Genomic DNA, 54,114 nt, shown 5'->3' on the forward strand with positions numbered 1-54,114 from the left:
CGGTCAGCACCCCGCCCAGGATCGCGCCGGTCGTGAACCCCGCCGACATCAACGCCCCGTTCAGGCCGAGTGCCTTCTGCCGCAGCGGTCCCTCGGGGAACGAGGTCGTCAGCAGCGAGAGCCCCGCCGGTGTCACCGCGGCCGTCGCCAGCCCCTGGAACACCCTTGCCACGATGAGCATTTCGGGACTCTGGGCCAGCCCGCCCACCAGGGAGGACAGCCCCAGTACGGCCAGGCCCACCAGGAACAGCCGCCGCCGGCCGAACAGGTCCGCGATCCGCCCGAACAGCAGGGTGAACCCGGCCGCGGCCAGTGCGAAGGAGGTCGCGATCCACTGGAGACCCGACAGCGAGAAGCCCAGCCCGTCGCCGATCACCGGCAACGCCACGTTCAGGATCGAGAAGTCCACCGCCAGCATGAATTGGGCGACCAGCAACACCACCAGGACGAGGCGCAGCCGTCCGTCCAGACGGACCGGCGCCTCCCCCACCCGTACCTCTTCGGCAACAGCCATCACGCACATCCCTCCGTCGCGGACCACCGGTCCGGTCGTCCTGGGAGGTGACTCTGGTACGGCGCACGGGAGTTACCCAGTCCACTGTCCTTGCTGGCGTCGCGGAAGGTATCACCGGCAGGGCCACCTTCGAGGCCCCGCAACGACCGCCGGACCGGCACACTGGGACGCATGGACACTCCCACGGCTCTGGGCGAATTCCTCCGCAACCGCCGCGCGCGGCTCCAGCCGGAGGACGTCGGCCTGCCGAATTACGGCACCCGCAGGCGGGTTCCGGGGCTGCGGCGCGAGGAGCTCGCCCTGCTGGCCGGGGTGAGCATCACGTACTACACGCACCTGGAGCAGGGGCAGAGCGCCAACGCCTCGGACAGCGTCCTCGACGCCCTGGCCCGCGCCCTGCGCCTCACCCCGGACGAGCACGCCCATCTGCGTGACCTCGCCCGCCCGCCGAAGGCGAAGCGTGCCGCGCCGCACCGCCCGGAGTACGTACGCGCCACCACCCGGCGGCTGATCGACTCGATGCCGCGGGTGCCCGCCGTGGTGCTGGACGGGCGCAACGACGTCCTGGCCTGGAACGCGCTGGGCCACGCCCTGCTCGCCGGCCACGTGGACGTGACGAGCCCGGACACCCCGGCGAACCGCCCCAACCTCACCCGGATGCTGTTCCTCGACCCGCTCACCCGCGAGCTGTACACCGACTGGACGAAGGAGGCGCGGGTGGCCTTGGCCGCGATGCGCCTGGTCGCGGGCCGCAACCCCCAGGACGCGGCGCTCGCGGAGCTCATCGGTTCACTCATGCTGCAGAGCCCCGACTTCGAGGGCCTGTGGTCCAAGCACCCGGTGCGGGACTGCACCGTGGGCACCAAGGCGCTGCACCATCCGGTGGTGGGCCCGATGACGCTGGACTTCGAGAACCTCCACCTCGCCGACAACACCGGCCACCGGATGCTGCTCTACACCGCCCCCGAGGGCTCTCCCTCCGACGCGGCACTGAGCCTGCTGTCGAGCCTGACGGAGGAGGCGGCACGGGCCCGGAGCACGGAGCCGCGAGCGGGCGCGGCGGACGCGGGCGCGGACGGATGGCGGTAGCCGTGCGCACCCTGGCGGGAGACGCGGTCCCGCCCCTGCGGCCCCTGAGGTGACGTGGCGCTCCCGGCCGCCGGGCCCCCTGTCCGGTAATCGCCACCCTGACTGTTCGTCACCGTACGATCTCTGATAGTTGTGTCCCCGGGGTACGGGCGTCGGCCCGTAGCGGGGCCTCATGTGCTCCGCGAGGGAGGATGCACATGAGCAGCACCACGCGCGAAGAGGTCCTCGCCGGGGAGCAGAAGGCCGTCGACCACGCGTACGACTGCTACACCACGCGGCTCGCCGAGATGAGCGGCACCTCGGCCGCCACCGCGTCGGCGAGCGGCAAGGACGGCGTCGCCAACCGGATGGACGCCGAGGCGCGGGCCGAGGCGTACGGCGGCCTGGGGGACGAGGCGCTCGTCTTCTCCCGGGTCGACGCCCCGGAGGAACCGGGGGGCGCGGCCCGTCCCTGGTACATCGGGCGGCGCGGCGTACGGGACACCTCGGGCGATCCGGTCGTGCTGCTCTGGACCAGCGCGCTGGCGAAGAAGTGGGCGGACGCGCGGCCGGAGAACCCGGGAGAGGTGGAGCTCCGGCGCCAACTTCGGTGCGTGCGGCAGGTGGTGGAGGACTACTTCGACGACATCGCCCCGGATTCCGCCGACGGCCCCGTGCCGGAACCCACCGGCGTCCCCGGGCAGCGGGACCGGCGGGCCGACCCGGCGTACGAGGGCCCGGGGTACGAGGACCCCGCGTACGAGGGCCCCGCGTACGACGAACCGGCGAGCGGTGACCCCGCGACCGGCGAAGGTGCGCCCGAGGAGACACCGCTCGCGGAGGCGCCGCCCACGGAGGAGCCCCGCGACGAACCGGCCCCGCCGGACGCCGCACCGCACGTCCCGCACGCCCCGCACCTTCCCCACCTCCCCGCCCCCCGGCGGAGACTGCGCGTCCCGTCCGCCACGCCCGGCGACCTCGCGCGGGCCCAGCGGCGCAAGCCCTCGCAGCCGGACGAGTTCCTGCTCCGCGAGCTCCAGCGCTCGCGCGGCGGCCGGATGCGGGACATCGTCGAGACCATCCGCCGCGACCAGATGGACCTGGTCACCGGGTCGCCCTCGGACATCCTGGTCGTGCAGGGCGGGCCCGGTACCGGTAAGTCGGCGGTCGGCCTGCACCGGGTGACCTGGCTCGTCAGCAACGAGCACTTCAACGCCCGGGACATCCTCGTCATCGGCCCCCACCAGCGCTTCCTGGAGTACGTCGGCCAGGTCCTGCCGACCCTCGGCACCCGGGACGTCAACGCCGTTCAGCTCTCCCGTCTCTGGGACGGCGAACTCCTCGGCACCGATACCCCGCAGGCCCGCGCGGTGAAGTCCGACGAACGCATGGCGGCCGTGCTGCGGCGGCGTGTCGAGCACGAGTGCCGCCCCGACGCGATCGACGGCCAGCTCACCCCGCCGTCCTTCGAGGGCGACGAACCCGCGTTCACCGTCACCGCCGGCAGTGCGACCCTGCGGATCGGCGGTTCCGAGGTCCACGCCCTGCTCGCCGAGGCGCGGAGCGGCGAGGCCGCCTACCGCGAGCGCCGTGACCGTTTCCGCAGCCTGATCGTGGACCGGCTGCTGCGGGAGCTCACCGCCATCGCCCCGCGCCGGGGTGCGGACGGCACGATCCGCCGCAGCCTGGAACGCCACCGCCGGGTGGAGCGCCTCATCGACCGCGTCTGGCCCTCGCCGGGTGCCCGCGAGTCGTTGCGTACCCTCTACGACTCGCCCGAGCTGCTCCGCGCCTGCGCCGAGGACGTGCTGAGCGAGGACGAGCGGCGCGCGCTCCATCGCCCCCGCGCGGCACGCGCCGACGGTGACCCGTGGACCCTGGACGACCGGGTCTGCCTGGAGGAACTCCGGTACCTCATCGCCGGGGAGATCCCGCGCCGCTACGGCCACATCGTCGTGGACGAGGCCCAGGACCTCACCCCGATGCAGGCCCGCGCCCTGCGCCGGCGGGTCGCCCGGGGCGGTTCGATGACGGTGCTCGGTGACCTCGCGCAGGCCACAGGACCGGTGCCGTACTCCGCCTGGGACCGCCTCGGCACACTCCTCTCCGACCACGGCGACTGGCGGGTCGCGGAGTTGAACACCAGCTACCGCGTGCCCGCCGAGATCATGGAGTTCGTCGCCCCGCTGGCCCGCGTGGTCGCCCCTTCGCTGCCGTACCCGCGCGCCGTGCGCGAGGCGGGCGCGGACGCGGTACGCACCCTGTCGACCGAGCCCTGGAAGCTGCTGGACGACACGGTGGCCCAGGTGACCCGCCTGGTGGGCACCAACGACGGCCGTACCCTGCGGTCGGTCGCCGTCATCGTCCCCGACGACTCGCGCTGGCTGGAGGAGATCGGCGCCCGGCTCGACGGAAGCCCCGAGATCGCCGGGCCGGGCCGCGAGGCGGTGTCCGTACTGGCCGCCGCCCAGGCCAAGGGCATGGAGTACGACCACGTCCTGGTCCTCGAACCGGCCACCATCGCCGACACCGGCCCGGCCGGGCTGCGGCAGCTCTACATCGCCCTGACCCGTAGCACCCAGAGCCTCACCGTGCTGCACACCTCACCGCTCCCGGAGGCCCTCACGCGCACCGACGACGGCACCGGCGCCGCATCGGTACCGGGCACACCGGCACCAGTACCGGGCGCTCCGGTCCCGGCCGCGCCTCCGGTCCCCACGGCACCGGAGGCCGACGCCCCCGAGATCGGCTCCGACATCCGGGTACGGGTCCTGGGCCCCGGCCCGGGAGGCCGCTACCGGGTCAAGGCGCTCGCTCCGGCCGTTGACCAGCCGCTCGTCCTGACCGTGCGCCACGGCTCCGCGCCGCCTCGCCCCGGCCAGGAGCTGGACACCTGGGTCTTCGCCAACGAGACCAACCACAGCGTGCTCACCGCCGACGAACGGGGCCGCCTGCCCATCTCGCCCAGGATGGCGGACCGTTACGTGGGAGCCGTCACGGTTCTCGCCGAACTGCTGACCTCAGCGGATGACTTGGAGTCCGTACCGGACGCCAGGGCCCGCTTGTCCGAGCTCCAGGGCATGGCCAACCGCATCCTCCGCCGCGACCAGGCGGACTGGGTGGACGTACGGCGCGTCCTCGGCTCGCCGGACCGGGAGCGACTGGGGATGCTGCGCGACCTCGCGGCGGGCACCAACCGCGCCCTCAAGGACGACTCCCTGGACGCCGCCCAGCTCTCGGCCGAACTGACCGCCTCCGGCTGGCTGGACGCCCTCGCCGAAGCGCTGGAGACCCTCCGTACGCGCGGCGCGGGGGCGGCCGATGCCGAGGCCGGTACCGAAGAGCCCACCGCCGAGCCCGCTGCCGAGCCCGCCGAGCCCGCCGCCGAGCCCGCCGTACCCGCGTCGGCGTCCCGATCCGAACTGCCTCCCCGGAAGGAAAGCGCCCCCGTGACCACCGTGCCGATCACCACCGAAGACGCTCCCGCCGCGCCCGCGCCGGCCCCCCAAGAGGGCTTCCTGCAGGCGTTGGTGACCTCGGCAGCCGCCGACCGCACCGACAAGAAGCACGAGGCGGTCCGTCACCTGCTCATGTCCGCCCTCCTCTGGGCGGACATCCAGCCGACCGAGTCCGAGGTCGTCGACGTCAGCTGCGTCACCGACCGGGGTCTCTTCCTCTACGAGGTTCTCGGCGCCGGCCGTGCCGGGTACGAGGACCTCCGCTCCGGAGCGACCCGCATCCTGGAGATCAACCACACCCTGCCCGCCCCGGCCGCCGCCCGCTACCTGGTCCTCTGCGAACCGCCCACCGACAACTGGTCCGCCGACACCGTCCGCGACATCTTCGGCGTCCACGTCCTCTGGCGCACCCCCGACGGCTGGGGCGGCGAGGACACCGCGACCGCCCTGGGCTCCTTCGGCGCGTAGAGGGCGCGTTTCGAAAGTAGCGCCGTCCGCCCGGAGGGCGGGTCCGGCGTCCGTGCGAGCGTGCGTGCCGGGTCGCCGCGCGCCACGAGCCCCGGGTACGCCCCTGCGCGGACGGCCCTGGGCTACGGGCCTACGCGAACGGCCCCACGCGCAGGATCATGAGCAGCATCATGACCGCGCAGAACCCGCCGCCCACGATCCTCAGCACGTACCCGGTGCGATTGTGCGGGTTGCACTCCCCGTACCGGCCGTACCCGCTTTTCCTGAACACCGGCTCCCCGGGCTCGAATTGAGGCATGGCACAACGGTACGGCGGCGCGCGACGGGCGGGTGGGCGCACGTCCCGGCAGTCAGGAACCCTCGTTCGTCGCCCGCCCTCACCCCCGGGACGCTCCCGGTCCGGGCAGGCCCGGCGGACAGCCCTTCCCCCGGAGGAGCAACGTACCGTGACCGGCCCGACGTATGGCCGTTCTACCGGTAGCCAGGTTTTCGGTATGCGACGAACCGCTCATCCCCCGATGACGGCGCCGACGCGAGGTGGGAGTGAATACGTGCGACAGAAATGCTGCGACCGTTGCGAGTTGGTCATCGGACTGGGCTGCTCCTGCCCGCCCGACGGTTCCCCGCCGAGGGAGCGCCCGGTCGCCTCGCCCCGGCAGGAGTGGCGGACCTTCCCCGCGGACACGATCCTCATCTCTCCCCGACGGTACGCGCACCTTCCCGGAGCCTGCGCCCACCTGACCGAGGAGTTGGTGACCGCCCCGCGCTGGGGCTGGATCCCCGCCCCGCCGGACGGGCTCTGGGACCGGTTGGGCACCGGTTGCCCGGCGACCGCGACCGAGGGCAACACGGACCGGCAGGCGATCCGGCGGTGCGAGGAGTGCGCGGCCGCGGTGGGGTGAGCGGCGCCTCCCGGGGGCCCGGCGGCGGACTTCAGCGCCCCGCGTCCGGCGCCACGTACACCCGCAGTCCTGCCACCCGGTGCGGGTCCCAGGACCGGGCGTAGCCAGGTGCTCGCCCGCCCGGTGCCACGAGCACGGCGGTGGGCAGTCGCTCGGCGGTCCGCCGGATGCCTGCCGTCGTGGTGTTGGCGTCGTGTCCGCCGGCCGCCGCCGAGGAGCAGCCCGCGTAGAACGCGATCGGGACGTACTCCTTGCCGGTGATGAGGCAGGGCGGCCGGACGCCGAGCCGGTGCAACCCGTCGGCGACGGCGGCCCACTCCTGTCGGGCGGCCGTCGTGCGGCGCACGGTGTTGTGCAGCACCACGAGCTGCGCGGTCAGGTGCCCGGCCAGTACGAGGACCAGCAGGGTCACGGTCAGCGGCCGGCCCGTCCGGCCGGGCGCCCGTACCGCGTGCACCACGAGTCCGGCGACCGGAACGGCGAGCAGCGCGTAGGCGGGCATCAGGAAGCGGGGGGCCGCGTAGCCGATCAGGAAGAGGTACGGGAAGGCCGCCGAGGCGGCGCAGGCCAGCGGTACGAGCGTGACGGCCGGGCGCCCCGCGCGGACGGCGGCCCTGACCGCGAGGGCGGTGAGCAGCGGCAGGGCGAACCACCAGAGCGTCTCCGGTACGGGCGGCACGGCACCGGCGCAGGGACGGCACAGGGTGCGTCCGCCGAGTGCGCGCAACTGGTCCACCACCGCGAAGTTCCAGCCGAGGCCGCCCTGGATACGGGACGCGTCGGCCAGGCGCTGCGCGAGCCCACCGTAGGCGGCGTACGCCTCGACCACCCACTCTGCCGCCCCGGCCGCCAGCCCGCCGCCCAGCGCCACCAGCAGGGCCGGGCGACGCCACTGCCGTACGCACACCAGCAGAACGAGCAGCGGCAGGACCGCCCACACCGCGTCCATGGGGCGCATCCCGGCCATCAGCGCGGCGCTCAGGCCGATGCCCCAGAGGGCCGCGCGGTCGGAGCGGTCCGCGCGGGCGCGCAGGAAGCAGCCCGCACCGGCCAGGGCGCCGACGGCGACCCAGTAATTGGGCATCGCCTGCGGACCGTAGAAGAGCGTCACCCACAGGGTGGCGAACAGGGCGCCCGCGGTCGCGCGCACCCGGGAGGGGAGGACACCCCGCCAGGCGCGGAGCGCGACGAGGAGGCCGAGGCCGGACAGGACGGCCAGGTAGACCCTGAGTGCCTCGGTCGACGACGACCAGGCGGCGACCGGCGCCACCAGCAGCGGGACGCCTCGGGCCCGCGGGGCACTGAAGAACGAGGCGGGGGCGTGGCCCGCGACCTGGCTGACGTAGACCGACTCGTCCCAGCCGAGGCCCATCCCGGGCCGTACGAGCAGGAGTTGGGCCAGCGTGAAGGCGCCGGCCACGACGGCTACCGCCACCTCGCCCCGGTGCGGGCGGAGCCACCGTTCGAAGCGGGCGGCACGAGCTCCGGCCGGAGGAGCCAGCCCGGCCTCCAGGACCGGGCCGGGCAACGGGGCCGGCCCGACCGGCGGGGCGGTTCCGCTCGGGCCGGTCGATGCGACCCTCGCACTGCCGGTGGTCCCGGGACCGTTGCTCATCGCTCTCCTCTTGACCCTGCGGGCTGTAGGTTCCGGCGCGACCTCCGAAACCACCTGAATCCGCCCGAGAATCCCCCACCCGCCGCGGGGATTCCGCCGCGGCCGACGCGGGTCCGCGGGGAACAGCCGAAAGGCGTAACGCTGTTCCGGTCGTCAGCTCGGCCCCACCGCGCATCGGCCCCGGCCCCTCTCCGTCCGGGGTCGCTCCGCGTCACGTGTGCGCTTCTCGTACCGGGGACCACCCGGATCCGCCGGGCCGGCCCACCGTGACCACCCGGGTCACCTCTCCCCGACCGCCCTGAAGGCCGTCCAAGATCCCCAAAGACGCGTATCCCCGGAACGTCCAGCACGCCACCCGCTACACTGGCGGCGGCGAACCGGTCTTCACCGTCCGATCGCCGACCTGTCCGAAGGTGTCAGGAGCGGTCCCGCGTGCGGCGCCGTCCCGGGTACATCCAACGACAGATCCCCGCCTTCGTAGCTCAGGGGATAGAGCACCACTCTCCTAAAGTGGGTGTCGCAGGTTCGAATCCTGCCGGGGGCACAGCATCAGCCAGGCGCTTTCTGATAAAGGGCCAGGTCAGGGCATACGCCCGGCCTGGCCCTTCTTCGTGCCCTCCCGCGCTGGTCACGCTCTCCCCCGCTCCCTCCCGCTCTGAGTACGTGAGCGCGTTCCCGAATCTTCCCCAGATGATCACGCGAAAGCCGCAAGCGGGGGCCGAGCGCGGAGAAGGGGTCCCCCGCTGAAGCGGAGGGCCGCCGCGCGCCTAGGGCGTGTGTCGACGGCGGCAGACGGCGGGGGCGCGTCGAGCACCTGGTACAGCATCGAGGGAGACGCCCGCCGAACCGTGCACGCCGGGCCGCCCGGAGGGTGGGCGTACGCGTCAGGGCGGGCGCCGCGGTCTCATCGACCTGAACGTCCACCCCCGGTGGGTCGCCCGTGCGGTCAGGGGTGGGTCATTCGCGGACCTGGGCGTCCACGGCCGGACGCGGGTCCGCGCTGTCCTCGCCCAGGGCCGCGAGGAGGCGCAGCGCGTCCTGGGCTGCGCTGTCTGGTGCGGCGGACAGCACCAGCAGTTCCATGCCCGAGTCGCCCGGCAGTGCGAAGTTCTCCTGGTGGAGTTCCAGCAGTCCGACCAGCGGGTGCCGGTACGCCTTGCGCCCGTGTGTGCGGGCGGACACCTCCGCGCGGGCCCAGAGGCGGCGGAAGCGCTCGCTACCCATCGACAACTCGCCGATGAGGGAGGCAAGTCGGGGATCGTCGGGGTATTCGCCTGCGGCCAGGCGCAGGTGCCCGACCACGTCGAGGGTGCAGCCGTCCCAGTCCGCGTAGAGGCCGCGCTCCGCCTCCTCCAGGAAGATGTGCCGGGCGGTGTTCAGGCCGGGTATGTCCCGGCCGAAGAGGAGGCCGGCGAGGCGGTTCCCGGCGAGCACGTCCAGGCGGTGGTTCATGATCAGTGCGGGTGCGTCGGTGACCAGATCGAGGACGCGCAGCAGCTCCGGCCGGACCCGCCCGCCCGGCGCCTTCGCGCGGGGGCGGCGCTTCTGGGCGAGCCGGCAGAGGTGGTCGCGTTCGGTCTCGTCGAGGCCGAGGACGCGGGCGAGCGCGTCGAGGACCTGCCCGGAGGGTCGGGTGGCGCGGCCCTGCTCCAGGCGTACGTAGTAGTCGACGCTGACGCCGGACAGGTGCGCGACCTCTTCGCGGCGCAGCCCCTCGACCCGGCGGCGGCTGTCGGTGGGGATACCGGCGGCGGCCGGATCGACCCGGGAACGCCGGGTCCTCAAGAAGCCCGCGAGATCGTCCATGGGCCCCAGTATGGCTTTCGTGACGCGCGTGAAGGTGGTCCTGCCGATACCAGGAAGTCCGGTCCGACGGAGCGGGCGCCCCTGAACACCTGCCGCCGCGGCGTCCAGGATCGAAGGCGCCCGGTCGGAAGCATCCGGTCGGGGGCAACCGGTCCGAAGGAGTTCCCCATGAACACGCTGATCGTCTACGCCCACCCGGAGCCGAAGTCGCTCAACAGCTCGCTGAAGGACCTTGCGGTGTCCACGTTGGAGGGTGCCGGGCACGAGGTCCGGGTGAGCGATCTGTACGCGATGAACTGGAAGGCGGTCGTGGACGCCGCGGACTACGGCCCCCATGCCTCCACTCCGCTGAAGGTCGCTGCGGACTCGGGGCGGGCCTTCGAGGCCGGGTCGCTCACCCCGGACGTCCTCGCCGAGCAGGAGAAGCTGCTGTGGGCCGACACGATCATCTTCCAGTTCCCGCTGTGGTGGTACACGATGCCCGCGATCCTCAAGGGCTGGGTGGACCGGGTGTTCACGTACCGGTTCGCGTACGGCGTCGGCGCGCACAACGAGACCCAGTACGGTGAGCGTTTCGGTGAAGGCACCCTGGCGGGCAAGCGGGCGCTGCTGTCGGTGACCGCGGGAGGCTCGGAGTCGCACTACTCCGCGCGGGGCATCAACGGCCCCATCGACGATCTGCTGTTCCCGATCCAGCACGGCATCCTCTACCACCCGGGCGTCGACGTGCTGCCGCCGTTCGTGCTGTACGGCATCGACCGGATGACCGCCGAGGAGTACGAGGACATCGCCAAGGGCTGGGAACAGCGCCTGCTCACCCTGGAGTCGACCGAGCCGATCGCGTTCCGGCGGCAGAACTTCGGCGACTACGAGATCCCCTCGCTGCAGTTGAAAGAAGGGCTGGAGCCCGCAGGCCGCACGGGTTTCGGGCTGCACGTGCGCGGCTGACCTCCGCCTCGCCATGTCCGTCCCGTTCGACTTCTCGTTGCCGCTGTTCACCCGGTTCGACGGGGCCCGGCACGCGGATGAGGCTACCTCTCCACTTCCGCGAGCAACTCCCCGATCACCCGCCGGGCGTTGGCCGCCATGACCGGGTTCGTCGTGCGGTAGTGGGCGAGTTCGGGCAGCGCGACGGAGAGCGCCCAGCCGCGCGCCCGCCGCCAGGTCGCCGCGTCGGCGTCCAGTGCGGTACGGAACCGGGGGCGGGCGTCGGCGGGGAGCAGGTACCAGGCGGCGATCAGGTCGAGCGCCGGGTCGGCGAGGCCCATGCAGCCGAAGTCGATGACGGCGCCCAGCCCGCCCTCCTTGATGAGGATGTTGCCGGGCTGGAGGTCCCCGTGGGACCAGACCCCCGGCCCGTCCGGCGCGGGGGCCGACAGGGCCGCCTCCCACACGGCGATGGCGGTGTCCGCGCCCCGGCCGTCACCCGAGATCTCGCCCAAGACCCCGCGCAGACCCTCTGCCGTCCTGCGGGTGTCGGCGTCCCGGGCGACCAGGGCTTCACAGCGGTACGCGGGCGGAGCTCCGGCCGAGTCGACGCGGCGCAGCGCGGAGATGAACTGGGCAAGATCAGAGGCTAGTTCGCCACTGGGATGTGTATCGCCCGCACACGGGCCGTGTTCGCCGTTCTCAGGTCCCAACCACCCGGCCAGCGGCTCTCCTTCGAGCCAGCGGCATACCGACCAGGACCACGGGTAGCCCTCCCCCGGACTCCCCTGGGCGAGCGGGGCGGGGATCGGGACGGGAAGGTGCTCGGCGAGGCGGGGAAGCCATTGGTGCTCCTTCTCCGCGTCCCGCGCGCCTCCCTCCCCGAGCGGGAGCCGTACCGCCATCGCTCCCCCGAGCCGGTAGACGGCGTTCACCGTGCCGTGGGCGCCGGTCCGGTGGACGGGGAGCCCGGCCCACTGCGGGAACTGCGCGGCGACCAGGGCCCGTACAAGATTTTCGTCACAGAGCATGAGCCGATCGAATCGGCCGGGCGGTGCCGCCGCAACCGTATTCCGTGCCGGGCCCCGACGGCCGCCCGAACCCCTGCCACCTGCGGAAACCCGCAGCGTCGAGGGCGTCCGGAAGCAGCTGCGGAAAACCGTTGGGCCCGGGGCCCTACGTGCCGCACCCTCGTGCACATGAACGAGCGAAGTGAGCGCCCCGACCGCGACGACCGACGCCCCGTCCTCGTGCTGCCGCCCCGGCTCACCGCGTCCGCCCGGTCGCTGGCCGCCGCGGCGGTGCGGCGCGGGCTGCGGACCGTGGAGCCGGGCGGCACCGGAATAGCGCAGGCGCTGCGGGAGTCGGCGTACGGCATCGCGCACCTGCACGCCGGGCCCGGCTTCGCCGACGCGGTGGCACCGGTACTCGGGATCGCCCTGCTGGAGGCCCCGGCCGACTGGCTCGCGAGGCTGCCGATCGGCTTCACACGGCGGGAGATCCGGTCGATGCCGATCCGCGAGGCGTACGGGCTGCGCAGGCCGGTGTTCGTGAAGTCGCCCAACGACAAGAGCATCCCGGCCCTCGTGTACACGGACGGCTCCCGGCTGCCCGGCCCGGACGCGATCGAGCCGGAGACGCCGGTGCTGGTCAGCGAGGTGCTGACGTACGTCTGCGAGTACCGGCTGTACGTCCTCGACGGGGCCGTGCACACCGCGAGCCGGTACGCCGAGCGCGGGCGCCTCCTGCTCGCGGAGCCGTCGCCGGACGCCCTCGCCTTCGGCGCGGACCTGCTGGCCGCCCAGGCGGACTCGCTGCCGTCCGCGATCGTGGTGGACGTCGGGCAGGACGCGGACGGAGACTGGAGCGTGATCGAGGCGAACGCCGCCTGGGCGAGCGGCTGCTACGCCGCCGATCCGGAGCGGGCGCTGGACGTCGTGCTCCGGGCGGCCGGCCCCGCCGCGTCCCTGGACGCCGCCCACGACCAGGCCTTCGTACGGCCCGGAGCGGTACGGCCCGGAGCAGCGGCACGCCCTTGAGCGGCCCCGTCCGGAGCACCGGCGCGCTGAAGGCTGCCCCTCACCACCTCGTCGGCAGGCTGCCGAGGAACGGGGCGAGCCGGTCGGCGATCGTCCGGTCGTCGCGAGCCGAGGTGTGCCGGTCGCACCCGAGGAAGTCCAAGCCCGACTGATCGAGGAACCAGTAGTGCACCCCGCTGTCGCCGGCGTCGTTGCACGCCTCGACCACCTGCCGCACGTGCTCGGCGTTCACGTCGAAGCCGACGGCCACGAGGTGGGTGCCCACTCCGTAGAGCGTCCGCAGCTTCCGCAGGAACTCGACGTAGGAGGCGTGGAAGGCGGCCGCGAGGCTGTCGGGCGTCCACTGCTCACCGGGGGTGAGGCCGGAGAAGTCGTTGGAGCCGAGGTTGACCACCACGATCCGGGGGCGCCACGTCCCCGGGTTCTGCCAGACGTCGCCGTCCACGTTCAGCAGGGCGCGGTCGTAGTAGGTCCGGTACGTGAGGTCCGGGCAGATACCGGCGACGTTGCGCACCATGCCGAAGCCGGAGAAGCCGTTGATCTGGTAATCGGCGTCCAGTCGCCGGGCGGTGAGGGCGCCGTGGCTCACGTCGGCGTTGGTGCTCCGCCTGAGCTGCTCCGGATCGCAGTCGCGGGTGCCCGAGACATTGCCGTAGCCCACCGTGATGGAGTCGCCGATGAACTCGATCTGGCGTTCCCGAGGCGCGGGCTTGCTCAGTACGGCGCCCCCGGGCGCGGCGACGAAGCCTCCGAACGTGCTGGTGTCCCCCGGGGTGTCGTTGCGCTTGACGACCCGGACCGTGTGCTCGCCGTCCCGCAGGCCGTTGATCCAGTGCTTGGTGGCACCGGGTGTGACCAGGGTGGCCAGGGTGGTTCCGTCGATCTGGACGTCGTAGTCGGCGGCCGGGCAGTCGAGCACGACCCCGACTCCGGTCCCACGGAAGCGGCCCTCGAAGTACACCCCGGGCCAGCTGAACTGCACGGTCGCGCCGAGGTCCTTGACGCGCCCTGCGGTGTGCGCCTGTTCCAAGACGTTCGGTAAAGCGTGTTGCCGTTGCGGGCCGGACGGAGCCGCCGGTGCCGGGTCCGCCGGTGCCGGGTCCGCCGGTGCCGGGTCGCTGTCCTGGACGGTCATCCGCGTGCCACCTCCCCGGCCCTGTCGCGTCTCGGTGGTCACGGCCGAAGGTCCGGCATCGCGCTCCTGGATGTCAACCACATTTCGATCGACCGGGGCCGGTCGGGGAGCTCTGCACGCCCGTTGACCACGGAGCCCCCGCCCGGACCGGCTCTCCGCGCCGGGCACGGGGTGCCGCAGGTCAGCGCATTTCCTCCGGGCACGGGGTGCCGGGGCTGAAACGGTACGGCGCGGCCAGCTTGTAGACGCCCGCCTTGGGGGCGATCAGTTCGGTCCACTGGTCCCCGTGGGTCTCCTCGTCGACCGCCAGGAGACACCCGTTGACGTTGTCGAAGGTCTTCGGAGCGTCGCCGTCGTCCTTGGTGCGCTCCTTGGACTCCTCCGTCTCCTGCGGGCGGTCCAGGCCGTGGCCCTCCTCGTCGACGAGGGAGAGCCAGCGCGTGTAGGGCACCCGGATGAGGACGCGGCCCGCCTCCGGGACCCGGAGCGTGATCTCGTCGGCCTCGAAGTTCAGGACGGTGGTGGGCAGGTCGGCGAGCGGCGTGGGGTCCTCGACCCGGTACAGCTTCCAGTTCGCGTCGGCCCAGATCTGTTCCAGGTACGGCAGGCCCTCGCCGACCAGGGCGGCTTCCTGGGCGGCCCCACTGTCCGGGTCGCCCTTGGGCAGTACGACGTAGTGGACGGCCCAGCGGTCGAGCCACTCGCGGTAGTTGGTGCCGTCGAGGGTGTCGTCGTAGAAGAGGGGGTTGCGCTTCATGTCGGCCTGGCGGTTCCAGCCCCGGGCGAGGTTGACGTACGGCGCGAGGGCGGAGGCCTCACGGTGGCTGCTCGCGGGGACGACCTCGATCCGGCCCTTGGTCGCGCCGACCACTTGGAGCTGGTTGACCAGCGGCGCCAGCTCGCGCGCCCAGGAGGCGGTGGGCGCGGTGCGGACGATGTCGGCGACGCTCTTGAAGCCGATCCAGAAGTTGAGGCCGACGATGGCGATCACCAGGGCGTACCAGCGGCGGGTGCGCGGCACCGTGAACGGCAGCGCGGCCAACAGCACGACTCCGGCGAAGAGCATCGCCATGCGCGTGATGTTGGACCCGATCTGGGAGTCCACGAAGTAGGTGGCGAGCGTGCCGAGGCCGTAGACGGCGGACGCCGTGCGGACCGTCTTCCACTCGCGGGGCACGAGCACGAAGACGAACAACGCGAAGAGGAACGGCAGCGACAGCGTGCCCACCGACATCGGCTGGGTGCCGGAGAAGGGGAAAAGCCACGAGGAGAGGCCGACCACCGCCACCGGGGGCAGCCCGATGGCGTACGCGCCGGGGCGCCGCTTGTGCAGGAAGAGCGCGGCGGCCACCACGCCCAGGAACAGGCCGGCGACCGGGCTGGAGGCGGTGGCGAGCCCGGCGAGCGGGGCCGCGACGGCCGCCTTCGCCCAGCGCCGGTACCGCCAGCGGTACGGCCAGCAGAACACCGCGGCGACGGACCCGAGCGCGAACATCATGCCGAGCCCGAACGTCACCCGCCCCGACAGTGCGTTGCACAGGTACGCGAAGACCCCGGCGAGCGAGCAGACGAGCGGGTTCCGCACAGCCTTGACCCGCACCAGGATCAGCGCGGTCAGCCCGGCGGAGACGGTGCCCGCGAGCATCATCGTCGAGCGGACGCCGATGAGGGACATCAGGTACGGCGAGACCACGCTGTACGAGACGGGGTGCATGCCCCCGTACCAGGCGAGGTTGTACGCGGTGCCGGGGTGCTGGCCGACGAACTCGGCCCAGGCGTCCTGCGCCGCGATGTCTCCGCCGCTGTTGGCGAAGAAGAAGAACCAGAGGACGTGTGTGACGGCGGCGGCGGCCGTCGCGATCGTGACGGGGTGGCGCGTCAGCCGGCGGAGCAACGTGCCCGGGGCAGCGTCCGAGGCCGCGTCCGGGGCCGTGTCCGAGGCCGTGTCCGAGGCCGTGTCCGGGCACTCGCGCGAGCCGTCGCGCGCCGTACTGTCCGCGGTGGCCGCGTCGTCCTCGGCGGCCGTGTCGTCCGCGCTGCCCTCGGTGGCCGCGTGTGATTCGGGTTCCGGGGCCGTCGCATCCGGGGTGCGCTGGGTCGGCAGCAGGTCCGCAGGCGCTACGAGGTCGGGCGGCACGACGAGATCCGCCGGAGTGACGGGTCCCGCGGGACCCGTCGCGCCACCGGTCCCGGGGCTGTCGGTGCCCCCCGGCTTCCGGTCTCTCCCACTGTCCGCCTCGCGGCCGGGCCTCGGCTCCGCGGTGGTCACTACGGCTCTCCCCGTCATCCGCCGGCCCGGTGCGTCCCCGGCGACCGCCGTCCTGCGGGACGCGCCCCGCGCCCGCCCGCCGCCCCAGCCGTCCGGCCCGCTCGGCCTTTCCGGCCTTCCGGCTGCTCGGTCTGTTCGTCTGTTCGGTCTGTTCCGGGACGCTAACACGTACCAAGCGGACGGAAGAGGGACGGGGGGTACCGGATCGGTACCCCCCGTCCCTCTTCCCGCAGGCCGGACCGGCCGTCAGCCGATCCGGGAAAGCTTGGCCCCGATACCGGGCTCGCTCAGGTCCTGGGCCAGGGCGACCGGCACCTTCACCTGGCTGGTGCCCTCGCCGACCGTCAGCGTGCCGACCCGGGTTCCGGCCGCCGCCTCGTGCGGCACGGTCTTGCCGTCGTCGGTGAGTTCCAGCTTGACCGTGAGCCCGCCCCAGCCGACCGCCTTGACGTCCTTGGTGGCCACGACCTGCGTGGTGGTGCCGAGCCCGTCGTCGACGACCCCGACGACCTGGCCCTTCTTCACGATCGTGGCGCCCTTGAGGGCGTCCTCGGTCGCCAGCATGACGGTCTTGCTGACCCGGTTGACCTCGTCGATGATCGACACGCTGTCGTACTGGCCGAGGATCGCGCCGACGATCAGCTGGTCGGTCCCGTCGATCATCTTGTGGGCCGCGAAGAGCAGGTTGCCGCCCGCCTTGGTGGTGGAGCCGGTCTTGATGCCGAGCGCCCCGTTGAAGGGGACCAGGTGGTTGTAGTTGGGCCAGAGCTTGCCGGTGGGGTCCGTCCAGCTCGGCAGGATGGTGATCTCCATCAGCGCCGGGATCTCGACCAGCTTCTCCCCGAGCTTCACCAGGTCCTCCGCGGTACTCACGGTGGTGGCGTTGAGGCCGGAGGGATCGGTGTACGTGGTGTTCGTCATCCCGAGCTCCTTGGCGGTGGCGTTCATCTTCTCGACGAACGCCGCCTCCGAGCCCGCGTCCCACCGGGCCAGCAGCCGCGCGATGTTGTTGGCCGAAGGGATCATGATCGCGGAGAGGGCGTCGCGCTGGGTCAGCACGTTCCCCTCCTTGACGGTGTCCAGCGTGGACTCGCCCTCGGAGGAGAGCTTGCCGTCCGACTCGCCCTTCGCGTCGACCTTGATCGACGCCCCGTCCTCACCCTTCTTCATCGGGTGGTCCTTGAGCACGATGTACGCGGTCATGGCCTTCGCCACACTCGCGATCGGCACCGGCTTCTGCTTTCCGAACGAGCCGACCTTGCCCAGGCCGGTCGCCGCCATGTACCCCTGGCCCTGGTCCGGCCACGAGAGGTCGGGGGTGGCGCCGTCGAAGGTGTACGTCGGCGTCGTCGTGACCGCGAGCGTGGGGTCCGGCAGCGGCCTGAACATCTGTACGACTGCAAACACGATCAGCAGCAGGACGACGAGCGGCGTCCAGATCTTGACCCGCCGGACCGCCGTACGCACCGGGGTCTCCCTCGGCGGCGGGGTGTTCGTCAGCTCGGCGAGCAGGTCCAGCGGCGGCTTCGGAGGCAGCGGCAGCGACCGGGTCCGGTCGGGCTCGCCCTCGGCGGGCGTGCCGAGGGCCGGCGTGACCGTGGGACCGACGACCGGACCCTGCGGATCGGGCCGACGCGGCGCGGGCGCCGACCGTACGTCGTCCGAGCGCAGCGGTACGAAGGTGCTGGTGCGCTCCGAGGTGCTCTCGGCCTCCGGGTCGGGCTTCGGGTCGGACTTCGGGTCGGACTTCGGGTCGGGCTTCGGGTCAGGCTTCGGCTCGGAGCCCTCGCCGGTCTCCCGCTTCGGGTCCTGCTTCGGGTCCTGCTTCACCAGGGCTTCGCGCTTGGGGATCTTCAGCGCGGTGGTGGGCTGGTCGAGCCGGGGGCGGACCGACTTGAACACGGCGGTGGGCTGGTCGACACCGGTGCCGCCCGCGTCCTCCTCGTCGGTCTCCGCCTCGCTGTCGACGTCGACGTCGGCGTCGCCGCCGGTCGCCGCCTCGGCGGGCTCGGCGGAAGGTCCGGTGCCCGTGGGCGCCGACGCCGGTTCGGTGGGCGTGGCCTCCTCACGGGTACGGGGCACCTGGGCGCCGGCCGTCGCCACCTCGGCCTTCTCGGCCTTCTCGGGCTTCTCGGGCTTCTTCCCGGCCTCGGGCTCCGCGTCCTCGGCGGACTCCGTGGCGCCCTCGGACTTCTGGTCCTCGGCGGACTTCTGGTCCTCGGTGGGCTTCCCGGCCTCGGCGGGGCTGTCGTCCTTGCCGACCCAGGCGGCGACCGCACGGCGAAGCCGCGTGTCGCCCTCGCCCTCGCCCTCGCCCTCGCTTTCGGCGGAGTCGCTCGCGGCAGCGTCGCCCGAGGCCTCCCCGGTGACCTCCGGAGCCTCGTCGTCGGCCGAGTCCGTACCGGCGGCAGGGGCGCTCGGGGAGCGCTCCTGCGCGCCGGAGGCGCCCGACGGTGCGGAATCGGCCCCAGAGGGCTCTGTGGGGCCTTCAGGGGCCTCTGCCGCCCCGCCCTCGGCCCCGGTGGCGTCCGCCGTCGCGTCGGCTTCCGGAGCCGCCGCGCCGTCCGCGTCCCCGTCGTCGGCGGCGGACTCGGCCTCGGTCCTGACCTCGGAGTCGGCTTCGGTCCCGGCTTCGGTACTGGCTTCGTCCGCCGACGGGACCGGAACCCGGAAGCGGAACACCGTGGTGGCGGAGTCCTGCCCCGCACCGGCCTCCGACTCCTCGACGGCCTCCGGCTCCGCGTCCGGCTCCGTGCCCGGCTCCGCGTCCGTGTCCGGCTCCGCGGGGGTGCCGGACGCGGGGGTGTTGGACGTGCCGTCCGCGGGGGAAGCGCCGTCCGTCCCGGAACCGGGATCGCCGTCCGCCGCGTCACCGACTGTGTCGTCGCTCGGTCCGGCGGGTTCACGGAACACGGAGAGCCTGGGGTCGTGTTCCTCCGGAGCTGTCCCCGAGAACTTCCGCTGCTCCGACTTGCCGGGGGACTCGCCCGCCACCAATGCCTCCTCTTAAAGCCGCGGGGACTGCCCCCGCTGTCCGAACCGTGTACCAGTGTCCTGTGTGAACCCTGGCTTCAGCTGCTAGACGAGAACGACATACCTACTGGTTCCCGTACAAAGCTGGCAGGCGCTCTCGACAGACAGTTGTGAGAGGGGTCACCCTGTCACTCATCCACGCGGGGAGGCATGGATGGGCAGGAGCCGCAGAACAATTCCGGAAGAGCTTTTGTTGCTCGCTCTGGACCCGACCACGGGTACCACGGCGCAGCCGCAGTCGCTCGACCTCGGCCTCGCCGGAGCACAGCTAGTGGAGCTGGCTCTGGCAGGTCGGATAGCCCCTGACGGGGATCGTATCGCCGTGGTGATGCCACGGCCGACTGGAGATCCGACACTGGACTCCGCACTGGAACTGCTGCGCAGACGCGGCAGCCCGGTACGGGCGGTCCACTGGATCGGCGGACCCCGATTGGGGCTCCGTCAGGTCTATCTCGCTCATCTGGAGCGGTGCGGCATGGTGCATGCCGTGGCGGGCCAGATGTGCGGAGTGCTGCCGACGACTCGCTACCAGGCGACGGACACGGCGGTCAGCCGGGACATCAGATCCCGGCTGGACAGTGCGATCCGCACCGGCGTACCGCCGGACCCGCGGACCGCGGCGCTTGCCGCGCTGGCCCACGCGGTCGGACTCGGTAAGCACCTGTACCCGGGGAACGAGGGGCGTTCATCACGCTCCCGCCTCCGGGACCTGATCAGGCACGACCCGATGGGCGGTCTCGTGGCGCATGCCGTGATGGACGTCCAGAGCGGCGCGGGCGCACAGCCCCGCCGCAACCAGCAGGCAGCGGGAGTGCCGTTGCAGCCGCAAGCACGTCGCGGCAGCATGGCGCAGAGCGCCGTCGGCTGAACGCTGCGAGCTTGACGCAGTGAGCTGAACGGCGGTGCGCCGCGCGGGACATCCGTGCTGCGCACCGTTTCGAAGGCCCGTGCGGGAGACCGCGCGGTCAATCCCATACCGCCGTGCCGACGTCCACGAAGACCCGGTTCGGGAGCCGCACCACACGCGGGGCAGCCGGTCTTCCGGCTGCCCCGCGTGCTTGCGTTCCCCGTTTCCCAGCGAAGCGAGGGCCAAGGGTGGCAATCTGCTGAGAAGTAGATACGCACAGCAACACAGCCGGAGGTGCCGTTTCCGTGCCGTCCACCGTCAATCCCACCGTCAGGCGACGTCGGCTGGGCCAGGAATTGCGCCGCCTGCGCGAGCAAAAGGGCATGACCGCCGAAGAGGTGGCCGACCGCCTGCTGGTCTCCCAGTCGAAGATCAGCCGGCTGGAGAACGGCCGCCGTTCCATCAGCCAGCGTGACGTCCGAGACCTCTGCGGGGTCTACGAGGTCGAGGACCACCGCATCGTCGACTCCCTCATGCAGATGGCGAAGGACTCGCGCCAGCAGGGCTGGTGGCACGCGTTCGGCGACATCCCGTACAGCGTCTACATCGGCCTGGAGACCGACGCCGAGTCGTTGCGCGGATACGAACCGCAGGTCATCCCGGGCCTGCTCCAGACGCGGGCCTACTCCGAGGCGCTGATCACCGGCGCCCTCCCGGAGGCACCGTCGGCCGACATCGAGAAGAGGGTGAACGTCCGGGCCCGGCGCCAGGACCGGATCAACGACCCCGAACGGCCGTTGCGGCTGTGGGTCGTCATAGACGAATCGGCGTTGCACCGCACGGTCGGCAGCAAGCACGTGATGATCGAGCAGCTGGAGCACCTCGTCGCCTGCTCGAAGCTGCCGCACGTGACGGTGCAGGTGCTGCCGTTCGAGATGGGCGCGCATCCAGGCATCAACGGGCAGTACGCCATCCTGGAGTTCCCCGACACGGCCGACTCCAGCGTGGTCTACATCGAGGGCGTCACCAGCGACCTCTATCTGGAGAAGGCGAACGACGTGCAGCGGTACAGCGTCATGTACGAGCACCTCCGGGCCCAGGCGCTCAACGTCGAGCAGAGCCGGCAGTTCATCGGCGAGGTCGCGAAGAAGTACACCGACTGAGCGGACGAAGCGGGTCAACTCCCCTGATCACAGGGGCGTGAACCGGTCACCCCGCTATAGCGGGTCATGTGCGACATGCAGCAAAGTGACGTGAGGGGCGACGGCACGATACACCGTCGCCACCTCACCAGGTAAGAGTTCATTGGCAATTGCCATCCGGTCGAGTGAACGGCATCTTCAGCCGAGGGAGTTGGCGAGTAGCGTCGATCACGCCAGCTGAAAGCAGTCTGGTGCGAGGCTCACGATCAACTCATCGAAACCGGAGTGAACATGGCTATCTTCCAGGGTGCTACGGACATGTGGACCAAGTCGTCGTACTCCGGCGGCAACGGCGCCTGTGTCGAGGTCAAGTCCCCTGTCGCGCTCTCCATCGCGGTCCGCGACTCGAAGGTGACCGAGGGCCCCTCGATCACCTTCGTGCCCGGCGCTTGGAACGCGTTCGTGCGGGACGTCGCGGAGCGCACGCTCGACGTCTGAGACCGGTGAGTTCTCCGGTCCGCTCCCGTGCCGCCCACCCAGCCCTCTCGACCGGCCCGCCGTCCTGGCCGAGAGGGTTCGGCGTCACCCGCTCCGTACGGAGCGCTCGAACAGGGTGAACCGAGCGGCACGCGCGCATCACCGGTGCGCCGCACGGCGACCCGGGGCGTTCACGCACCCCGGCCGCACGGAACGGCGTGAGGACATCGCCGCACGGTTACGACCGTCGGCACACTCGGGCGGGAACCGGCCGCCGCTCCGGCTCTGCTCCGGCTCTGCCGGATGTCGACCGACCAAGTTCCCCCCTCCTCGACCGCACGGGACCCGCATCCCGTGCGGTCTTGCCGTTCGTACGCCGGCGAAGCTTCGCGGCGACGGTGCGAATGCGAACTGCGGCCGACAGCAAGGCCGTTGACGCCCGACCGGAGCCGGTACGCCCCCTCGGGCGGTAGGACCCCGAGCGGCACGCCCCCTCGGGCGGTACGACCCTTCGGCCGGTACGCACCCGCGCCGCCTGCGCCCGCCCGCGTCGTCCGCGTCGCGCGCGACGCCTGCGTTCAATGGTTCGGACAGCCTGACGAAGTGCCCGCCCATCGTGTGGCCCTCCTCACTTCCGCACAACGGGCCACTGGGTCAAGAACAAGTAAAACTGTTCGGAGTGCTGATCTGCGTTCACATTCATGACCGCCTATCCCTTGACCCCACCCTCAGGGAAGCGGTTCAATCCCCCAAGTCCCCGTAACCCGCGCGGGGTACCGCTGAACGGCCGTACTGACGAAGAGCGTTCCCGTTCACAAGGCGGACCCCTGGAGGGGTACATGAACAGTCTCGACTGGACCGTACTCATCGGATACTTCGGTGTGATGGTCGCGATCGGACTCTGGTCGCACAAGCGCGTGGACACCGTCGGCGACTTCTTCACGGCCGGCGGAAAGATGCCGTGGTGGCTGTCCGGCATCTCGCACCACATGTCGGGGTACAGCGCGGTGATGTTCACCGGCTACGCCGGCATCGCCTACACGTACGGGGTCACTTCCTTCGTCACGTGGTCGCTCCCGATCGCCATCGGCATCTTCATCGGCGCGAAGCTCTTCGCTCCCCGGCTCAACCGGCTGCGCTCGCGGCTGCGGGTCGCCTCGCCGCTGGAGTACCTGAAGAACCGCTACAACGTGGAGACCCAGCAGGCTCTCGCCTGGTCCGGTCTGCTGCTGAAGATCGTGGACGTCGGCGCAAAGTGGGCCGCCATCGCCACCCTGCTCTCCGTCTTCACCGGGCTCACCATCACCCAGGGCATCCTCATCACCGGTGTGGTGACCGCCATTTACTGCACGGTCGGCGGGCTGTGGGCCGACGCGCTCACCGAGCTGGGGCAGTTCGTCATCCAGCTCTGCGCCGGACTCGCGATGCTGATCGCCGTGATGGGCAAGCTGGACGGCTTCTCCACCCTGTGGACGGTCTGGGACAAGCTCCCCGACGGTCACGCCGACCCGACCGCCGGTCCGTACACGGTGACGTTCCTGCTGGCGTTCCTCTTCATCAAGACGTTCGAGTACAACGGCGGTATGTGGAACCAGGCACAGCGGTACATGGCCACCGACTCGGCGCACTCCGCGACGCGTTCGGCCCGCCTCTCCGCCGCCCTGTGGTTCGTCTGGCCCGTCGTGCTGTTCTTCCCGATGTGGTGCGCACCGCTGCTCGTCCACGCGCAGAAGCCGGACGCCTCGGACAGCTACGCCCTGATGACCGAACAGCTGCTGCCGCACGGCCTGTTGGGCCTGGTGATCGTCGGCTTCTTCTCGCACACGATGGCCATGTGCTCCTCGGACGCCAACGCCATCGCCGCCGTCTTCACCCGTGACATCGCGCCGACCCTCTCCAAGGCGGCGCGCGGCTGGAACGAGCGCGTCGGTCTGATCGCGGCCCGCTGGACCACGATCACCTTCCTCGCGCTGTCGATGGCGGTCGCCACGCAGGTCAGCTCTCCGACCTTCAAGGACATCATCACCGTCGTCATCAAGTGGGTCGCCGGACTGATGGGCCCGATCGCCATCCCGTTCATGCTCGGCCTGCTGCGTACGTTCCGGAAGTCCGGGCCGACCGCGGCGCTGACCAGCTGGGCGATGGGGCTGCTCGCGTTCTGGCTGGTCAACTACCCGATCAACTGGGCCGTGGACGGCGGTGTCCCGCTCCAGTACCAGGTCTCGGTGCCGCTCGCGGTGTCGCTGATCCTGTACATCGTGATCGGCTTCGTGAAGCCGGAGGACACCCCCGAGCGTGACGCGGTGCTCGCCCGCATCAACGAGGACGGCGACGACGGTTCGGCCGCCGCGTCCCTCCCCGCCCAGGGCGGCCCGGCCACGGACGCCGCCCCGGTCCGGGACTGACACCCCCCGCCCCGGCGCTTCGGGGCACGCGGCGCCGGGACACGCACGTACGCGCGCGGGCCGGTGGTTCCCCGGCGGCGGCCGAAAGGCGGTCGCCGCCGGGAACCACCGGCCCGCGCCCGATACGGGGACCCGCAGGCGATACGGCGGCCCTCAAGGTGCGGCGAACCAGCAGGAGGCGAAGAGCTCCCACGGGTCGTCGCGCTTGCGCATCTCGGCGTCGATGCGGCGCAGCGCGGCCTCCCGGGGAATGCCCCACGGGACGACCCATTCACCCTCCCGGGCACTCATGTCGCCGACCTGGACCCCGGAGTCGATCATGTCCCCGATCAGTCGCAAGGTGAGCATCCGGACCGCTTCCTCGCTCGATCCGGCCGGTACGAGCGACTCCGCCGCATCGTGCACGAGGAAGAGGTAGACCGAGGAGGTCCGGCAGTAGCGGAGGAGGTAGTCCAGCTCCTCGGCGTACTCCCGAGCGCTGCCGCCATGGCGGGTCATGTCGCCGCCACCCGGCATACCACCGCCAGCGCCTCGCGCACCGCTCCCGGGATGTCCGTCACCGGGAAGCGCGCGTGGCGCACCACGCGTTCGCGGTCCACGACCAGCACCGCCCGCTTCAGCCGCAGGGCCTGCCCGGCGCGGAACACCGGGAGCCGCAGGGCGGCGGCGAGGCGCAGGTCGACGTCCGAGAGCAGGGAGAAGGGGACTCCCTCCTCGACAGCGAACATCCTCTGTTCGTCGGGGCGTTGGGTGCTCACGCCGCGCACCTCGGCGCCGGCCGAGCGGAATTCGTCGTACGCGTCCCGGAACAGCCGGTTCTCCAGGGTGCATCCGACCGTTCCGGGGATGTCCGACCAGCCCTCCGGCAGCGAGCCCGGGCTACCGGTCGCCGGGTAGCAGAACAGGACGGTGGCCGCGGTCCCGGCCACCGGGTCCAGCGGTTCGCCGTCCCGGTGTCCGGGCAGTTCGAGCCCGGGCAGCCGCTCGCCCACCAGGCTCTCCACCCGCCGGGCCTCCGCGCTCTCCTCGTCGGCGGTGCCGTTCAACGAGCCGTCGCCCAGCAGCCATCGGTCCGCCCAGTCCTGCATGGAGAGCAGCACGGGCAGCAGCCCTCGCCCGCGTTCCGTCAGCCGGTATTCGTACCGCACCGGGCCGCTCTGGTAGGGAACCTTCTCCAGGATCTCCGCGTCCACCAGGTGCGCGAGGCGCTCGGCGAGCACCTTCCGGGAGATCCCCAGCTCCTTCTGGAGCGTGTCGAACCGGTGGTGCCCGCGCGCCGCTTCCCGCAGCAGGAGCAGGCTCCACCAGTCGCCGACCACCGCCGCCGCCTGCGCGATCGCGCAGGCGGCGTCGCGCTCGGGCACCGCCTTGACCATGGTTCTCCTACCTCCCGGACAGCGTGTCCGGCTTTGGGTCCATCTTGCGCCATCGGGTCAGTTCCGGATAGAAACTCACTCGGACCGAGTGAGTTCCGATAAGAGACCCACAGGGGGCGGCGCTGAATGAGCGAGACGAGAACGGTTCCGAAGGCCGAGCGCGGCGGCCCCGCACCCGCGGGGCCTGCCAAGGCCGTGTTCTGGCGCTACTGGGCCGCCTCCACGGTCAGTGACGCGGGCACCGCCGTCACCACCCTCGCGCTGCCGCTGGTCGCGCTCACGGTCCTCGACTCCTCGGCGCTCCAGGTCACCCTGCTCGCCGCCGCCGGACAGATCTCCTGGCTGTTGCTCAGCCTCCCGGCCGGAGTGGTCGCCCAGCGCGTTCCGCTCCGCCGCCTCCAGGTCACTCTCGACCTCGTGCGGTTCCTCGCCGTCGGATCCCTTCCGCTCGCCTGGTGGCTCGACCGGCTCAGCTACCCGCACCTGCTGCTCGCGGCACTGGTCACCGGCGCCGCGACGGTGCTCTTCGACATCGGCAACTCGACGTTCCTGCCCGCGGTCGTCCCGGCCCGCCAACTCGCCGACCGCAACAGTCTGGTATCCGGCACGCGCGCCGTCACCGAGACGGGAGGGCCGTCCGGGGGAGGTCTGCTGGTGCATGCGGCGGGCCCGGTCGGCGCGCTCCTCGTGGACGCGGCGAGCTATCTGCTCTCCGCCCTGCTGCTGCGTACGCTCCCCGAGCGCCGCCCCACCGCGACCGCCGGAAGCGGCACGTTCCGGCTGATCCGTGAGGGCTGGACGTACGTGACGCGGCACCCGGTGATGCGGCCCTGCATGATCTGGGCGACCGCCACCAACTTCGCCTGCGCCGCCCTGGTGGCCCTCACGCCCCTCTACCTGGTCCGTGAGGCCGGACTCACGCCCGTACAGCTCGGCCTGGTGCTGGCGACGGACGGGATCGGCGCGCTCGCCGGATCGGCCGTGGCGGTCCGGCTGACCCGCCGGGCCGGTACCGCTCGGGGGCTCGTCGTCACTTCGCTGGCCGGCGGCGTCGCCACCCTGCTCGTTCCGCTGACCACGTCCGCCGCGGACGCGTACTGGTTCGCGCTGGGCAACGCGGGATTCGCCTTCGGTGTCGTCATCGGGTCGATCACCACGCGCACCCACCGCCAGACCGAGTCCCCGCCCGAGCTCCTTTCCCGCGTCATGGCCACCGTCCGCTTCGTCTCCTGGGGCGTCCAGCCGCTCGGTGCCCTCTTCGCCGGTCTGCTCGCCACGTACGCCGGAACCCACGCGGCCCTGTGGACGGTGTGCGCCACGGCGCTGCTGCCGGCGCTGTACCTGCTCTCGGTCCCGTTGGGCCGCCGCAGGGACCTCGTCTGAGGTTCCCGGCGCGGCCGGGGGCCGCCGAGCGGGAGCGGACCGGCCGGGCGGACCGTCACACCGCGCCAGTCGCTCTCTCCTCGGCGGGCTCCGCCTCGGAGACCGGGTAATCCGGCCCGCCCGCAGGGGCGGCGGCGCGCAGGGCGGCTTCGACCCGGCGGTTGCCGGTCATGGTCGCGGTGACCGCGGTCATCGCCAGGAGCAGGCCGCCCGCGGCGTAGAGCGGAGTGCGGATGCCGTAGGCGGTGGCCAGCCAGCCGCCGAGGAAGGCCCCGACGGGGGCCGCGCACATGGCCAGCATGCGGGAGGTGGACGCGACCCGGCCCATGAGGTGGGCGGGGACGATCGCCTGCCGGAGGGAGGGGGCGATCACCATCGTGGCGCCCATCCCGGCCCCGCAGACGGCGAGCGCCGATCCGGCCACGTACGGGTTCGGGGCGGCGGCCAGGCCCAGGACGGCAAGCCCTTCGACGGCGGCCGTGCAGGTCAGAGCGGCGCCGGTGCCCAGGCGCCGGCCGAGGTGGGAGGCGATGCCCGCACCGAGCAGACCGCCGGTGGCCTCAGCCGTGAGGAGGAGGCCGAAGCCGTAGGTGTCGATACCGAGGCGCTCGTGCGCGAAGAGGGCGAGGACGGTCTCCACGGCGATGAAGGCGATGTTGCCGACCGCCGGGCGGAGCGCCAGCCCGAGCAGCAGCGGGCTCCCCAAGACGTACGAGGCCCCGGCACGTGCCTGCCGGAGCAGGGACTCGCGGGCCTCCGGCGCGGGCCGGGGCGTGGCGGGCAGGGCGCGTACGAGGAGCGCGGAGAACAGGAACGAGGCCGCGTCGGCGACCAACGGAACCGCACGTCCGAGCGCGAGCAGCGCGCTGCCCGCAGGCGGTCCCGCGAAGCCGGACATGGCCGTCTGGGCGCCGCGCAGGCGGGAGTTGGCGCGTTCGAGGAGTGCGGGGTCACGGCGGAGCAGTTCCGGGAGGTAGGCCGTGGCGGCCGTGTCGAAGAAGAGTCCGCCCAGGCCGAGCAGGAAGGCCACGGCCGCGAGCAGCGGAATGCTCAGTACGTCGAGCACGGCCGCCACCGCGGGTATCCCGAGCAGCGCCGCGCGTGCCGCGTCCGCGACCCACATCGTGCGCCGGCGGTCCCAGCGGTCCACCAGCGCGCCGCCGAGCACCCCGAAGAGTAACCACGGCAGTGTTCCCGCGGCTGTGACGACGGCGAGCGCCATCGGATCACGCGTCAGCGTCAGCGCGATCAGCGGCAACGCGGCCTGCGTCACCCCGTCACCGAGCGAGGAGACCGTCTGCGCCCCCCAGAGCCGCTCGAACCCGGTCGGCAACTTCCCTGTTTCCGGCTTCACTCGGACTTCCCTCCGCTCTGCGCTCCGGTCTGCCCCACGACCTGCGCTCCGGTCTGCGATTCGGCCTGCCCCACGACGGTCTGCGATTCGGCCTGCCCACCGGTCTGCTCGCCGGTCGGTGCTGCGGTCGGTGCTCCGGTCTGCCGCTGCGGTGCCGGGTGGAACAGGGCGAAGACGAAGGAGGCGTCCGGCAGGGAGGGATCGGACAGCTCCCGATACTCGTCCGCCAGAGCCTGCAGCCGCGTCCCCAGCTGCGTGAACTGCGCCTCGGTGAGCCGCAGATGCGCCATCCCGATGTGCCGCTCACCATCCACCGGCGACGCCTCCAGATCCGCCAGCGCGTGGCGCATCAGGGGGTCGGGCTCTCCCTGGCCCGGGGCCGGCAGCTCGATCGCCCTCGCGGCCATCGCGTAGTACCGCTCGGTGACCCCGCGCACCTTCCGGGTCCGGACCACCTTCACCACGCCGGCCCGCTCCAGCAGCCGCACGTGGTAGCTGGAGCTCCCCTTCGCGAGGCCGAGCCGTTCGGCGATCTGGGTGATCGTGGCCGGCTCGGAGCGGAGCACGGCCATGATCCGGTGACGCGTGAGGTTGGAGACGGCACGCAACTGCTCGTCGGTGGTGACGTGAAGGGTCTCGGGGAGACCGTCGGTAGCCATGCGAGCAATGGTCAACGTTTCTTGACCATTGCGCAAGGGGGTTCACACGGACTGCCGGTACGAATCTCCGGGCAGGCCCCCGATCTCCGTCGTCTCTCAAGTCCCTTCGCGTCAGGACGACTTCACGAGTGGCGTCGCCGCTCTCCTTGAAACGCCGTCGCCGTCACTCCCCCGCCCGGCCGCCACCTCCCTCGCGCGGACGCAGTGCGTCCACGACGAGGTCCAGGACCCGGCCGGTGCGGTCCGGGGTGTCACCGATGGCCACCGCGTGGAAGACGCCGAAGACCATGGACGTGACGTCGTCGGGCTCGACGTCCGCACGCAGCGAACCGGTGCGCGCGCCCGCCTCGAGCAGGGTCGCGAGGGCGGCGGTGAGGCGCTCCCGGGTGGCAGGTGTAGCGATGGCGCCGGACGCCCAGCCCGAGCGCAGGGTGCCCATCATGCCGCTCTTGGCCGCGACGAACTCCGCGTACCGGTCCATCCAGGCGCGCAGAGCGACCTCGGGCGGGAGTGCGCCGAGCAGTTCGTCGGCGCTCGCGGTGACGGCGTCGAGTTCGGCCGCGAAGACGGCCTCCACCAGCGCTTCCCGGGTGGGGAAGTGGCGGTACAGGGTGCCGATGCCGACACCCGCCGCGCGGGCGACGGTCTCCAGCGGGACGGTGTCGTCGGCCGCCGCGAACGCCGCACGGGCGGCGGCGACCAGCTTCTCGCGGTTGCGCCGCGCGTCGGCGCGGGCGGGACGGGACGCGGCAGACCGCGAGGCGGGCCCGGCAGGCCCGACGGGGCCGGCGGGGCCGACGGGGGCCCCAGGGGACTCTTGGGCATCGGGGGCATCGGGGGCATCGGGGGCATCGGGGGCATCGGGGGTGTTCAAAACGGAGGAACCTCCGGTAGTGCTACAGTCGACTTAACGGAGGTTCCTCCGTTTACTCATCCTCTCACGAGAACGGGATGACCTCATGACGAGCACAGACACCACGACAGCCACCGGCGTTCCCCGCGCCGGAGGGGCCGGCCGGCTCGGCGCCCTCACCGTCTCCCGCATCGGCTTCGGCGCCATGCAGCTCCCCCGCCTCCGGGACGACCGCGCCGCCGCCCTCGCCGTGGTGCGCCGGGCGATCGAGCTCGGCGTCGACCACATCGACACCGCCCAGTTCTACGGGGACGGCTTCGCCAACGACGTGCTGCGCGAGGCGCTCCGGCCCGAGGACGGCGTCACCGTCGTCAGCAAGGTCGGCGCCACGCCCCACTCCGGCGGCCCGCACCCGATGCGGCTCGCCCAGAAGCCCGAGGAACTCCGGGCCTCCGTCGAGGACAACCTCAAGAGCCTCGGCCTCGACCGCATTCCCGTGGTCAACCTGCGCCGCGCCTCCCGCGCGCCCGGGCTGATCGCCGAGGGCGACCAGGTGGTCGACATCGATGACCAGCTCGCCGTCATGACCGCCCTGCGCGACGAGGGCAAGATCGGCGCGATCGGCATCAGCCATGTCGGCATCGACGAACTGCGCCGGGCGCTCCCCGTGGGACCCGTCTGCGTGCAGAACGCGTACAGCCTGGTCGCCCGCGACGACGAGGAGATGCTCCGGCTCTGTGTCGCGGAGGACATCGCCTGGGTGCCGTACTTCCCGCTCGGCAGCGCCTTCCCCGGCATGCCGAAGGTGACCGACGAACCGGCCGTCCTCACGGTCGCCGAGTCGCTGGGCCGCACCCCGGCCCAGACCGGTCTGTCGTGGCTGCTCCACCACGCCCCGAACGTGCTGCTCATCCCCGGCACGGCCAACGCCGAGCATCTGGAGGCGAACGTGGCCACCGGGGCGATCACCCTCGACGCGACGGCCCTCGCCACCCTGGACGCGGTCCCGACCCGCTGAAGGCGGTCCGCGCAGCCCCCGATCCCACGAGTCGACCGGAGCGAGACAGAGCCATGTCCCTGAACGAGTCCGAACGCCGTCGCACGGAAGCGGAGTTGCGGAAGAACCTCGCGCTGTGCGGCCTCACCGCCGAAGAGGTCGCGGCGGACCTGGGCGTCACGCCGGAAGAGGTGCGACGGACCCTCGACGTCACGGAACGGACCGACCCGGTGGAGGTGTGGCGGCTGCGCGACTACCTCGATCAGGCGGTACGGGACGCGGGCGGGCGGCCCGCTCCCTTCACCGTGCTGACGGGCCGCGCCCGCCTGGCGGCCCGCACGTGGTTCACGCTGCGAGAGGCCCCGCGGCACGATTTCACCCCGCGATGACGGGCACGCGGGGCCGGGGGGAGCCGCTCCCGGGGCACGGCAGGGAGCCCGGCCCGGCCCCGCACGGGTGATGTGAAGTCCATCCGGGTGAGAGGCGCGGGCTCCTCCGCCCGGCCGGGCCCGGTGGGCCGGTAGGAAGATCCCGATCTGTTCGTGATCTTCGAGAGGACCTCTCCCCGTGCACGCTGCCCGCACCGCCGCCCTGGTCGCCGCCGCACTGCTGGTCCCGGTGTCCGCCACCGCGGCCACCCCCGCCACAGCCGCCCCGGCCGACTCCGGCACGCGCGCCGCTCCCGCCGAGCAGCCGGTGGAGTTCCAGGTCCGCCGGGGCGACACCTCGGCGGTCCTGAGCTTCAGCGGCCACCTGTCCTGGAGCGGGACCGGAAACCGCACCTACACCCTCAAGGGGCAGCTGACGGCCCGCTGCCGCACGGCCACCCGGTTCACGACCCGGCTCCAGTACGGCGGGACGAGCGAGAAGTGGAAGGACTCCCCCGAGTCGCAGTGCTCCCACTCCCGTACCGGGTACAACGTCATCGCCCTGGCCGGGACGCTGCCGCGGAACAGCAGCCTGAGGCTCCGGCTGGGGACCTGGAAGTCAGCCGCGTGGGTGTACTCCGGCCGGAAGACCTACGCTCCCCCGGCGTGACGGACCACCGCCACGAGCATGACCGGCGCCCATGACCGGCACGGCCATGACCAACGGGACCGCGACCGGCACGGCCATGACCGGCGCGGCACGTGCGGCACGGCCATGACCGGCGCGGCACGTGCGGCACATCACCCGTCCCGCACACCGCCCGCCCCTTGCCCGGCGGACCGGCTCCCCTTTACCTTACTTTTCAGTAAGTTTACTGCGGAGTAAGGAGTTTGACGTGGGCGCCTACCGCACGGTCATGGTCGGTACGGACGGTTCGGAGTCGTCGTTGGCGGCGGTCGAGAAGGCGGCCCGGCTCGCCGCCGACAGCGCGGCCGAACTCGTGGTCGTCTGCGCGTACATACCGATGCGCGGGCACGAACTCCGCGCGGCCGAAGACCAGTTGAAATCCGAGGCGTATCAGGTGGTGGGTTCGGCACCCGCCGAGACCACGTTGCGCATCGCGGCCGACCGGGCCAGGGCGCAGGGCGCCGACTCCGTGCGGACGATCGCGGTGGAGGACGAGCCGGTCGCCGCCCTCACCCGGACCGCCCTGAAGGTCTCGGCCGATCTGCTGGTGGTCGGCAACAAGGGACTGCGCTCGCTCGCCGGCCGCATCCTCGGCTCCGTACCGGCGGACATCGCCCGAAAGGCCCCCCTCGACGTGCTGATCGTGCACACCACATGAGTGCCACGCGGCCGGAAGCCGACGGACCGGAGCCGGGCGCACCTGCCGGAGCACCCGAGCCGTTACGCGCCGGTGGGCAGCCCGTCGCCGAGGTGGCCGGCCTCTTCGGGGTCGCCGAACTCGGCCGGGCCATCGAGGAGGTGCTGCTCGGAGGTGGTCGCGTCTGGACGCGGCAGGAGATGGCCGAGCGGTCCGGGGTCGGGGCCGGGCGCACCGCGCAGATCTGGCGAGCGCTCGGCTTCCCGATGGTCGACGAGGACGCGCGGGTCTTCACCGAAGCCGACGTGGAGGCACTTCGCGCGGGCGAACGGCTCATAGCGGCCGGCCTCATCACCGAGGAGAGCGAGATCATGATGGCCCGCGCCCTGGGCCACCATCTCTCCCGGCTGGCCGAATGGGAGGTGGGCACCCTCTGGTCCTGGATCAACCGGGAGTCCGAGTTCACCCTGGACGGCGGCAAGTTGATGACCCATGCCGCGACCCTGCTGCCGGAGATGGAGCAGTTGCAGCAACACGTGTGGCGGCGGCACCTCGCCGCGTACGCGGAACGCGTCCTGGCCGAGGCCGCCGAGGCCCAGGAGGCCGCGCGAACCGGGTCCGGGGTGGGGGAGCCCGGCTTCGAGGCCGGGGCGGAGGGCGGCCCGGTGCCGCCGTACGAAGGTGCCGAAGTCCGCGACCGGGCGGTCGGCTTCACCGACATGGTCGGCTACACGCGGATGACCCGGGGCCTCGGCAACGCCGAACTCGTCCGCGTACTGGACCTGTTCGAGAGCCTCACCGGGGACGTGGTCGCCGAGGGCGGAGGCCGGGTGGTGAAGACCATCGGTGACGAGGTGCTCTTCGTCTGCGAGTCGGCGTCCGAGGCCGCGGACACGGCCCTGGAACTCACCGCCCGCGCGGCGGCCGAACCGCGGCTCCCGCAGGTGCGTACCGGGCTCGCCCACGGAGCCGTACTCAGTCGCTTCGGCGACGTCTACGGCGCGGCCGTGAACGTCGCCGCCCGGCTCACGGCGGTGGCCCGCCCCGACACCGTGCTCGTCAACACCGAGCTGGCCGGGGAGCTCGCGGGCCTGCCCGGGTACGAACTCCGGTCGCTGCGGCCGGTCTCCGTACGCGGTTACAGCAGGCTCCGGCCGGTGCTGCTGCGGTCCGCCCGTCCGCGCGGGCGGGCCCGGGACGACTGACCCGGTCCGGTCTCCGGCCCCGGTGCCGGCCCCCGGGGTCAGAGCCCTTGGACGATCAGCCTCTTGCTGTCCGTGTTCCGGATGCGCAACGGTGCGATCGCCCGATACTCCGCCGAGTCGTTCCAGGCTCGTGCGGAGGCCAGGTCCGGGAACTCCACGAGGACCAGCTGCCCGGGGGTCCAGTCACCCTCGACGACATCGGTCTCACCGCCCCGGGCCAGGTAGCGGCCACCGTAGGGCGCGAGGGTCGCCACCACCTCGGAACGGTACTCGGCGAGTTCGTCCGCGTTGCCGGTCAACTGCACGTCTGCGATCACGTAGGCGGTCATGGAGCCGAACCTATGCCGTTCACACGACCGTGATCCACTCCAATAGGACTTCCGGACAGTCGTGTTGGGCGTACCGGCCGATGCCCGACGCACACTCGCGCGCAGCGCCCGCGGCCTTCTCGGCCCCCTGCGGCCCGGTCCGGTCACGCCCTCGGATACCGGGCGATCCAACCCGGCGCCGCCGCCGTCGCGTTGTGCAGCGCCGGGCCCTGGGTCATCTCCATCGCGAAGTCGTCGGCGAGTTCCAGGAGGGTGGCCCGGCCCTCGATCTCGGCGAGCCAGGAAGGCGGCAGAGCCGTCTCGCCGTGCAGCGCGCCCAGCAGCGCCCCGCACACCGCTGCGGCGGGCGATGACGGCCCGCCGTGGTTCACGGCCAGCCGGAGCCCGTGGCGTACGTCCTCGCCGACGAGCGCGCAGTACAGCCCCACCGCGAGCACCTCCTCCGCCGAGTCCTCCGCCCCCAGCGACTCGATCAGCGCGGGCCCGGGAATGCCCTGCCGTACGGCTCCGAGGGCCCGGCGCACCGCCTCGGTGACGGGCTCGTGGCCCGGGCGTTCCGCGAGCAGCGCCAGCGCCCGCTGCACCGACCCGTCCAGCGTGTCCCGCCGGGCCAGCCCGTGCACCACCACCGCGAAGGCCCCCGCTGCCAGTTGGGCGGTGACGTGCCCGTGGCTCTGCGCCGCGCACTCCACGGCCAGCTGGCACACCAGCTGCGGCTCCCACCCCGCGAGCAGCCCGAAGGGCGCGGACCGGGTCAGCGCGGCGGAGTCCCGGGCGTCCGGGTTCCTCGGCCGCTCCAGGGTGCCCATGGTGGTGTCGCCGAAGCCGTGCAGGCAGGACCGCGCGGGGGCGCGGCGGGCGTACAGCCACTCCTCACGCGCGAGCCAGCCGTCGCCCTCGCGCCGCTCGTCGGGGCCCCAGTCGCGCTGTGTCGCCGCCCACCGCAGATGGGCCCGGTACACGTCGGTCGGCGGGTGCCAGGCGCCCGTGTCGCGCCGCACCTGCGCCCGTATCAGCCCGTCCACGGTGAACAGCGTCAGCTGGGTGACCGCCGTGACACCGCCCCGCCGCCCGTCCACCGGCACGAAGTCCACGACCCCGCCGACCCCGTGGGCCTCCCGGATCTCCTCCAGAGTGAGCGGAGTGACGGCCGCCCCGAGGGCGTCCCCGAGCGCCGCGCCCAGCAGCGCACCCCGTACCCGGCTGCGGAAGTCCTGCTGTTCCACACGGCCCCAGACAGCTGTGGTCCCGATGGTCATCCGGCCAGTCCCCCTACCGTCGGTACGGCTCCGGCAGCACTGTAATAGAACGGGAACGACTGATTCAGGGCCGGAACGGTATGTACGGAGTAGCTCTGGAGATCACTTTTGAACGGCATTCATCAGGGTTTTCCCGTACGAACCGGGACCGGCCGTCCTGCGACCGAGCCCCTCACCGCCGGGGTCCCGGACTCGTCCCACCGACCATCCAGGCCAACGGGGGCCGCCCCTCCCGGCACTCCGCCACCAGCAGCACGTCCCGCAGCGAGTCGGTGGCCGCCCGGAGCGCGAACCGTACGGCCACCTCCCCCGCCGACTCGTCCGCCAGCACCTCCCGCGCCCCGGCGAGCACGTCCTCCCCGCAGGCGACGAGCTCGGCCTCCACGTCGTCGGCCAGCCGCGACATCCGACTGTCGGGGTCGTCGGTGCTGAGGTAACACCGCCTTCCCTCGGGGGAGTTCCAGGGCAGCAGGCGGAACTGGGAATCGGCCATGACGGGTGCCTCGCAGACGCAGTGACTCGGGGTGACTTCCATCGGGTGATGCTCACCGTTCGTGACTCGATGATCACCGCCCCGACCTACCCTCGGAAGCAGCACACGATTGCCCGCGCACAGGACAACGGGAGGACCACGATGGCCGAACCGGTCGACGTGGACGAGGAGTCGGGCCGCGCCGCGCTCGGCCGCACACTGCGCTACCTCAGGGAGAAGGCCGGCAAGTCCCTGGGACAGCTCGCCGAGGACACCCGCTACGACAAGAGCTACCTGTACCGCCTCGAGGTCGGCCAGCGGCTGTCCAAGCTGGAGGTGATGCAGGACCTCGACCGGTACTACGCGAGCGGGGAGCTGCTCCAGGGATTATGGAAGGTGGCGCGGAGGGAAGTCTTCAAGGACAAGTACAAGGAGTTCATGCGGCTGGAGAGCCGGGCCCGCATCATGTGGAAGTTTCAGCTTGCGATTCCCGGGCTATTCCAGACAGAGGACTACGCCCGGGAGGTGTTGTCTGCGGCCCAGACTTCGAACGGCAACGTCGAGCTGGTCGAGGAACAGGTAGCGGCTCGAATGAGCCGTCAGGAGATCCTGCGCCGTGATCCTGCACCTCATGTGCGGCTCATCCTGGACGAGGTGGCTCTACGAAGGCCGACAGTGGATGCGAAAGCGTGGCGCGCCCAGTTGGACCACCTCATCGAGGTCTGCCGGTTCCCGGACGTGGTTCTTCAGGTGCTTCCCTTCTCAGCCGGTGTGCACGGCCTCATGGGTAGCCATCTCTCAATTCTCTGGGAGCCGGACGGCACGTCTGCTGCCTACGTAGAGGGCAATGGGATCGGCGAGTTGGTCGACGAGGCGGACAAGGTGACCGCTTACCGACTGTCCTACGATCGTGTCCGCGATCTTGCCCTGTCCCCGGCGGAGTCGCTGGTATTCATCCGGGGCGTCTTGGAGGAGCACCCATCATGAGTCGCACGCTCGACCTCTCCATCGCCTCGTGGCGCAAGTCGTCTCGCAGCGACGGTGGCGACACGAACTGCCTCGAAGTCTCCGACGACTTCCCAGGCATCGTCCCCGTCCGCGACAGCAAGAACCCCACCGGGCCCGCGCTCCTCATCACCGCTTCCGCCTGGGCGGAGTTCGTCGCCTTCGCCGCCGACCGCTGAACCGGGAAACCGGTCGTACCACGCGGCCCGGGGCACGGGCATCCGCTCGCGCCCCGGGCGACGGTCGGCCCGGACCCGTTCGGTGGCCCGCAAAAATCCGGTGGCGCTTTCCCACCGCCCCGGTAGCGTGCGCCGCTATGACATCGGAACTGAAACGCCCCCCGCTCCAGGCCGACGAACGCACCGCACTGATCGGCTGGTTGGACCTGCAACGCCAGATCCTGCGCTGGAAGTGCGAGGGCCTCAGCGACGAGGATGCGCACCGTTCGGTCGTCCCGAGCTCTCCGCTCATGACGATGGCGGGTCTCGTCTCCCACATGCGCTGGACCGAGAACACCTGGCTGGAAGTACTGTTCCTCGGCGGCGACGAGAAGCAGAACCCTTCGTTCCACGAGACGGACGAGGACGCCGACTGGCGGACCGATGGCCGTCCGCTCGCCGAGTTGCTCGCTGAGTACGAGGCCCAGTGCGTGCGCAGCAACGAGATCGTCGCCGCGGCCTCCCTGGACGACGTCGGCCGCCACACCGGCTTCCGCTCGGCCGGCGCCAACCTCCGTTGGATGCTGATCCACCTGGTCGAGGAGACGGGGCGGCACGCGGGGCACGCCGACATCGTCCGGGAGTTGCTCGACGGCACCAAGGGCTACTACTGACCCGGCGTATGCCGTGAACGCTCCTCAGGTCGACGGCGAAGCCGCTACTCCGCACACCCGAGGGGGGCTCCCACGAAGGACGGGTCCACGTTCTGCCGCACCGGGCCGAGGACGGGCGGCTGACGCCATCCGGCCCCGCCCCGCCACCCTCACTCGACCGCAGGTGGACGGCGGGACGGGTCAACCCGTCGGATCAGCCCCCGCAGCCGTAGCCGGAATGGGCCTCGATGCTGGTCACCGAGTTGTCGTAGAGAGCCCAGAGTTCCTGCTTGTTGCCCGGCTCGATGATCCAGTTGAGGCCGCGGAAGTCGGCGTCGGTCCAGATGCACACGTTGAGGTTGCTGCGGTTCCACAGCGAGCCCGCCCGGTCGTTCCAGGCCGCTCCGATGTTGCGGTTGTCCACCGCATCGAGCTGCAGGACGTCCCCGGTGAGGCTGGGGCCGTCGAAGAGGCAGACCTTGCCCTCCGCGCAGCGGGCCACGCCTCCGTCCTTGGGGTCATCGGCCAATGCGGTTCCCGGAGCCACCAGCACGGCGGTGGCCGCGAGGACCGCCCCTACCGCTGCGGTTCTGACTGCCAGTTTCATGAAGGTCCGTTCCCGTTGTCGCCCGTGGACGCGCGGTCGTGGTCGCCGAGTCCAACTGTCGCCACTTCGGATGACATTGGGCAGGCGGACGGTTCCCACGCGCGTCCGGTCGACAGAGATGACGTTGCTCACAGCCGAGGAAGGGACGGGATCCGCTCGACGGCACCAAGGGCCGGGCCCTACCGGCCGGCTCCACCACTGCGCGCCGCCGTGACTCCCGTGGACCCCGCTGTCGTCAGGATGGCTGGGGGACGGTGTCGAGGTAGGCGCGGACCGCTCCCGACGTCTCGTCGTGCCGGCCGAGGACCAGCAGGTCCGGACCGGCCGGCGCGTCACGCAGCGGGCGGTGGACGAGACCCGGCAGGGTGATGCGCTCAATGGCCGTGGGCACGAGTGCCACGCCCTCACCCGCCGCCGCGAGGGCGAGGACGCCGAGGGTGCTGCCGACCAGGCGGACCCGGGAGCGGTCCTCCACGGGGGCGGGCCAGAGCCGGGAGAGGACGGTCTCGTCCTCCTCGCGGCTCGCGAAGACGATGAGGTCGTGGGCGCTCAGCTCGGCGGTGGTCACCGAGGCGAGAGACGCCAGCTCGTGGTCCGCCCGCAGGGCCACGGACATCGGGGTGAGCGCCCGCCGGACGACGCACAGGCCGTCCGTGTCGGCGAGGCCGAGGTCGGGGCAGTAGCCGATGTCGAGCGAGCCCTCCCGCACCCCCTGGACCTGGGCGGCGGGCGGCAGCTCGGTCAGGGTGAGACCGACGCGGGGGCGCGCCCTGCGGAAGCCGCGCAGGTCCTCGGAGAGGACGCCCTGGAGGGCTGCGACGCCGGAGAAACCGATCCGTACGGCCCCCGTCTCGCCGCGCACCGACCACCGGGCGGCCTGGAGGGCCCGGTCGGCCTGCGCCAGGGCACGGCGGGCCTCGGGGAGCAGTTGCTCACCGGCCTCGGTCAGCTCCACGCGACGGCTCGTACGAGTGAACAGGCTTCCGCCCACCTCGCGTTCCAGAGCCTGCACCTGGGCGCTGAGGGTGGACTGGGTGACGTGCAGCAGGTCGGCGGCGCGGCCGAAGTGTCGCTCGTCGGCGACGGCGACGAAGTAGCGCAGGTGCCGCAGTTCCACCGGCCGCCTCCTCCGTCATCCATCGTGTGAACCGATCGATCGATCGTATCTTTCGGTTGGACCTATCGCCCGTCGCGGCGAAAACTGGACGCATGAACGTGACAACTCAGGACCGACAGGACATTGCCGACCTCATGACGGGTTGGATTCACCGCGACCTGGGCGAGTGGGACCTCCTCAAGGGTCTCTTCCACCCCGACGCGCGGATCGAGATCACCTGGTTCGAAGGGCCGGCGTACGAGTTCGTGGACGCCTCCGCCCGTATGGGGGCCTCCGCCTTCCGCACCAAGCACCTGATCACCGCACCCGTGGTGACCTTCTCCGCCGACGGCACTCGCGCCGTCAGCGAGACCAACGCCGTCATCATCGGCGAGAACGTCGACCTCCGGCTCGGCTGCGACGGTCACAACCGGTTCATCGACCGCCTGGAGAAGCGGGACGGGATGTGGCGCATCAGCGACCGCAAGAGCGTCTACGACTTCGGCACCTTCACCTTCCCCGCCGGAATCGTCGACATCGACGCGGCGGCGGTCGCCCGCTACCCGAGGGAGTACGCGGCTCTCGCCTACCTGCTGGAAGCCAGCGGCTATCCGGTGAGCCGGATCTTCGCGACCAAGGGGAGCGACCTGGAGCGCGAGATCAAGGAGACCGCCTTCGCCTGGCTGGGCGGTGCCGCCGGCGCCTGACCGGCGCCTGGGTGCATGGGCTGGACGCTCAAACAGTCACTGGCTGTTGATCGCGCCTGCGGGCAATGACTTTCGGCCGCTGGACAAGGGATCTGCCGGGCGTTCTGGTGCTGCCGCTGGGGCTGTGGTTGTCTCAGGACCCGATCGAGCGGGGGGATGTCACATGGACGTGGCGGGGAGCATGGCGTTATCCGCTGTGCAGATACTGACCGGCCTGGCGACGGGGGCGGCTACAGCGGTCGGCAACGGGGTGGGCCAAGCGGTGGGCGACCTCGTCCAGGCGCGGCTGGGCAGGTCCGAGGAAGGTCGCGCCGCGCTGGACGGGGTCGGCGCCGACCCGGCCGATCCCGCAGCGGTCCAGGGGCTGCAGGAAGCGATACGGGAAGCGCTGGCCACCGATCCCGATTTCCGCGACAGCATGGCTTCGGCGCTCGCCGGCCCGCCGCCGGCCGCGCCGCCGCCCCCCGCAGCCGGCCCTCAGTACACCGGCAGCATCATCATCGGGAGTGGCAGCAGGATCCGGAGCAGCCAGATCTCGTTGGGGCCTCTGACCATCAACAACACTCGGGCCGCCCGCGTGTCCCTCGTCGGGATTGCCGTCCTGCAGGTCGGGTTGCTGGCACTGAGCCTGTACGGGGGGGTGCAGCTGTTCACCGGCGACGACTCGCGGCCCCCCGCAGCCGAGGCGTCTCCCGATCCGACGCCTGGTACGGCAAAGCCGTCCGGCCCGGCTTCCGGTACGTCGGACGCCTCCGCCCCGGGAGCACTCGATACGGCACGAGCCAGGCAGATTCTCCCCGACGCGGCGAGCTTGCCGACGGGCTGGACTTTCACCGTTTCCCCCGAGGACCAGTGCAACAGCGGTCGTGTCGGCATTTCGGCGGACGACGAGTCGCACTACGTCTGCAGGACGGGTTCCGTTCCCGACCTGCAGGCGGAGTACAGCCCAGGGCCAGGGGCCGACTACGACACGGTGAGCGTCGAAGTTCTGGCCTACCCCTCGGCAGCCGAAGCGGCCGACGGGTTCGCGGCAGTGGAGGTGGAGAACGCCAGCGCCAACGAGACACAGCAAGTGACGCCGGTGACTCTGCCGTCGTACGGTGACGAGTCGTCCGCCGTCACGATGACGGCCCACGTGGACGCCCTCGGCGTGGACATATCCAAGGGGTTCTCGGTAGTCCGCTGCGAAAGCCTCGTGGTGCGAGTCGCCATCAGTGACGCCGACAGCAGTGACGTCGACCTCGACACACTCGAGGCCTTCACCCGGGCGGTGACCACGAGGGCACAACAGTCGCTGGACGGCAAGCCCCCCACCGCCGCAGTGGAACTGTAGGAGAGCGGTTCGCACCCGCCGGCCCTCCGGCTCATTCGACGGCCGGTGACTCCGCCAAGGCCGGGTAGTCCGTGTACCCCGTCGCCCCGCCGACGTACATCATGTACGCGTCCCGCACCTGGTTGACCGGCGCTCCGGTGCGCAACCGGTGGACCAGGTCCGGGTTGGCGAGGAACGGGCGGCCGAGGGCGACGAGGTCGGCTCCGGCGGCGAGCAGGCGTTCGCTCGCGGCGAGCCCGCCGTCCTCGGGGAGACGGTCCTTCGGGAGCACCGGGTTGGCGATCAGAGTGCCGGGCCACTCCTTGCGGATGCGCTGGAAGACGGGCTGGTCCGGGTCCGCGTACCCGATGTGCAGGTAGGCGATCCGGCCGAGGCGGCTGTCGGCCAGGGCGGCGACGAGGGCGGGATAGATCTCCTCGGTGTCGCCCTCCTCGATGCTGTTGACCGTGTTGCCGGGCGAGACGCGCAGCCCGACCCGGTCGGGGCCGATCTCCTCGGCGACGGCCCGGACCACCTCGGCGACGAACCTGACGCGGTGGGCGACCGGGCCTCCGTAGGCGTCGGTGCGGCGGTTGGTGTTCCGCGAGAGGAACTGGTGGAGCAAGTGGCCGTTGGCGCTGTGCACTTCGACCCCTTCGAAGCCCGCTTCGATCGCGCGCCGGGCGGCCGAGGCGAAGTCGGCCACGTGGTCCGCGATGTCCTGGAGGCTCATCTCGCGCGGCACGGGCGCCTGTTGCTTGCCGGTGGGCGTGTGGAGCGTCTCGGGGAGCGCCACCGGCGAGGGGGCGACGGGGGTCAGGCCGCTGGTGTCGGGGTGGCCGACGCGCCCGCCGTGCTGGAGCTGGAGGAACATCTGCCCGCCGGCCGCGCGTACCGCGTCGGTGACCAGACGCCATCCGGCGACGTGGTCGGGGCGGTGGATCGCGGTGATGTTGGGGTACGTCTGCCCGACCGCGTTCGGGGTGGACGCCTCGGCGATGATCAGGCCGGCGGTGGCGCGCTGGGCGTAGTAGGTGGCCATGAGCGGGGTGGGAACGCCGTCGGCGGTGGCGCGGTTACGGGTCAGCGGGGCCATCACGAGACGGTTCGGGAGGCGCAGCGGACCGAGGTCGGCGGGGTCGAAGACCGACACCTTCGAAGAGGTGGACACGGGTGCGTTCGTCATGCCGGGAGGGTAAGAATTGACACCGGTGTCAGGTTCAAGTCCGACGGAAGGAGGAGCGTCATGCGAATCGGTGAGCTGGCCCGGCGTACCGGCGTGAGCGAACGCTCCCTGCGCTACTACGAGGCGCAGGGCCTGCTGGCGGCGGATCGTACGCCCGGCGGGCACCGGGAGTACCCGGAGGGCGCGGTGGACCGGGTGATCCGCATCCAGGAGTTCTACGCGGCCGGGCTGTGCAGCTCGAAGATCGGTGAACTCCTGCCCTGCGTGAGGGACTCGGACGGGGGCCCGTCCGCGACCGCCACGCCCCGGCTGGTCAGCGACCTCGGCGTGGAGCGCGACCGGATCGACCGGAAAATCGCCGAACTGCTGCGTTCCCGAGAGGTGTTGGACGGTGTGATCGCCACGGCGAAGGAGCGGTCTCCGTCGCCGGATGCCGCGTCGGCCGCCGGCGACGCCGTCGCGTAGGGCGCGTCGTCAGAGCGGGGCGAGTACCAGGTGGACCGCGAGTCCGGTGATCACGGCGCCGGAGAGCAGCGCCGTCACCAATCTCCGCCGTGGGCCGGTCAGTACGCGCCCCAGCAGCGCACCGCCGCCGACCAGCAGCAACTGCCAGGTGGCGGAGGCCACGAACGCCGCCGCCACGAACACGGCCCGCTCGGCGGACCCCGGCGCGGCGGCCCCCTGCCCCGCGAGCACCAGGGCCGCGAAGTACAGGACCGTGACCGGGTTCATCAGCGTGAGCCCCAGCAGTCCGAGGTACGCCCGCAACGAGCCCAGGGGCCTGCGGTCGGTCCCGGCAGCCGGGGCCTCCCGCGCGCGGTGGTGGCGTACGGCCGTCACCGCGCCCCGGCCCGCCATCACCACCAGGACCACGGCCGACGCCCACCGCAGAGGCGGCGCGACCGGCTCCACGAGCGGTGCGAGGGCCGAGCCCCCGGCCACGGCGACCAGCGCGTACAGACCGTCGGCGGTCGCCACCCCGAGAGCGGCACCCGCTCCCACCCGCAGCGAGGTCCGGGCGGTGAGGGCCACCAGGTAGGCCGCCACCGCTCCGACCGGCACGGCGATGCCGTACCCGGCCAGCAGCCCCGCGACCAGGGCCGCGCTCACGCGCGGTGCGGTGCCGGCCTCCCCGGACCGCCGGACCGCTGCTGGAGACCCGGGCTCGCGAGGGCGGGGGCGGGCATCGGCGGCACGGAGGAGGTCGCGGACATCGTCGTGGTCATGCGCGGATTCTCGGGGTGCGCCCACCAGCGGGGCAACCCGGTTTTCGCAGTGCGCCCAAGGCCCTTCCCCCGGCCCGGAGGGCTGACGGGGAGCGCGGCCCGGGGCGCACGGGCCGGGCCGAGTCCCGTGCCCGTGCCCGTGTGCCGGGATCCACGAGCGCTCGCCTCTCGGACGGGATCGCCACCCGAGTCCGCGAATCCGGCCGCGCGAGGTAGCCAGGAAGGCGGTGGAGACAGGACACTTCGCAGGTGACTGATCGAATCGACTTGGCCCTGTCGACGGTGGGCGTTCTGGTCTCCCTCCTGCTCGTCACCGGGGCGGTCCAGGCATATCTGAGCGGAGACGATTCAGGATGGTTCATCGCTTGCGCGGTGCTGATCCAGGTCGCGACTGCCTGGCAGCTCGTGCGTGAGGTTCGCAGGCATCGGAGCAGGCGGATCCGAGCGGACTGAGTCTCACGCCGGTCAGACCGAGCCCAGATGGGGATGGACACGAGGTGCCCCGGCGGCCGAGCCCTCGGCGGAGTCGTCGCGGGAGGTCCACGCCGGTGCGGCCCCCACCAACGAGTCGAGGCGTTCCAAGCGTTGAGCGGTGGCGGCGTCGTCGGGCGTCATGACGATGATCCGTTCGCCCCGCGTCCGGTCCAGCCACAGGCTCTGGAACTGGACGTCGAGGGCACCGACGCGCGGTGAGCGGTAGTGGCGCAACTGGGTCCGGTCGGCGCCGACTTCGTAGGACTCCCAGTGCCGCACGAAGTCCGGCGACTCCTGGCGCAGTCGGGTGATCAGCGCGTTCCAGCGGGGGTCGTCGCGGTGTTCGGGCTGACGGGCGCGGAGCCTCGCGGTCATGTCGCGCAGGACGGTTTCCTCGTCGACCAGGCTGTCGCGCCAGCTCGGCTCGGTGAACATCAGCCACGCGCAGTTGCGTTCCTCGACCGGGTACGCGTCGAGGTCGGCGAAGAGGTACCGGTAGGTGCGGTTGGCCGCGACCAGGTCGTAGCAGTCGGTCTGCACGGCGGCCGGATACGGCAGCAACTTGGCCAGGACGGCGGTGTGTTCGGGGCGCAGGTCCATGGGCGGACCCGGCTCGGTGGCCGCACCCCGGCCCGCGAGCACCATCAGGTGGCGGTGCTCGGCGGCGTCCAGGCGCAGGACGCGCGCCACCGCGTCCAGGACCTGGTCGGAGGCGTTCTGGGCCCTCCCCTGTTCCAGCCACGTGTACCAGGTGACCCCGACCCCCGCGAGCTGCGCGACCTCCTCGCGCCGCAGACCGGGCGTGCGGCGGCGGCCTCCCGCGGGCAGACCCACGTCACCGGGGGTGACACGGGCACGGCGGGCGCGCAGGAAGGCGCCGAGAGCATGGCGGTCGGGCGTCGAAGAGGTCACCGCCCCAGTGTCGGGCCTCGGGGCCGGTGGATCCAGGTAGTACTGGTACCACGATAAGCAGGCTCCTGGTACCAGGATGACGTGAGGCGCACAGTCGGACCATGACCGTGACGACCGCTCCTCCCGCGCACACCACCACGTCCGCTCCCGCCCCGCACACCGTGGCGTCGCCCCCGGCACGCGCCCTCACCGGCGCCGGGCTCGCCGCCCTGCTCATCGCGTTCCTGCCCGTGAACATGACGTTCGGGTCGGTCAACCTGCTGGAACCCGCGATCACCGGGGACCTCGGCGTGACCGCGTCGGGCGGGCAGCTCGTACTGTCCGCGTACACCACGGCGTTCGCCGCGACCCTCGTCGTCGCGGGCCGCCTGGGCGACCGGTTCGGACGGCGCCGGCTGCTCGCGGCCGGGGTCGGCGCGTTCGGCGTGGCCTCCGTGCTCGCCGCACTCGCACCGGACCTGGTCACCCTCGTCGTGCTGCGCGCCGTGCTGGGTGTGGCCGCCGGCCTGTTCACCCCGCAGGTACTCTCCACCATCCAGTCCACGGCCCCGGCGAAGCTTCGGGCGCTGGGCGTCACGCTCTTCGCCGCCGTCGGCGGCATCGCGACCGTCGCCGGTCAGCTCCTCGCGGGAGCCGTGTCCCAGGCCGCCGGTGACCACTGGGGCTGGCGGCTCGTACAGATACTCACCGGGGTGATCGGCGCGGTAGCACTGCTCGCCCTGCGCACCGTGCCCGAGTCGCGCTCGACGGCACCGCTCGCGCTCGACCTGCGCGGGGCCGCACTCCTCGGCACCGGCCTGCTCCTCGTCGTGGTGCCCCTGACCCTCGGCACCTCCGCGGGCGGCCCGGCCCCGGTGCTCGCGATGCTGGCCGCGGCCGGTGCGGTGCTCACCGTCTTCGCCCGCTCGCAGCGCGCCGCCGAACGCCGCGGCGAACTGCCCGTCGTCCCGCCGAGCGTGCTGCGCACCCCGGCCGTGCGGCAGGGCCTGATCATGTCGCTGCTGTTCTTCACCGGCTACGGCGCCTTCCTGTACGAGTTCTCGGCGCTCGCCCAGGGCGCGTTCGGCGTGACCGCCTGGGGCACCGTCGTGCTGCTGCTCGGGTTCGGCGCGGGGTTCATCGTCACCGCCCTCGCCCTGCCCGCCGTGGAACGCCGCACCGGGCGCTGGACGATGACCGGCGCGGCCGTCGGGCAGGCGGCGGTGCTCGTGGGCCTCGCTCTCGCCGTGAGCTCCACGCACGGCCACACCCCGTGGGCCCTTCAGCCGCTCCTGATCCTGCTCGGAGTCACCCAGGCCCTGATGTACGGCCCGGTCCTGCGCACGGTCCTCTCCCGCACCCCGACCTGGGCGGCGGGTGTCGCCGGCGGACTCTTCACCACCTTGCAGCAGCTCGGTCTCGGCCTGGGCGTGGCGCTCCTGGGCGGTCTCTTCCACGCCGTGGCCGACGCGACGGCGGACGGTTCCGCCGCCGGGCTGCCCCGGGGCTTCGCCGCCGCCGTGGCCGTACAGGCCGCTCTGGCGCTGGCCTTCGCCTTCTTCGCCACCCGCATCGCGCGGGCCGGGGCGCCCGAAACGGCGGCCTGAACAGTGCCGGTACCGCCCCCGGCGCTACGGCCGCCCGGCTCCCAGCGCGTACTGCGCCCGCTCCCCCGCCACGACCCGGCCGAGGTCGCCCAGCATCCCTTCCGCCTCGCGGGCGGCGGTCAGGGCGGCCGGGTCGAGGTCGGCGGTGACCACCTCGCGCCGGTCCGGTCCGGCCTCGGTCAGCAGGTGCCCGTCCGGGCCCCACACCCCGCTGCCGCCGCAGGTGTTCCAGCCGCCCGTGGTGCCGATGTGGTTGGCCAGCACCGTGTAGACGGTGTTGTCCAGGGCACGGGCGGGGAACCACGTACGGGACTCGTGGTGGCCGTTGCCCACGCTGAACAGGGCGCCGACGAGGTACGCGTGGCAGCCGTCCAGGGCCGCCGCGCGGGCGTGCTCGGGGAAGCCGGAGTCGTAGCAGATGCCGAGCCCGAGCCGCCAGCCGTCCACGTCGAGGGTGCACCCGGCGGCCCCCGGCCGGTAGACCTCGCGCTCGGTCTTGAAGAGGTACTGCTTGTCGTAGCGGGTGACGAGGGTGCCGTCCGCGCCGATGACGAGCGCGGAGACGTACAGCTCCCCCGCCTCGTGGAACGCCGCGCCCACCACCGCGACCGTGCCGGTCTCCCGGCAGGCGTCGGCGAGCGGGGCCAGGCGCGGATCACCCGGCTGCACGGCGCAGCGCAGCGGTTCGGCGCGCACGAGGTCGGGCTCGTACCCGCTGAGGAACTTCTCCGGGAGGACGACCACCCGCGCCCCCGCCCCGGCGGCCTCACGGACCAGGGCGGCGGCGGTCGCCGTGTTGGCCTCCACGTCACCGGCCACGGCCTGCGCCTGCGCGGCGGCGACCCGGAGCGGGCTCGACGGGATCGGGTACGTACGGGACGGGGCGGTGCGTGCGGTCATGGAAGACCAGTTTACCGGCGGGGCGGCGGGCCCATCCGGGCGTCCGGTGGCCGCCCGACCCGCACCCCCCGCAGGGTCGCCCGGGAAAGCTGAAGACCGTCCCGCGCCGACCCGCCGCACGCCCTGTCCGGCAGGAACTCTCCGGTTCGGGTACGACTACCCGGGCCGTACGGGTTCTGCCAGGATCGGCCCATGGCAGCCCAGGACGAGGGGACGCGGGACCACCGGTTCACCATCGGCGAGGGGTACGCCCTCTACCGAGGGCCGATGGCTCCCGGCTCACCGCACGCCCACGCCGCGTTCCAACTCGCCGTCGCGGTAGGCGGCGGTGAGGTCGGCATGGTGAACGAAGCCGGGTTGCTCCACCACGGCCCGGCGCTGGTGGTGTCACCGATGGCACCGCACCGGATGGTCGCCCCGGAGCCGGACGACCCGCGTGGCCCGGGGGCAGACCTCCTGACGTACTTCGTGGATCCGCAGTGCGCCTTCGCCGACCGGCTCCGCGCACGGTACGGCCCAGGCGTCGTCGTCGCCGCGGAGCTGCGCGGGCTGCGGGAGGAAGAGGTACGCCCCGACGGGGCGCGCCGATCGAGCACGCTGGACGCCCGCTTGGTCGCGGCGATGGAGGCGGCGGCGGACCGGAACCTGTCGATGCCGGACCTGGCGGCGCGGGTGGGTGTCTCACCGCAGCGCCTGCGGGCCCTGGCACGGGCCGAGTTGGGCATGCCCCTGCCGCGCTGGCGGATGTGGGCGCGGCTGCGGCGGGCCGCCGAGGCGCTGGTCGAGGGGCAGTCCCTCGCGGAGGCGGCTGTCACCGGCGGTTTCACCGACCAGGCGCACTTCACCCGCCGGATGCACGAGATGCTGGGCGTCACCCCGGCATCCGTGCTCCCGGTGTTACGCGGTCAGGCGCGGCGGGCGGTGTAGACGGAGATCGATCCCGTGACCGTCGGCAGGACGTGCGCCTCCTCGACGTCCGCGAACCCCGCCCCGGCCATCAGGTCCGGGAGTACGCCGTCCGCGTTCGGCTGGGTGTCCCGCCTGCCGTCCGCGTACTGGACCGAACGGAAGGCGAGACGCATCGCGCGGGTCCGCTGGAGGCCGTAGTCGGCGATCACCAGCCGCCCGCCGGGGCGCAGCACCGCGTGGACGGAGGCGAGTATCGCCCGCTTCATCTCCATCGGGCACTGGTGCAGCACCAGGCTGCTGACGACGGTGTCCACGGAACCGGCGACGGCCCCCAGCGCTTCCGGGAGCGCGTCTCCCATGCCCTCCCGCCATTCCGGTCCCGCACCGGAGCCGGTCTGCGCCCCTTCGGCCTTGTGCCGCGCGATGGCGAGTACCTGGGGGTCGGGGTCGACGCCGATGATCCGGGCCGCGGGCTGAGCCGCGCTCAGGAGCAGGGCGAGTGAGCCCGTCCCGCAGCCCACGTCGACGACGACGTCGCGGGGGCCGGGTGCGACCCCGGCGACGACCAGTCGCCGCCACACGGGCTCGCGGGTGAGGGTGGCGACCACCGGATCGTAGAAGCGGGTGGGGGCGAAGCGGCCGAGGGCCGGGGTGAATTCTCGTTCGGTCATGGCAGCAGCGTGCTCGCGGCCGGACCTCCGGGTCTTGTAAGAACCGCTCGTCCCGTCCGCGCGAGGCCGGCCGGGACCACCGCAGGGGACGACCGGTTCCGGCGGGAACCGCCACACGGGCGGGCGGCGCGGGCCGCACATTCGACGACCCCAACACCTTCAGCTACCAGGGGGATTGTTCGTAGGCTGCCCCCATGACGACCCGAGCCGACACCCCCGCCCTCGCCGCCCGCGCCGCCTCGGTCGACGCCTCGCCCGTACGGGAGATCCTCGCGCTGACCGCGCGGCCCGAGGTGATCTCGTTCGCGGGCGGGCTTCCGGCGCCCGAGCTGTTCGACACCGGGGAGATACGGGCCGCGTACGACCACGTGCTGGCGAAGGACGCGGCGCGGGTTCTCCAGTACTCGATGACCGAAGGCGATCCGGGGCTGCGGGCGGCGATCGCCGCCCGGTACACCGCGCGGGGGCTGCCGACGCGGGCGGAGGACCTGCTGGTGACCACCGGTTCGCAGCAGGCACTGACCCTGCTCGCCACGGCGTTGCTGGAACCCGGCGACACCGTTCTCGTCGAAGACCCCACGTATCTCGCGGCGTTGCAGTGCTTCGGCTTCGCGGGGGCGCGGGTGGTGCCGGTGCCGTGCGACGACGACGGCATCGACCCGGTGGCGCTCGCGGAACTCGTCGAGCGCGAACGGCCCAAGATGCTCTACACCATCCCCAACTTCCAGAACCCGACCGGGCGTACGCTCCCGCTCGCCCGCCGCAAGGCGGTGGCCGAGGTGGCCGAGCGGCTGGGCCTGTGGGTCGTCGAGGACGATCCGTACGGCGAACTCCGCTACGAGGGCGAGCACGTGCCGTGGATCTCCTCGCTGGAGGACGCCGCCGACCGCACGGTGCTGCTGGGCAGCTTCTCGAAGGTGATGTCCCCCGGCATGCGGCTCGGCCATCTCCGCGCGCCCGCCGCGCTGCGACGGGCCTGCGTGATCGTCAAGCAGGCCGCCGACCTGCACTGCTCCGCCGTGGACCAGGCGGCAGCCGCCCGCTACCTGGAGGTCTCCGACCTCGACGCCCACGTGGGCCGGGTCCGCGCCGCGTACGGCGAGCGCCGGAACGCCCTGCTCGACGGCCTGCCCGCCGCCCTCCCGCCGGGCAGCACCTGGAACCGGCCGGACGGCGGGATGTTCGTCTGGGTCAGGCTGCCCGACGGCCACGACGCGACAGCGCTGCTGCCCAAGGCGATCGCCCACGAGGTGGCGTACGTTCCCGGGGCACCGTTCTTCGCGGGCGCGCCGGACCCGGCCGCCCTGCGGATGTCGTTCACGACCCACACCCCCGACGAGATCCGCGAGGGGCTGCTGCGGCTGAGCAAGGCACTGGGCCGCGGCTGACCCCCTGCTCCGCGCGCCGCCCCGCAACCCCCGTCGCAGACGCGGGGTACGGGGCGGCGCGCGCCGGTTCAGGCGGGCAGGACCGGCAGCAGCTCCGGCAGGTGGCCGTCCGAGGCGGTCGCCGCGGCGACCCGCTCCTCGGGGACCTCTCCGTACAGGGTGGTACGCGGCTTCGCCGGGCGGCCGGCCAGGTCGGCGATGGCCACCAGGTCCTGGATCGAGCGGTACGAGCCGTAACTCGACCCCGCCATACGGGAGATGGTCTCCTCCATCAGGGTGCCACCGAGGTCGTTGGCGCCCGAGCGGAGCATCTCGGCGGCCCCCTCGGCGCCGAGCTTCACCCAGCTGGTCTGGATGTTGGTGATGTGCGGGTGGAGCAGCAGCCGGGCCATCGCGGTGACGGCCCGGTTGTCGCGGTCGGTGGGGCCGGGGCGGGCGATTCCGGCGAGGTAGACCGGGGCGTTGGTGTGGATGAAGGGGAGCGTCACGAACTCGGTGAACCCGCCCGTCTCCTGCTGGAGTCGGGCCAGCGTGCGCAGGTGCCCGAGCCAGTGGCGGGGCTGGTCCACGTGTCCGTACATCATGGTCGACGAGGAGCGCAGGCCCACCTCGTGGGCGGTCTTCACGACCTCCAGCCAGGTGGCGGTGGGGAGTTTGCCCTTGGTGAGGACCCAGCGGACCTCGTCGTCCAGGATCTCCGCCGCCGTGCCGGGGATCGAGTCGAGTCCGGCCTCCTTGGCGGCGATCAGCCAGTCTCGGATCGAAAGCCCGGTGCGGGTGGCCCCGTTGACGACCTCCATGGGCGAGAAGGCGTGGACGTGCATGCCGGGCACGCGTTCCTTCACGGCCCGCGCGATGTCGAAGTAGGCGGTGCCGGGCAGGTCCGGGTGGATACCGCCCTGCATGCAGACCTCCACCGCGCCCACGTCCCATGCCTGCGCGGCGCGGTCGGCGACCTGGTCGAGGGAGAGGGTGTACGCGTCGGCGTCGGTGCGGCGCTGCGCGAAGGCGCAGAAACGGCAGCCGGTGTAGCAGACGTTGGTGAAGTTGATGTTCCGGGTGACGACGTAGGTGACCTCGTCGCCGACCGTGTCGCGGCGCAGGGTGTCCGCGATCCGGCAGAGCTCGTCCAGCGCCGGGCCCTCCGCGTGGAGCAGGGCGAGCGCCTGGGCGTCGGTGAGCTTCGTCGGGTCGTCGGCGGCCTGGCCGAGCGCCTCGCGCACGTCCGCGTCGATCCGGGACGGCACCATGCCGGGGGCGGCGGCCTCGCGGAGCGCCTCCCAGTCCCCGTACACCTCGTCGAAGTCCTCGCGGCGGTCGCCGGTGCGGCCCTCGGTGTCGATGGTGCGGTGCAGGTCGGTGCGGCCACTCGCGCCGAACCCCTCGTCCGGCTCCTGCCAGGGCAGCCCGACCGGGATGGCGCCCTCCTTGGCCATGCCGGTCTCCGGGTCGGCGAGCGCGCGCACGTGCGGGAGGAGGCGCGGGTCGAGCCAGGGTTCACCGCGCCGGATGAACTCCGGGTAGATGGTGAGGCGTTCGCGCAAGGAGAAGCCGGACTCGGCGGTACGGGCCGCGAGTTCGTCGATGTGCGGCCAGGGGCGTTCGGGGTTCACGTGGTCGGGGGTGAGCGGCGAGACCCCGCCCCAGTCGTCGATGCCCGCGCCGACGATCAGCGCGTACTCGGAGTCCACCAGGTTCGGCGGGGCCTGGATGCGGGCGGAGGGGCCGAGGATGTGCCGGGCCACCGCGATCGTCGCGGCCAGCTCCTCCAGCTCCGCGTCGGGCATCGCGCGCATCGCGGTGTCCGGCTTGGCGCGGAAGTTCTGGATGATGACTTCCTGGATGCCGTGGTAGGCGCGGGCGGTGCGGCGGATCTCGAAGAGGGAGTCGGCGCGCTCCTCGTAGTCTTCGCCGATGCCGATCAGGATGCCGGTGGTGAAGGGGACGTTGGAGCGGCCGGCGTCCTCCAGGACGCGCAGCCGGACAGCGGGTTCCTTGTCCGGGGAGCCGTGATGCGGGCCGCCCTTCTCGGACCAGAGACGGGTCGCGGTGGTCTCCAGCATCATCCCCATCGAGGGGGCGACCGGCTTGAGGCGCTGGAGGTCGGTCCAGCCGAGCACCCCGGGGTTGAGGTGCGGGAGCAGACCCGTCTCCTCCAGGACACGGATCGCCATGGCGCGCACGTAGGCGAGGGTGTCGTCGTACCCCTCCGCCTCCAGCCACTCCCGCGCCTCGGGCCAGCGGTCCTCGGGGCGGTCGCCGAGGGTGAAGAGCGCTTCCTTGCAGCCGAGCGCCGCGCCCTGGCGCGCGATGTCGAGCACCTCGTCGGGCGAGAGGAACATCCCGTGGCCCTCGCGGCGGAGCTTGCCGGGGACGGTGACGAAGGTGCAGTAGTGACAGATGTCGCGGCAGAGGCGGGTGAGCGGAATGAACACCTTGCGGGAGTACGTGATGACGCCGGGCCGGCCCGCCGCCTCCAGCCCCGCGTCGCGCACCCGGGCGGCGGATGCGGCGAGGTCCGTCAGATCGTCACCGCGCGCCTGGAGGAGTACGGCGGCCTCGGTCGCGTCGAGGGCCACGCCGTCGCGTGCCCGTTTGAGAGCGCGCCGCATGGCGTTGGTCGTGGGGCGTCCGCTCTGAGGATCGGTCATGGATCGAGCATACGAGCGGCCCGGTGGCCGCCGGAGAGTGGTTCCTGACACATCGGCGCTCCTCACGGGGGTCGGCGCCGCGCGCCCGGGGCGGATGGTCGCGGTGCGGCGGGGTGCGCCCCGTAGGGTCGGGACGGTGATGGAAACGATCGTGTTCGACATCGGTGAGACCCTCGTTCGCGACGACCGCCACTGGGCGTCCTGGGCCGATTGGCTGGGGGTGCCCGCGCACACGGTGAGCGCCCTGGTCGGCGCGGCCGTCGTCGGGGGCGGCAGCGCCACGGACGCGCTCGCGCTGCTCCGGCCGGGCATGGACGTCGTGGAGGCGGAGCTGGCCCGTGAGGCGGCGGGGCGCGGCGAGCACCTCGGCGAACGGGACCTCTACCCGGACGTACGCCCGGCGCTGGCCGGACTCCGCGCGCTCGGGCTCCGCGTGGTGGTGGCGGGGCACCGGTCGACGCGCGCCATCGAGCAGCTGTCGGCCCTGGACCTCCCGGCCGACCACGTCGTCACCCCGGCGGAGTGGGGCGCGACCAAGCCGGACCCGGAGTTCTTCGTGGCGGTCCTCAAGGCGGCGGACGCCGACCCGCGCACCACGGTCTACGTCGGTGACCACCCGGCCGAGGACCTCTTCCCCGCGAAGGCCGCCGGTCTGCGGACCGCGCACCTGCGGCGGGGCCCCTTCGGACACTGGTGGGCCGATCACCCGGACGTGGTGGAGTCGGCCGACTGGCGGGTGGACGCCCTCACCGAACTGGCCGCGCTGCCGGGGCTGGTGCGGGAGCGCGGGGACGGGAGCGGCGGGGCGGGCGACGGTGGGCCGGTACGGGACGGGGGGCCGACGCTCCGGGCGCTGCGGTCGGTGCGTTAGGGCATGCCCGACGGGCGGAGGCGGCGCCGCGAGGCGATCTGCAGGTCGCTGTCGTTGTTCATGGATGCGGTGGTCCTCGGCATCGGTGGTGCGCGTGGGGGTGCGGCTCGGTGGTGG

General features: G+C 72.2%; 49 protein-coding genes, 1 tRNA gene and 1 pseudogene. 27 read left to right on the plus strand and 24 right to left on the minus strand.

From position 1 onward, the window contains the following. Window positions 1-514: MFS transporter (locus tag ACWD3D_RS03675; protein ID WP_451459285.1), on the minus strand; the 514-nt coding region annotated here is incomplete at its 3' end. A 171-nt stretch (window positions 515-685) separates the two neighbouring features. Between ACWD3D_RS03675 and ACWD3D_RS03680 the strand changes: the two genes are divergently transcribed. Both ACWD3D_RS03680 and ACWD3D_RS03685 read left to right on the plus strand, forming a co-directional pair. Further along, entirely contained in the window at window positions 686-1,603 is a 918-nt protein-coding gene (locus ACWD3D_RS03680; protein ID WP_451459286.1) for a helix-turn-helix domain-containing protein, read from the plus strand. 197 nt (window positions 1,604-1,800) lie between these two features. Beyond that, complete coding sequence (locus ACWD3D_RS03685; RefSeq protein WP_451459287.1) at window positions 1,801-5,508, plus strand: ATP-dependent DNA helicase; 3,708 nt, start codon at window positions 1,801-1,803, stop codon at window positions 5,506-5,508. 130 nt (window positions 5,509-5,638) lie between these two features. On the opposite strand, the gene ACWD3D_RS03690 is transcribed toward ACWD3D_RS03685, so the two are convergent. Next, entirely contained in the window at window positions 5,639-5,806 is a 168-nt protein-coding gene (locus ACWD3D_RS03690; RefSeq protein WP_451459288.1) for a hypothetical protein, read from the minus strand. A 283-nt stretch (window positions 5,807-6,089) separates the two neighbouring features. Between ACWD3D_RS03690 and ACWD3D_RS03695 the strand changes: the two genes are divergently transcribed. Further along, the gene (locus ACWD3D_RS03695) at window positions 6,090-6,410 is read left to right on the plus strand and encodes a hypothetical protein (protein WP_451459289.1); all 321 of its coding nucleotides are present in this window, start codon (window positions 6,090-6,092) and stop codon (window positions 6,408-6,410) included. Between the two features lie 31 nt (window positions 6,411-6,441). On the opposite strand, the gene ACWD3D_RS03700 is transcribed toward ACWD3D_RS03695, so the two are convergent. Next, window positions 6,442-8,025 carry a hypothetical protein gene (locus tag ACWD3D_RS03700; RefSeq protein ID WP_451459290.1) on the minus strand — a complete coding sequence of 528 codons (1,584 nt, stop codon included), beginning with the start codon at window positions 8,023-8,025 and terminating at the stop codon, window positions 6,442-6,444. Window positions 8,026-8,496: 471 nt separating this feature from the next. On the opposite strand from ACWD3D_RS03700, the gene ACWD3D_RS03705 reads away from it, so the two are divergent. Then, a tRNA-Arg gene (locus ACWD3D_RS03705) sits at window positions 8,497-8,569 on the plus strand. A gap of 413 nt (window positions 8,570-8,982) precedes the next feature. On the opposite strand, the gene ACWD3D_RS03710 is transcribed toward ACWD3D_RS03705, so the two are convergent. Next, a complete protein-coding gene (locus ACWD3D_RS03710; RefSeq protein ID WP_451459291.1) occupies window positions 8,983-9,831 on the minus strand; it encodes a helix-turn-helix transcriptional regulator in 849 nt (282 codons plus the stop codon). 168 nt (window positions 9,832-9,999) lie between these two features. Between ACWD3D_RS03710 and ACWD3D_RS03715 the strand changes: the two genes are divergently transcribed. After that, the gene (locus ACWD3D_RS03715; RefSeq protein WP_451459292.1) at window positions 10,000-10,779 is read left to right on the plus strand and encodes an NAD(P)H-dependent oxidoreductase; all 780 of its coding nucleotides are present in this window, start codon (window positions 10,000-10,002) and stop codon (window positions 10,777-10,779) included. An 83-nt stretch (window positions 10,780-10,862) separates the two neighbouring features. Here ACWD3D_RS03715 and ACWD3D_RS03720 read toward each other — a convergent pair whose 3' ends face one another. Continuing rightward, on the minus strand, window positions 10,863-11,789 hold the full coding sequence (locus ACWD3D_RS03720) for an aminoglycoside phosphotransferase family protein (protein ID WP_451459293.1): 927 nt from the start codon (window positions 11,787-11,789) through the stop codon (window positions 10,863-10,865). Between the two features lie 168 nt (window positions 11,790-11,957). Here ACWD3D_RS03720 and ACWD3D_RS03725 point away from each other — a divergent pair, with 168 nt between their 5' ends. Continuing rightward, the gene (locus ACWD3D_RS03725; protein WP_451459294.1) at window positions 11,958-12,797 is read left to right on the plus strand and encodes an ATP-grasp domain-containing protein; all 840 of its coding nucleotides are present in this window, start codon (window positions 11,958-11,960) and stop codon (window positions 12,795-12,797) included. A 40-nt stretch (window positions 12,798-12,837) separates the two neighbouring features. On the opposite strand, the gene ACWD3D_RS03730 is transcribed toward ACWD3D_RS03725, so the two are convergent. From ACWD3D_RS03730 to ACWD3D_RS03740, 3 genes are all read right to left on the minus strand, one after another. Beyond that, entirely contained in the window at window positions 12,838-13,827 is a 990-nt protein-coding gene (locus ACWD3D_RS03730) for a GDSL-type esterase/lipase family protein (RefSeq protein WP_451459295.1), read from the minus strand. Between the two features lie 286 nt (window positions 13,828-14,113). Further along, entirely contained in the window at window positions 14,114-16,201 is a 2,088-nt protein-coding gene (locus tag ACWD3D_RS03735) for an MFS transporter (protein WP_451459296.1), read from the minus strand. Window positions 16,202-16,447: 246 nt separating this feature from the next. Beyond that, complete coding sequence (locus tag ACWD3D_RS03740; RefSeq protein ID WP_451459297.1) at window positions 16,448-19,195, minus strand: serine hydrolase; 2,748 nt, start codon at window positions 19,193-19,195, stop codon at window positions 16,448-16,450. Window positions 19,196-19,388: 193 nt separating this feature from the next. Here ACWD3D_RS03740 and ACWD3D_RS03745 point away from each other — a divergent pair, with 193 nt between their 5' ends. The 4 genes from ACWD3D_RS03745 (at window position 19,389) to ACWD3D_RS03760 (ending at window position 24,105) form a co-directional block, all read left to right on the plus strand. Further along, window positions 19,389-20,102, plus strand: a complete 714-nt coding sequence (locus ACWD3D_RS03745; protein WP_451459298.1) for a GOLPH3/VPS74 family protein — start codon at window positions 19,389-19,391, stop codon at window positions 20,100-20,102. Between the two features lie 284 nt (window positions 20,103-20,386). Further along, window positions 20,387-21,244, plus strand: coding sequence for a helix-turn-helix domain-containing protein (locus tag ACWD3D_RS03750; protein ID WP_451459299.1), 858 nt, complete (start codon window positions 20,387-20,389; stop codon window positions 21,242-21,244). A 270-nt stretch (window positions 21,245-21,514) separates the two neighbouring features. Further along, window positions 21,515-21,721 carry a DUF397 domain-containing protein gene (locus ACWD3D_RS03755; RefSeq protein ID WP_358758169.1) on the plus strand — a complete coding sequence of 69 codons (207 nt, stop codon included), beginning with the start codon at window positions 21,515-21,517 and terminating at the stop codon, window positions 21,719-21,721. Window positions 21,722-22,539: 818 nt separating this feature from the next. After that, on the plus strand, window positions 22,540-24,105 hold the full coding sequence (locus tag ACWD3D_RS03760) for a sodium:solute symporter family protein (protein ID WP_451459300.1): 1,566 nt from the start codon (window positions 22,540-22,542) through the stop codon (window positions 24,103-24,105). 153 nt (window positions 24,106-24,258) lie between these two features. Here ACWD3D_RS03760 and ACWD3D_RS03765 read toward each other — a convergent pair whose 3' ends face one another. Together ACWD3D_RS03765 and ACWD3D_RS03770 are read right to left on the minus strand one after the other, a co-directional pair. After that, a complete protein-coding gene (locus tag ACWD3D_RS03765; RefSeq protein ID WP_451459301.1) occupies window positions 24,259-24,603 on the minus strand; it encodes a hypothetical protein in 345 nt (114 codons plus the stop codon). Then, complete coding sequence (locus ACWD3D_RS03770) at window positions 24,600-25,481, minus strand: winged helix-turn-helix transcriptional regulator (protein ID WP_451459302.1); 882 nt, start codon at window positions 25,479-25,481, stop codon at window positions 24,600-24,602. The genes ACWD3D_RS03765 and ACWD3D_RS03770 overlap by 4 nt, the downstream gene beginning before the upstream one ends. Window positions 25,482-25,607: 126 nt before the next feature. On the opposite strand from ACWD3D_RS03770, the gene ACWD3D_RS03775 reads away from it, so the two are divergent. Next, window positions 25,608-26,864, plus strand: a complete 1,257-nt coding sequence (locus tag ACWD3D_RS03775; RefSeq protein ID WP_451459303.1) for an MFS transporter — start codon at window positions 25,608-25,610, stop codon at window positions 26,862-26,864. A gap of 55 nt (window positions 26,865-26,919) precedes the next feature. Here ACWD3D_RS03775 and ACWD3D_RS03780 read toward each other — a convergent pair whose 3' ends face one another. From ACWD3D_RS03780 to ACWD3D_RS03790, 3 genes and pseudogenes are all read right to left on the minus strand, one after another. Next, window positions 26,920-28,197, minus strand: a complete 1,278-nt coding sequence (locus ACWD3D_RS03780; protein WP_451459329.1) for an MFS transporter — start codon at window positions 28,195-28,197, stop codon at window positions 26,920-26,922. A 161-nt stretch (window positions 28,198-28,358) separates the two neighbouring features. Next, window positions 28,359-28,877: pseudogene (locus ACWD3D_RS03785) on the minus strand (ArsR/SmtB family transcription factor); the annotation flags it as partial. Between the two features lie 163 nt (window positions 28,878-29,040). Then, window positions 29,041-29,751, minus strand: coding sequence for a TetR/AcrR family transcriptional regulator (locus ACWD3D_RS03790; protein ID WP_451459304.1), 711 nt, complete (start codon window positions 29,749-29,751; stop codon window positions 29,041-29,043). Between the two features lie 85 nt (window positions 29,752-29,836). Between ACWD3D_RS03790 and ACWD3D_RS03795 the strand changes: the two genes are divergently transcribed. The 5 genes from ACWD3D_RS03795 (at window position 29,837) to ACWD3D_RS03815 (ending at window position 33,625) form a co-directional block, all read left to right on the plus strand. Next, window positions 29,837-30,748, plus strand: a complete 912-nt coding sequence (locus ACWD3D_RS03795) for an aldo/keto reductase (protein ID WP_451459305.1) — start codon at window positions 29,837-29,839, stop codon at window positions 30,746-30,748. Window positions 30,749-30,801: 53 nt separating this feature from the next. Next, window positions 30,802-31,116, plus strand: coding sequence for a DUF2316 family protein (locus tag ACWD3D_RS03800; RefSeq protein WP_451459306.1), 315 nt, complete (start codon window positions 30,802-30,804; stop codon window positions 31,114-31,116). Between the two features lie 178 nt (window positions 31,117-31,294). After that, complete coding sequence (locus ACWD3D_RS03805) at window positions 31,295-31,765, plus strand: hypothetical protein (RefSeq protein WP_451459307.1); 471 nt, start codon at window positions 31,295-31,297, stop codon at window positions 31,763-31,765. Window positions 31,766-31,991: 226 nt separating this feature from the next. Then, a complete protein-coding gene (locus tag ACWD3D_RS03810; protein WP_451459308.1) occupies window positions 31,992-32,441 on the plus strand; it encodes a universal stress protein in 450 nt (149 codons plus the stop codon). Then, window positions 32,438-33,625, plus strand: coding sequence for an adenylate/guanylate cyclase domain-containing protein (locus ACWD3D_RS03815; RefSeq protein ID WP_451459309.1), 1,188 nt, complete (start codon window positions 32,438-32,440; stop codon window positions 33,623-33,625). The genes ACWD3D_RS03810 and ACWD3D_RS03815 overlap by 4 nt, the downstream gene beginning before the upstream one ends. A gap of 38 nt (window positions 33,626-33,663) precedes the next feature. Here the strand turns inward: ACWD3D_RS03815 and ACWD3D_RS03820 are convergent, their stop codons facing one another. The 3 genes from ACWD3D_RS03820 to ACWD3D_RS03830 form a co-directional block, all read right to left on the minus strand. Then, window positions 33,664-33,954, minus strand: a complete 291-nt coding sequence (locus ACWD3D_RS03820) for a DUF1330 domain-containing protein (protein ID WP_451459310.1) — start codon at window positions 33,952-33,954, stop codon at window positions 33,664-33,666. 143 nt (window positions 33,955-34,097) lie between these two features. Next, window positions 34,098-35,213 (minus strand): ADP-ribosylglycohydrolase family protein, encoded by a 1,116-nt coding sequence (locus tag ACWD3D_RS03825; protein WP_451459311.1) that lies wholly within the window; start codon window positions 35,211-35,213, stop codon window positions 34,098-34,100. A gap of 172 nt (window positions 35,214-35,385) precedes the next feature. Continuing rightward, entirely contained in the window at window positions 35,386-35,748 is a 363-nt protein-coding gene (locus ACWD3D_RS03830) for a hypothetical protein (protein ID WP_387364050.1), read from the minus strand. Between the two features lie 99 nt (window positions 35,749-35,847). Here ACWD3D_RS03830 and ACWD3D_RS03835 point away from each other — a divergent pair, with 99 nt between their 5' ends. The 3 genes from ACWD3D_RS03835 (at window position 35,848) to ACWD3D_RS03845 (ending at window position 37,522) form a co-directional block, all read left to right on the plus strand. Beyond that, on the plus strand, window positions 35,848-36,672 hold the full coding sequence (locus ACWD3D_RS03835; protein WP_451459330.1) for a helix-turn-helix domain-containing protein: 825 nt from the start codon (window positions 35,848-35,850) through the stop codon (window positions 36,670-36,672). Then, window positions 36,669-36,869 (plus strand): DUF397 domain-containing protein, encoded by a 201-nt coding sequence (locus ACWD3D_RS03840; RefSeq protein WP_451459312.1) that lies wholly within the window; start codon window positions 36,669-36,671, stop codon window positions 36,867-36,869. The genes ACWD3D_RS03835 and ACWD3D_RS03840 overlap by 4 nt, the downstream gene beginning before the upstream one ends. 137 nt (window positions 36,870-37,006) lie before the next feature. Next, entirely contained in the window at window positions 37,007-37,522 is a 516-nt protein-coding gene (locus ACWD3D_RS03845; RefSeq protein ID WP_451459313.1) for a DinB family protein, read from the plus strand. Between the two features lie 193 nt (window positions 37,523-37,715). Here ACWD3D_RS03845 and ACWD3D_RS03850 read toward each other — a convergent pair whose 3' ends face one another. Both ACWD3D_RS03850 and ACWD3D_RS03855 read right to left on the minus strand, forming a co-directional pair. After that, the gene (locus tag ACWD3D_RS03850) at window positions 37,716-38,108 is read right to left on the minus strand and encodes a peptidase inhibitor family I36 protein (RefSeq protein ID WP_328720043.1); all 393 of its coding nucleotides are present in this window, start codon (window positions 38,106-38,108) and stop codon (window positions 37,716-37,718) included. A gap of 235 nt (window positions 38,109-38,343) precedes the next feature. Then, on the minus strand, window positions 38,344-39,225 hold the full coding sequence (locus ACWD3D_RS03855; RefSeq protein ID WP_451459314.1) for a LysR family transcriptional regulator: 882 nt from the start codon (window positions 39,223-39,225) through the stop codon (window positions 38,344-38,346). A 92-nt stretch (window positions 39,226-39,317) separates the two neighbouring features. On the opposite strand from ACWD3D_RS03855, the gene ACWD3D_RS03860 reads away from it, so the two are divergent. Beyond that, window positions 39,318-39,911 carry a nuclear transport factor 2 family protein gene (locus tag ACWD3D_RS03860; RefSeq protein ID WP_451459315.1) on the plus strand — a complete coding sequence of 198 codons (594 nt, stop codon included), beginning with the start codon at window positions 39,318-39,320 and terminating at the stop codon, window positions 39,909-39,911. 196 nt (window positions 39,912-40,107) lie between these two features. Next, window positions 40,108-41,244, plus strand: a complete 1,137-nt coding sequence (locus tag ACWD3D_RS03865) for a DUF7373 family lipoprotein (RefSeq protein ID WP_451459316.1) — start codon at window positions 40,108-40,110, stop codon at window positions 41,242-41,244. 31 nt (window positions 41,245-41,275) lie between these two features. Here the strand turns inward: ACWD3D_RS03865 and ACWD3D_RS03870 are convergent, their stop codons facing one another. Then, window positions 41,276-42,409, minus strand: coding sequence for an alkene reductase (locus tag ACWD3D_RS03870; RefSeq protein WP_451459317.1), 1,134 nt, complete (start codon window positions 42,407-42,409; stop codon window positions 41,276-41,278). 60 nt (window positions 42,410-42,469) lie between these two features. Between ACWD3D_RS03870 and ACWD3D_RS03875 the strand changes: the two genes are divergently transcribed. Then, window positions 42,470-42,874 (plus strand): MerR family transcriptional regulator, encoded by a 405-nt coding sequence (locus ACWD3D_RS03875; RefSeq protein WP_451459318.1) that lies wholly within the window; start codon window positions 42,470-42,472, stop codon window positions 42,872-42,874. A 9-nt stretch (window positions 42,875-42,883) separates the two neighbouring features. Here the strand turns inward: ACWD3D_RS03875 and ACWD3D_RS03880 are convergent, their stop codons facing one another. After that, entirely contained in the window at window positions 42,884-43,519 is a 636-nt protein-coding gene (locus ACWD3D_RS03880; protein ID WP_451459319.1) for a LysE family transporter, read from the minus strand. Window positions 43,520-43,884: 365 nt separating this feature from the next. On the opposite strand from ACWD3D_RS03880, the gene ACWD3D_RS03885 reads away from it, so the two are divergent. Next, complete coding sequence (locus tag ACWD3D_RS03885) at window positions 43,885-44,088, plus strand: hypothetical protein (RefSeq protein WP_451459320.1); 204 nt, start codon at window positions 43,885-43,887, stop codon at window positions 44,086-44,088. 12 nt (window positions 44,089-44,100) lie between these two features. Here ACWD3D_RS03885 and ACWD3D_RS03890 read toward each other — a convergent pair whose 3' ends face one another. Beyond that, window positions 44,101-45,021 (minus strand): helix-turn-helix transcriptional regulator, encoded by a 921-nt coding sequence (locus ACWD3D_RS03890; protein WP_451459321.1) that lies wholly within the window; start codon window positions 45,019-45,021, stop codon window positions 44,101-44,103. A gap of 101 nt (window positions 45,022-45,122) precedes the next feature. Between ACWD3D_RS03890 and ACWD3D_RS03895 the strand changes: the two genes are divergently transcribed. Beyond that, on the plus strand, window positions 45,123-46,607 hold the full coding sequence (locus tag ACWD3D_RS03895) for an MFS transporter (protein WP_451459322.1): 1,485 nt from the start codon (window positions 45,123-45,125) through the stop codon (window positions 46,605-46,607). 24 nt (window positions 46,608-46,631) lie between these two features. Here the strand turns inward: ACWD3D_RS03895 and ACWD3D_RS03900 are convergent, their stop codons facing one another. Continuing rightward, complete coding sequence (locus ACWD3D_RS03900) at window positions 46,632-47,507, minus strand: carbon-nitrogen hydrolase family protein (protein WP_451459323.1); 876 nt, start codon at window positions 47,505-47,507, stop codon at window positions 46,632-46,634. Between the two features lie 192 nt (window positions 47,508-47,699). Here ACWD3D_RS03900 and ACWD3D_RS03905 point away from each other — a divergent pair, with 192 nt between their 5' ends. Continuing rightward, window positions 47,700-48,434 (plus strand): helix-turn-helix transcriptional regulator, encoded by a 735-nt coding sequence (locus ACWD3D_RS03905; protein WP_451459324.1) that lies wholly within the window; start codon window positions 47,700-47,702, stop codon window positions 48,432-48,434. Here the strand turns inward: ACWD3D_RS03905 and ACWD3D_RS03910 are convergent. Further along, a complete protein-coding gene (locus ACWD3D_RS03910) occupies window positions 48,413-49,087 on the minus strand; it encodes a class I SAM-dependent methyltransferase (RefSeq protein ID WP_451459325.1) in 675 nt (224 codons plus the stop codon). The genes ACWD3D_RS03905 and ACWD3D_RS03910 overlap by 22 nt on opposite strands. A gap of 194 nt (window positions 49,088-49,281) precedes the next feature. Between ACWD3D_RS03910 and ACWD3D_RS03915 the strand changes: the two genes are divergently transcribed. Continuing rightward, window positions 49,282-50,475 carry an aminotransferase-like domain-containing protein gene (locus ACWD3D_RS03915; protein WP_451459326.1) on the plus strand — a complete coding sequence of 398 codons (1,194 nt, stop codon included), beginning with the start codon at window positions 49,282-49,284 and terminating at the stop codon, window positions 50,473-50,475. A gap of 68 nt (window positions 50,476-50,543) precedes the next feature. On the opposite strand, the gene ACWD3D_RS03920 is transcribed toward ACWD3D_RS03915, so the two are convergent. Then, window positions 50,544-53,126 (minus strand): bifunctional FO biosynthesis protein CofGH, encoded by a 2,583-nt coding sequence (locus ACWD3D_RS03920; protein ID WP_451459327.1) that lies wholly within the window; start codon window positions 53,124-53,126, stop codon window positions 50,544-50,546. Window positions 53,127-53,265: 139 nt separating this feature from the next. Between ACWD3D_RS03920 and ACWD3D_RS03925 the strand changes: the two genes are divergently transcribed. Next, complete coding sequence (locus tag ACWD3D_RS03925) at window positions 53,266-53,997, plus strand: HAD family hydrolase (protein WP_451459328.1); 732 nt, start codon at window positions 53,266-53,268, stop codon at window positions 53,995-53,997. Window positions 53,998-54,114: the final 117 nt, after the last annotated feature.

The organism is Streptomyces sp. NPDC002690 (genome assembly GCF_053592415.1).

What these genes read in the sequence shown, in the direction of transcription:
- ACWD3D_RS03825 (WP_451459311.1), bottom strand. Translation starts at nt 35,213, where the DNA reads ATGACCATCGGGACCACAGCTGTCTGGGGCCGTGTGGAACAGCAGGAC.
- ACWD3D_RS03900 (WP_451459323.1), bottom strand. Translation starts at nt 47,507, where the DNA reads ATGACCGCACGCACCGCCCCGTCCCGTACGTACCCGATCCCGTCGAGC.
- ACWD3D_RS03680 (WP_451459286.1), top strand. Translation starts at nt 686, where the DNA reads ATGGACACTCCCACGGCTCTGGGCGAATTCCTCCGCAACCGCCGCGCG.
- ACWD3D_RS03925 (WP_451459328.1), top strand. Translation starts at nt 53,266, where the DNA reads ATGGAAACGATCGTGTTCGACATCGGTGAGACCCTCGTTCGCGACGAC.
- ACWD3D_RS03690 (WP_451459288.1), bottom strand. Translation starts at nt 5,806, where the DNA reads ATGCCTCAATTCGAGCCCGGGGAGCCGGTGTTCAGGAAAAGCGGGTAC.
- ACWD3D_RS03760 (WP_451459300.1), top strand. Translation starts at nt 22,540, where the DNA reads ATGAACAGTCTCGACTGGACCGTACTCATCGGATACTTCGGTGTGATG.
- ACWD3D_RS03685 (WP_451459287.1), top strand. Translation starts at nt 1,801, where the DNA reads ATGAGCAGCACCACGCGCGAAGAGGTCCTCGCCGGGGAGCAGAAGGCC.
- ACWD3D_RS03915 (WP_451459326.1), top strand. Translation starts at nt 49,282, where the DNA reads ATGACGACCCGAGCCGACACCCCCGCCCTCGCCGCCCGCGCCGCCTCG.
- ACWD3D_RS03895 (WP_451459322.1), top strand. Translation starts at nt 45,123, where the DNA reads ATGACCGTGACGACCGCTCCTCCCGCGCACACCACCACGTCCGCTCCC.
- ACWD3D_RS03875 (WP_451459318.1), top strand. Translation starts at nt 42,470, where the DNA reads ATGCGAATCGGTGAGCTGGCCCGGCGTACCGGCGTGAGCGAACGCTCC.
- ACWD3D_RS03755 (WP_358758169.1), top strand. Translation starts at nt 21,515, where the DNA reads ATGGCTATCTTCCAGGGTGCTACGGACATGTGGACCAAGTCGTCGTAC.
- ACWD3D_RS03910 (WP_451459325.1), bottom strand. Translation starts at nt 49,087, where the DNA reads ATGACCGAACGAGAATTCACCCCGGCCCTCGGCCGCTTCGCCCCCACC.
- ACWD3D_RS03765 (WP_451459301.1), bottom strand. Translation starts at nt 24,603, where the DNA reads ATGACCCGCCATGGCGGCAGCGCTCGGGAGTACGCCGAGGAGCTGGAC.
- ACWD3D_RS03840 (WP_451459312.1), top strand. Translation starts at nt 36,669, where the DNA reads ATGAGTCGCACGCTCGACCTCTCCATCGCCTCGTGGCGCAAGTCGTCT.
- ACWD3D_RS03870 (WP_451459317.1), bottom strand. Translation starts at nt 42,409, where the DNA reads ATGACGAACGCACCCGTGTCCACCTCTTCGAAGGTGTCGGTCTTCGAC.
- ACWD3D_RS03720 (WP_451459293.1), bottom strand. Translation starts at nt 11,789, where the DNA reads ATGCTCTGTGACGAAAATCTTGTACGGGCCCTGGTCGCCGCGCAGTTC.
- ACWD3D_RS03745 (WP_451459298.1), top strand. Translation starts at nt 19,389, where the DNA reads ATGGGCAGGAGCCGCAGAACAATTCCGGAAGAGCTTTTGTTGCTCGCT.
- ACWD3D_RS03815 (WP_451459309.1), top strand. Translation starts at nt 32,438, where the DNA reads ATGAGTGCCACGCGGCCGGAAGCCGACGGACCGGAGCCGGGCGCACCT.
- ACWD3D_RS03860 (WP_451459315.1), top strand. Translation starts at nt 39,318, where the DNA reads ATGAACGTGACAACTCAGGACCGACAGGACATTGCCGACCTCATGACG.
- ACWD3D_RS03835 (WP_451459330.1), top strand. Translation starts at nt 35,848, where the DNA reads ATGGCCGAACCGGTCGACGTGGACGAGGAGTCGGGCCGCGCCGCGCTC.
- ACWD3D_RS03700 (WP_451459290.1), bottom strand. Translation starts at nt 8,025, where the DNA reads ATGAGCAACGGTCCCGGGACCACCGGCAGTGCGAGGGTCGCATCGACC.
- ACWD3D_RS03775 (WP_451459303.1), top strand. Translation starts at nt 25,608, where the DNA reads ATGAGCGAGACGAGAACGGTTCCGAAGGCCGAGCGCGGCGGCCCCGCA.
- ACWD3D_RS03725 (WP_451459294.1), top strand. Translation starts at nt 11,958, where the DNA reads ATGAACGAGCGAAGTGAGCGCCCCGACCGCGACGACCGACGCCCCGTC.
- ACWD3D_RS03715 (WP_451459292.1), top strand. Translation starts at nt 10,000, where the DNA reads ATGAACACGCTGATCGTCTACGCCCACCCGGAGCCGAAGTCGCTCAAC.
- ACWD3D_RS03850 (WP_328720043.1), bottom strand. Translation starts at nt 38,108, where the DNA reads ATGAAACTGGCAGTCAGAACCGCAGCGGTAGGGGCGGTCCTCGCGGCC.
- ACWD3D_RS03905 (WP_451459324.1), top strand. Translation starts at nt 47,700, where the DNA reads ATGGCAGCCCAGGACGAGGGGACGCGGGACCACCGGTTCACCATCGGC.
- ACWD3D_RS03800 (WP_451459306.1), top strand. Translation starts at nt 30,802, where the DNA reads ATGTCCCTGAACGAGTCCGAACGCCGTCGCACGGAAGCGGAGTTGCGG.
- ACWD3D_RS03770 (WP_451459302.1), bottom strand. Translation starts at nt 25,481, where the DNA reads ATGGTCAAGGCGGTGCCCGAGCGCGACGCCGCCTGCGCGATCGCGCAG.
- ACWD3D_RS03795 (WP_451459305.1), top strand. Translation starts at nt 29,837, where the DNA reads ATGACGAGCACAGACACCACGACAGCCACCGGCGTTCCCCGCGCCGGA.
- ACWD3D_RS03920 (WP_451459327.1), bottom strand. Translation starts at nt 53,126, where the DNA reads ATGACCGATCCTCAGAGCGGACGCCCCACGACCAACGCCATGCGGCGC.
- ACWD3D_RS03820 (WP_451459310.1), bottom strand. Translation starts at nt 33,954, where the DNA reads ATGACCGCCTACGTGATCGCAGACGTGCAGTTGACCGGCAACGCGGAC.
- ACWD3D_RS03830 (WP_387364050.1), bottom strand. Translation starts at nt 35,748, where the DNA reads ATGGAAGTCACCCCGAGTCACTGCGTCTGCGAGGCACCCGTCATGGCC.
- ACWD3D_RS03710 (WP_451459291.1), bottom strand. Translation starts at nt 9,831, where the DNA reads ATGGACGATCTCGCGGGCTTCTTGAGGACCCGGCGTTCCCGGGTCGAT.
- ACWD3D_RS03845 (WP_451459313.1), top strand. Translation starts at nt 37,007, where the DNA reads ATGACATCGGAACTGAAACGCCCCCCGCTCCAGGCCGACGAACGCACC.